Source organism: Peribacillus sp. NPDC058002 (assembly GCF_042886655.1).
Classification (GTDB): Bacteria; Bacillota; Bacilli; order Bacillales; family DSM-1321; genus Peribacillus; species Peribacillus aracenensis.
Genome location: NZ_JBHVQU010000020.1, coordinates 1 through 45,213 on the forward strand (window position 1 = coordinate 1; position 45,213 = coordinate 45,213).

The following is a 45,213-nucleotide window of genomic DNA, read 5'->3' on the forward strand; positions in this document are numbered from 1 at the left end:
CAGCCCTGAAAAAGGAATTTCAGGGCATCGTCGGCTTGGACAATGAGTTTCAAGGAGCCGGTGCCGCTGCCATCAAAAGCTTCTATGAAGCGCAAATCGAGGTGGCGGACGCCTGGATGGAACTATTCACGACCCAAATCAGTTTTTTGGAAGGCATTCCGGCCAGTATGGAAGAGGCGGACCTCTCCGGAAATACGGTGGTCGAGGTTCCCTTTTTAGATGGGGAAGTCTCGAACGGCATCAACCAAGCGAAGTCGCTTGTCGATGAACAAGCGAACGATCTTCAAAGAATCCTCGGCAGCATTGACGATATCCTGCCTCTTGATAGGTTCGACCAAAAGGACTTTAATGAAAAAATCACGCTGGCCGGACAAAGGCTGGATGATACCGTGACAAAGGTCGAGAATGTCGACCGGCAATTGGTCGAGGAATATGATGTGTCCGTCGGGCAGGAAAACGTCGCCGTTAGCCTCTTCCGCGCCTTGCTTGATGCCACCAGACAGGACGGCAACGTTTCGCCGCTGACGTTCAACCAATCGGCATTCAAGAATAGTGGCGTCTATCAAGTGAAGGATGAGGTCGCCGGTCAGATGAAAGACTATCAGACCTTCAAAAAGCAGCAAGCCGAAGCCCGAAAAATCGAACAAGAAATGGAAGAACTCGAAAACCGCCCATGGTACGAAAAAGCCTGGGATACGACAAAAACCTTTACAGGGGAATTCACGGGATATTATGATTCAATCAGGGCCTCAACCGGAGTCGATCCAGTAACCGGACGCAAGCTGTCCGATGCCGAACGAATCGCAGCCTGCGCCATGGCAGCAGCTGGATTCATCCCCGTCGTCGGCTGGGCCGGCCGGGCCATCAAAGGCGGCAGCGCCATCTACAAAACCGCCAAAGGACTCAACGCAGCAGACCACGCGCTCGATGCCTATAAAACGACAAAAGGCTTTAGCCTCCTACAGAAAACCGAATACGGGATATACGGACTCCTCGCCGCCAACGGCCTCTTTGAGGGAGTCACCGGCAAAGACATGTTCGGCAACCAGCTGACCGAGGAACAGCGCCAGAACGGCCTGTTGATGGCACTTGGAATTGGCGGTGTGGCTGGTGCGGCTAAGTATGTGGATAGTCGACAGCTTAAAAATGTTAGTGAACAAACAACTAATGGTAGAAAAGTTAAAACCCAATTTGACTCAAAAAAATTAAAGGACCTACAAGGCTTTAATAGTAAAATAGATGATGTACTCAAAAATGTGGGCATGTCCTCATCAGAGTTTAAAGAATTAAAATTAAAATCGCATGATGAGTTAACGGATTTGGAAGTAGAAAAATTAAAAACAATTAGAGAAGCTGTTCCACCTATTACAAGGACAACTATTTTACAGAAAACCATTCCTGGGCAGGATATAGAAAAATACTTAGATGGCACATATTCTGAAATTGGAGGCTACGTTGCAAAAGCCGAAGATGTACATGATATAAAACTTTATGACGATTTCGTTGAAAGTTTGAGGCTAGATTATACGGATTGGAATGGGAAAAGACCATTTCCAGATGGAGGAAGTACCTACGGTGTTATAAAATTTAAGACAGATGAAGTGGATTCAATTTTTGTTCCATATGGTGAGAAATTTGATGGAATAAACACAGATGGACCCCCTTGTACACTAAATGGCTTCACAGGATCTAGAAATGATAGAGTTGTACCGGAATTTAAGTTTGATGGTAGATACTTACCTGAAAATGGAGCAGAACTATATAAGGTTGAAAATGGGCAAGAAGTATTGGTTGGAAGATATCATGCGGATTATAAAAGATTTATAGATATAACAAAAATGTAGATTTAGATGGAGGAAACTATGATAAGAAAAGGTAAGTATGCAATGTATAATGGTGACGAGTATAGCTTTAGGCTACTGGAAGATAAATCAATAAGATTAATAAGTAATAAACAATCTGACCTATCTCATGGTTTTAAACATTTAGATGAGAATATTTATATAAAAAATGTTTCTGTAGAAGAAGTAGAAAATTTATTTAAGATAAATTCAAAGGCAAAATATAAAGGTGAGTTATTTTCTGTGTCTGAAGATGGAAAAACAGGTAAAGTGCTGTTGGATACAACCAACACTGAACTTGCAAAGAAAATGGAATTTGAAAGAACAGATAAATATATGTATTCCAAATATGTAGACTGGGATGAAGTTGAGATAATTGAGGAGAGGAAGCCCTATTCATTAGATTAACTTATTCGCTTCAACCGCCTATAATATTTATTGAGCTGTTCCCCTAATATGCACAATAGAAAAAGCCCCTTATAAGGGGCTTTTTTATATCTTATAACTTATATAATTTATTTTTTTATCCACTTTGCAACCAGCTAACCGAGGAACAGCGCCAGAACGGCCTGTTGATGGCACTCGGAATCGGCGGTGTGGCTGGTGCGGCTAAGGTCAGGAGGGGGAATTCAATATGAACTTCCTTTACCTGTAGAATGGCTTAAAGGATTAGGGATGTTAAAAGAAATTAAGTAATTACTTCAAAGATATATTTTTCTAATTATTTAAATTAAAGGAGAATAAACAAATGAAACAATTGGAAGCAAAAGAAATAATCGAGCAAGAGAAATTAAAACGTTACAATTGGTTTAATGAACATCCACAAAGAGAAAATGAGGTAGGAATTACAGTTGATGGTGATCAATGGGCAGTTTATGTAACTGATGAAAGGGCTAGTGTGGTTACAGGTTCTATTACAAAATTTAATAATGAAAGTGATGCTTTAGACAACTTTATAAAAAGATTAAGAACAGAAAAATTATTGTTTTAGTCTCCAAAAATAAGTAATGAAGCGTTTAAGATGAGGTTACCTAGTGCCGATTATAACCATCTCTCAAACCTAAAACACCAACCAAGCACATTTAAATTAATCAAGGAGTACTGAAGGTGACAAAATAGTACTTAAATAAAAAGTAGGTGGAATCAATGGCAGGCAGAAGAATGGTAGACAGATGGGAAGACGATAGTAAAAGTTTTTTGAGATTTAATCTAAAACAAAGAGTGTTACCAAGTCTGTATGGCGGTATTATCGGAGACATGCTTGGTGTCCCAGTTGAATTTTAAAAAAGAGGCATCTGAAGAAAGTGAAACTGGAAAAGTATTGTTGGATACAACAAACACTGAACTTGCTAAAAAGATGGGGGTTGAACGAACCGATAAATATATGTACTCCAAATCCGTGGAATGGGATGAAGTGGAGATAATCGAGGAGAGGAATCCCTATTCATTAGATTAATTTCCTCATTTAAAGCGCCTTTAAAGTCCATTAGTTCTTTACATAAAGTAAAAGTGATTATTCGTTCGAAAAGCGGGTATAAAGTATTGAGCGGTCTTACATTTAATATCTAGCACTAAGTTTTCTTTATGTTGAATAAGGAGAATTTGGTGGGAGGTGATTAAATGAGGAAAGCCTATGGTATAAAAAGTTTAATAATTTACCTTGAGTCGGTAAATTATCCAATTACCGAAGAGGAAATCAATGATCTAATATTAAATAAAAAGATACCCCATCTCAGACCCATCGATAATTTGCTGATTTTTAATTTAGATCATATTGATGGCTGGCTTAGTGATCAGCAATTCAAACCTTAGTTAATTGAAGCCCTGCTTTAAGTGGGGCTTTGATGAATATGTTGTACAAAATGAAAAGCTAGCCAAGGTGTTTCTTGAAAACCTTGGCTACTTTTTGGTTATCTCTTCATTTTCGAAAAAAGAGGTTCCTGCATATTGGTGGCAAACTAATTGTATAAGGAATTTAAAGGCAGCGAATCAGCCCCAATTGATTTAGTAATGACAGTATTCTTCCGTTACAATATCGGCGAAGGTACCTGAATTATAACAGCTTAAGCAGAGCCTGTGCACCTGTCAGGATAAGCCCTATTATAAAACCACAGACCGCTCCGTTCACACGAATCCATTGTAAGTCTTTTCCTACACCATTTTCCATCATATCAATCAGTGTTTCATTGTCTAGCTTATCTAAATTTTCCTGTACAAGCTTACCGATCTGCGTATGATTTTTTTCAATGAGAACAGTAATTTGTTTCTGTATCCATTGATCGATGTTCGTGCTATTCTCTTTTATGTTGTCCAGTACGTGCTGAATCATTGGAGTCAGGTAAGTATCCATGAAGTGTTCACCTTCTACGAAATCTAACGCATCTTGTTGAATTTGTTGTAGACTTCCCATTATTGTCGCTTCAGGTTCCCATTTTGTCAGAAGTTGTTTTTTCCATTTTTCAACTCCTTCTAACAGTTCCCGGTTATGGTTAATGCCTTGTATCTCATTTCGGATATATAAGATTAAAGCCTCTCTATTTGGTTCTTTCTCGTTTTGTAAATTATTTACGACACTTAACAAAAGGTTTTGTATGATATTCCCAAGTTTCTCTTCGTTAAGCAGACTTTGAATGGATTTGACCGCAAACTGAAGCATGCCATCCAGTTCAATCTTGCTTAGTACATCCATGGAAACAGTGCCAAGTCGACGGCTGGTTTGTTTTTTCCTTAACCAATCTTCCGCTTTTTTCAAAACATGATCCAGAGCCTTCTTATCGAATTGTTCATTAAGTAACTCTGAACTTACTAGATGAAGAATCTTGCCCATGTCTATGTTAGAAAGTGATGATTCAATTTTTTTTGCAACGAAAGGTGTAATCTTTTCTATATCTATATAACAAATCAATTGCTTGATAAGTTTAATCAGGACTTTTCTAAAAGTATCACTTTGTACCTCTTTTACTAAAATGGGAATCAATTTTTCTGTAAAAGGAACATGTTTTACTTTGTCTTGAATACTTTCCTTAGAAAGCCAGTCATTTTTTAGCATCGAAACAAGTGCATTTGTCATTCTTTTACGATTGTTGGGCAAAAGCGCTGTATGGGGGATCGGTAATCCAAGGGGGTGCCTGAATAATGCAGTGACTGCAAACCAATCTGCCAGACCACCAACTAATCCTGCCTCAAACCCTCCATGTAATAAATCCAGTGGCAACGTACCTTGAAATGGAGTGGTTGCAATATAACCCGCTCCCATGATCATTAATGAATATTTAGCAATTTTTCTTGAAGATTTTATTTTTGGTGACATTATATTCCTCATCCTTAAAATGATATCAATTACTATAACCCGAATCATTAGCAAATTCCATAACTTACTTTTATCTAGTAGTATAGCAGGTAGTTCAAAAAAATACTCCCAACAAGGGCAATCAGTTCATCTATCGGGAAATGGGAAATCGCCCTTTAAATATGAAAGATTAAAATATTCCGTAAGAATCGAACCCACAATCATTGATATTTTCCTTTGAATTTCAAAGGCGGGGATGGTTGATACACATAAAAAAAGCCGATTATTCAATCGGCTTTTTTTATTCATCCAACAATATTATGATACGTCTGTTTTTATCGAATTATTTGTCCCTGCATTTTTTTTATCTTTCATGCGACTGAAAATAAAGGCCAGAACGGAACCTGATATATTATGCCAAACACTGAAAATGGCACTAGGTACAGCGGCCAAAGGCGAGAAGTGGGCAGTTGCTATAGCTACACCTAAACCGGAATTCTGCATACCAACCTCCATGGCAACAGCTTTCTGTTTAGCTAAATCCATCCCGCATAATCGAGCAAAGAAAAAGCCGAGAAGAAAACCAAGAACATTATGAAGAACGACAACCGCAAAAATAAGCAAACCTGTTTTAGCCAGCTGAGCTTGGCTGCCAGCCACTACGGCAGATACGATCAGAACGATAGAAATGACAGATACTAGAGGAAGAGCCTTTGCCCCAGCTTCTGCCTGTTTACCGAAAAACTTTTTAACGATGAATCCAAGCAACAAAGGGATGATTACCACTTGAATGATGGAGATGAATAATGATCCAATACTGATATCGACCCATTTACTTGCCAAGAGCAAAATAAGCAGGGGGGTTACGATAGGCGCTAGAATAGTGGAAACAGAAGCAATGGCAACTGCAAGCGCAACATTTCCTCTCGCAAGAAACACCATGACATTGGATGCTGTTCCACTAGGGCAGCATCCAACCAAAATAACCCCAACGGCCACTTCTTTCGGTAAATCGAACCCTATTGCTAATGCAAATGCCAGTAATGGCATAATGATAAAATGTCCTGCTACCCCTAATGCCACTTCTTTTGGACGCCGGAAAACTTCTCTAAAATCCGATGCTGATAGTGTAAGTCCCATGCCAAACATGACAATTCCTAATAATGGAACAATATAGGCTCCAATCCATTTAAAATGATCAGGCAAGATATAAGCGATAATGGCAAATATAATGACCCAAATGGTAAACGTTTTACCAGCAAAAGTGCTGATTTTCTCTACTACTCCCATAGTGACCCTCCTAGATGTTTTAAAATAAAACAATTATAGTTTATATTCAGAATATTTTAAACCTTTTTTTTAAATCCCTTGTGGGTATTTTCATTATGGACAGTCATATTTAAAACGATGATTTTTGGAACTATAATTCTCTTCCGCTGAAATAGTATGAATATGACATTTACTATAGAAATAGGGACCTCTGTCCGATTTTTTACTTTATCCTTTAATAAAAAATAAGAGGGTGCTGTATATTAGTGGCAAACTAGTCAATAAGGAACTGGAGATTGAATTAGTATTTGTTGTTTTACAGGATCAATTATTGCTATTGTAAGTTTATAAAAGAAGTGGAGATGTGATTTCTTTGATACATATATTAATCGCGGATGATGATCGGCATATTCGGGAGTTGCTTAAATTTCACTTGGAAAAGGAAGGATACATGGTATCGGAAGCAAAGGACGGGAATGAGGCTTCCTTGATACTAGAGAAGGAACGGATCCATCTGGCGGTTGTCGATATTATGATGCCGTTTAAAAACGGACTGGATCTTTGTAAGGAAATCCGGGATCAATATGATCTGCCGGTCATTTTATTGACAGCTAAAGATCAACTTATCGATAAGGAAAAGGGGTATTTTGCGGGTACGGATGATTACCTCGTGAAGCCATTCGAGCCACGGGAACTTCTATTCCGGATAAAAGCGCTATTGCGAAGGTACCGTATGGTGAATTCTGAATCAATCTCATTGAATCAAACGGTCATTGACCGTAAAAGTTATGAAGTTCGAATAATGGGGAATACGCTGCTCCTGCCGCTTAAGGAATTCGAGCTGCTAGCTCAGCTGGGGAGCTTTCCTGATCAAGTCTTTACGCGTGAGCAGCTTATTGAATTGGTATGGGGTGCTGATTTTGAAGGGGATGATCGGACGGTCGATGTCCATATTAAACGGTTAAGAGAACGATTTGCGGGGCGGACCGATGATTTTGTTATAACGACTGTCCGTGGCTTAGGTTATAAACTGGAGGTCAACAAGAAGTGAAAACACTTTATTTCAGGATAGTTATTCAAACCATTTTAATCATGGTGCTTGCCAGTGTCATCGCTTTTTTAATTTCCAATGTTTATTATCATCAGGTTCAAAAACCCAACAATGGTGAGAAAATAAAGAAAGTCGCAAATGATATCGTCTCCTTATATGAGGAAAATCCTGATCAGGATATTGATGCGTATTTAAATCATATTGCAGGATTGCACTATCAAATGTATCTATTTAATGAGCAAGGTGAAGGAACTTTATACGGTGAGCCGTTTCGGGAAACGGCATTGGATCCAGACACGATTTCTGCAGTTTTGAACGGGAAGACCTATCAAGGGATCGCCCATTATAATAATGGTTTATTTATTACCGGATTTTTTGAAGATGTATTGATTAATAGCATTGGGGTCCCGATGGACGTCAATGGTGAAAAACACGCATTGTTTGTAAGGCCGAATATAGAGCTGCAGTTTGGTGAATTCCGCTTTTTCCTTGCAGTTTTGCTTGTACTCACGCTCCTTCTCAGCTTTTTATTTGTAATCATTAACACGCGTTTCATCGTTAAGCCGATTACGAAATTAACGGAAGCTACAAAAAGAATCGCAGATGGGGATTATAGTAGTGAATTGAATGTCAGCCGAAGCGATGAGATAGGGGTTTTGGCACAGCATTTCTCGAAAATGACTCATAGTATCCAACGGTTGGATGATATGAGGCAGGAGTTCGTATCGAATGTATCCCATGAAATTCAATCTCCGCTTGCATCCATCCAAGGTTTTTCCCAAACACTTCAATCGGAGGAATTAACAAAAGAACAAAGAAATCAGTACTTGTCCATTATTGAAAAAGAAAGCAGGCGCATGTCGTTGTTAAGCAAACAGCTGCTCATGCTTGCTTCGTTGGATAAAGTGGATGATCCGTTGCAACAGTCCCAATTCGATTTAGCGCAACAAATACGGCAAGTGTTGTTCATGCTGGAATGGAATTGGCGGGAAAAAGATATGGTGATCGAAATGGATTTGCCTTCAACCTCCATTTCTGCAGATGAGAAACTTTTAAATCAAGTATGGACGAATTTGATAACCAATAGCATTAAATACTCGGAAAGCGGCAGTTCGATCAATATTCTGATTAAAAAAATAGGCAGTGCTGTTGAAGTGATGATTGCGGATACGGGTATGGGAATTCCGGAAGAAGACCTCCCTTATATCTTTGATCGGTTTTATAAAGTCGACAAAGTGAGGAACAGGAGTGAAACAGGAAGCGGATTAGGTCTTTCGATTACAAAGAAGACGGTTGAACTTCATGGGGGAACGATTGAAGTTCAAAGCGAACTCGGTAAAGGGACCACTTTTTATATACGGTTGCCCCTTATGTAATCAGTTGTTCATCTTCCATTCATATTGATTGTTTACAATCAGGTCATACCGAATCAAGTAGGACTTGATCGGTAAACAGAAGGAATGGGAGATGAAATAATGTTTTTGGCAATACGTGAACTAAAGCATTCAAAGTTACGTTATCTGCTGATTGGACTGATCATGGTGTTGGTCGCTTTGCTTGTCTTTATCATTTCAGGATTAGCTAATGGACTCTCTTCGGATAATGCTTCATCCATACAAAACATGAAGGCCGACTATTTCGTAATGGAGCATGACTCCAAAAATAAATTGAATCGATCGATCATATCCATGGAGAAGCTGGATGAAATCCGGGCTTCGGCGGATGTTAAAGCAGCCGAAGGTCTGGGGCAAATGATGATCACATTGAATAAAATCGGCTCATCGGAGAAAACGGATGTCACCATTTTTGCGACCGATGCCAGTGGCATTTTAGCACCGAAGGTCATTGAAGGAACGAACTATGACATTGAGAAACAAGGTGAAGTAGTAGCAGATCGTTCTTTAAAAGAAGTGGGGTATAAATTGGGTGATTCACTTAAAGATGACTTATCAGGTAAGGTTTTCACCATTGTTGGATTTACTGAAAAGCAGTCTTACAGCCACTCACCGGTAGTTTACATGAATGTTAAGGGGTGGCAGGAGATTAATCCTGCATTAAAAAATCAAGAGAAAGATTCAATCAGCACAATAGCCGTGCAAATGGATTCGAAGGCAGAAGAAAATGTACGTGAATCATTGCCTGAAGGACTAACGCTCATTTCAAAAGAAGAATCACTTCAGAGTATACCAGGATACAAAGAGGAACAGGGTACGTTGACGATGATGATTGCCTTCTTGTTTGTCATCGCAGCTTTCGTTTTGGCGGTATTCTTTTATGTGATTACCTTGCAGAAGACGAATCAATTTGGAGTCCTTAAAGCACTTGGGGCCAATACGGGCTACCTGGCAAAAAGTATTGTTGGTCAAGTAATGCTGCTTGCCGTGACATGCATAGCCATCAGTGCTGCCCTGACATATGGAGTCACGTTAATCATGCCAGAAGGAATGCCATTTGAATTGAGTACCGATTTGGTCGTTAAATATTCCGTGTTACTTTTGGTTGTATCCGTATTAGGTTCACTGCTATCACTATACCGAGTAGCGAAGATAGATGCGATTGAAGCGATAGGGAGGGTATCATGATGGGGGATAAACTATTATTTGAAAACGTCAGTAAGATTTATGGGGAAGGCGATAATAAGGTGACAGCCCTTGATAATATTTCCCTGAATGTGAGGGCGGGGGAGTTCGTCGCCATCGTGGGTCCTTCAGGTTCAGGAAAAAGTACTTTTCTTTCGATAGCAGGTGCCTTACTATCTCCGAGCAAAGGCCGCTTACTGCTGAATGATGAGGATATTACAACTCTATCCCCAAAAGAATTGACTAGAGTGCGCCTTGAAAAGATCGGGTTTGTATTCCAATCATCGAATCTTGTGCCATATCTCACCGTACGGGATCAGCTTTTGCTACTTTCTGAACTGATTGGCAAGCGGGATAAAAAAACCATGAAAAAAGCGGAAGAATTGCTTGGCCACCTTGGACTTGGACATCGGGCAGATCACTTGCCGGAAGCACTGTCGGGCGGTGAGCGGCAGCGTGTAGCCATCGCCCGTTCGCTGATGAATGACCCAGAAATCATTTTAGCGGATGAACCAACTGCAAGTCTTGATTCCAAAAGAGGCAGGGATGTTGTTGAAATGCTTGCACATGAGGTGAAGTCAAGAAATAAAGCGGCCATCATGGTAACGCACGATGAAAGAATGTTGGATTTATGTGATCGAGTGGTCAATATTACGGATGGCAAGGTTTTTGGATGAAGCTATAAAACACACTCTCATGAGCTGATCATTAAATAGTCGCCGCCTTTCCAAATGAGAGGCGGCAGAAATCGCTTGGATTGGAACCTGGTCAATCGGGCCTGCAATCATGTATAATATTTTGCTTGTATCCAGAGTTATCTTCTGCTTGATCATATTTTTTTATCTTTAAGAACAAACAGTGATAGGTTGCTTTCACACCTAATTCATTTCGATATTCTTTGTCGTATATGTTGATTAACTCTCGAAAAAAGGAAGGGCGCTGGCAGTAGTTTTCTTTGTTGCTGTTAGCCGCACCAATCTTTTTAATTGAAGTGAAAAATTCACGTACTGTCTGAAAGTACTCCAGTTCAAACTCTTCCATTTTTGTTATCTCGATTGGAACTGCTGTTGAAAAAGAGATTGCTTCTTCACAAACTTTGGATAATTCTTCTAGAGAATAAAACACTTGACCTGGTGAACTATCAATGGCTAGCTGAAGCTTGTCCTTCGCCTGTTCATATGACATATGAAGCTCTTGAAAGGTATCTATTCCGAACGTTGAAAATATGAGGCTTCCTTCAGCCGTTAATCGTGTAAACAGTTTTTCAAGGGTTGCAGGAAGATCATTCAGCCATTGAAACGTTGCATTGGAAATAATCAAGTCGTAATGTTCATTAAGCGCCATTTCTTCGATATCCGTACATAAAAATGTAACACGTTCTTCATCTGTCATTCCTTTCGCCACTTCGACCATTCCTTGTGCCAAATCAACAGCCGTAATAGCAGCATTAGGGAATATTTTGACGAGTAACCTGGTTAAGTAACCAGTTCCGCAGCCAATTTCAAGAATATTGGTTACATGGTTGGTGTTTATTTCAGGAAGAAAATCCACTAATTGTTTTGCCATGTTTTTTTGAACATTGGCATACGCGTCATATGTTTTCGCATGTTCACTGAACCGCTTACTTAACAATCGCTTATCAATCATGAGTGTACTCCTTTTGAATAAATGTTTTTATCTGCTGCATACATTCCTGTGGTCTTGTGAAAAACGGAGTATGGCCAGCGCCTTCGATAATATGAAACTCGGCTTTCCCACCGAGGTTTTCTTTAATGAAAGATGAGGCTTCGAGTGGGCAAATGTTGTCTTCCCTCCCATGAAGCAGTAAAAAGGGGGCTTCAATCCTGTTGAGGCTTGCTCTAGCATCTTTCTGAAGTAAATAATTCAAGCCAATAAGAAGCGAAAACACATCATCTCCATAAAACTCGCTTTGAATGGTCTTGATGAATTGATGATATAAACCTTCTTCTTTTTCAGCTTTGGAAAACATCGCTTCATAGAAAGAAGCCAAAGTCTTCTCTTTATTGCGTTGTAGCTGTTTCTTCATGCGCTCGATCATTCGTGGATCCCAGCCAAATGAATAATTCTCTCCTGTTATAAACCGACTTGTTGCACCAAAAAGGATAAAACCTTTTATTTTTTCTCGATACGAACTTGCAAGTTCAAGTGATACTAGTGATCCTAATGACCAGCTCAGTATATAAACTGGACCATCGATGGAAGCGATTGTGTCTATGACTCTTTCTTCAAAGTCATTTAGTGCTTTCATATCTCTCCATTCTATAAATGAAAGGTGGAATACATCTGCCAGCGGTTTGATTAACGGTTCAAACGCGCCTTTTTCCATTCCCCACCCAGGAAGCATGACTAAATTCGGCTGTTTCATTCAATAACACCCATTTCCTTTCCAATGATTGAAATCTTTTCAACTGCCCAATCAAGCTCTTTTTTATCGTGGAGAGCTGTTACGGTAAACCGGATTCTCGCCTCATTTTCAGGAACGGTCGGCGGCCTGACAGCAATAGCTGCAATGGCTTCTTTCTGTAAACGTGCGGCAAATTCCATCGCTTTTTCGTTTTCCCCGATGACGATAGGAACAATTTGTGATCGGCTTCCGCAAATATTAAACCCGTTATATGTGAGTTCTTCTCTAAAATGTTCTGAATGTGTTTGGAGCAGTGAGCGGCGTTCTGGTTCTTGCTGTACAAGTTCAATCGCTGTTTTTATGGCACCGAGAATGGCCGGGGGAAGTGCAGTTGAATAAATGAATCCGCGCATGCGATTTTTTAAATAGTCGATTAGCCATTTCTTTCCGACGACATAGGCACCGAATGAACCGAGCGCTTTACTGAATGTTCCCATTTGGATATCTATTTTATTTTGAAGTTGGAGATGACCGGCATAACCTTCACCGTTTTTACCGTAGATGCCGCTTCCGTGCGCTTCATCTGTCATTAACATTGCGTTATAACGTTCCTTTAACCGAACGAGGTCTTCGAGATAAGCAAAGTCACCGTCCATGCTGAAGACAGTATCCGTCACGATTAATTTACGTGCTTCAATTGGTGCTTTTTTCAAAAATGCTTCTAAATGATCTAAATCATTATGACGATAGCGTATATGCTTTGCACGGCTTAAAAGAGCTCCATCGACAATGCTTGCATGATTCAATTTATCGCTATAAATAATATCGTTTCGGGACAGCAGGGTGGATATTATTCCAAGGTTCGCGTTATATCCACTGTTGATAATGAGTCCCGCCTCGGCTTTCTTCCAATCGGCAAGAGCTTGTTCGGCTTGCTCATAAAGGGGATGATTGCCAATAATTAAACGTGAAGCCGTTGCTCCTGCACCATATGTATGTACTGCATCCACCATCGCCTTTTTCAGCCGATCATCCCCTGCATATCCTAAATAGTTATTAGAAGCTAGATTCAGCATCCTGCACCCATTGATCATAAGCCATGTCTGCTCGGCGAATGCCGTCGATACGAGTTCACGCTTTTGCGATATCTCTTCTAAATAAGCCAGTTCCTTCTTTATTTTTTCTTCCCAACAAGGTAATTGTTTTTCACTGAGCATGCCCATTCTCCTTTTTATATGTTAACTAAAATAAAAACAGGTTAACATATAAAATATTCTAATCATGACCCAATGAAACTGTCAAGCCTTGAAAAAGGACTGATAATAAATTAAAAATCCAATCTGGGAGTAATCAAAGGTCAAAAAAAGACACAAATCAAAAGCGTGCGGTTGGTTATTTGAACCAAGTCGAGAAACATGAAACTAACATAAAAATAAATTTTGGGTGAAGGAGGCTAATGATATTTGAATGGGCAGCGGCTTTGTTAAGCTAATGTATAAAAGAGCTTAGTGAAAATTAGTCCCATTTGTATGTATTAAGCCCGTTCATTGAAGATAATCTAACTTCCAAGGTAGTCTTTTTGTTAAACCTTCAAATCTTTGAAGGATTAAATGGAATTCCATGTTACTATAGAGCAGTGAAATTACCGAATTCACATTAACCATTACATAAAGGAAGGGTAATAAATATGAAAAAGATTTCTTTAGATGTTTTCTTTATCTTAATAGGAGCTTTTATTTTCGCTTTGGCAATAAATCTTTTCGTCATTCCCAATGAACTTGGTGAGGGGGGAGTCACGGGGATAACCATCATTTTATTTTATCTTTTTGAATGGTCACCAGGGCTGTTAAGTTTGATCATTAACGCTTTCCTACTGATCGTCGGTTATAAATATTTGTCGAAAATGACAACGGTATATACAATCATAGCCGTTGCATTTAATTCACTTTTCCTTCATTTAACCGAAAGTTGGACGATTTCTTCAGATGAATTGGTTATCAATGCGATATTTGGCGGAGTTTTTGCCGGTGCAGGAATTGGCATGATCATTCGTGTCGGAGGCACTACTGCCGGTACGACGATTCTGGCCCGAATTACGAATAAGTATTTGGGATGGAGCTTAAGCTATGGACTTCTGTTTTTCGATTTGATCGTTGCGTTCTCCTCTTATTTCATCATTGGTGCAGAAGGCCTGATGCTCACTATCCTTATGCTTTATATTGGAACAAAAACGATGGAATTCATCATTGAGGGATTGAACCCGAAAAAAGCGATTACCATCATTTCAAATGAAGCGGACCAGATTGCAAAACAAGTAACCGAATTGATGGACCGGGGGGTCACTGTTTTTAGCGGTCATGGATACTATACAAAGGCATCCAAGGATATTTTATATATCGTTATAAGTAAGCAAGAGGTACTAAAGTTAAAGAGAATAGTGCAGTCGACGGATAGCAATGCTTTTATAGCGATACATGATGTTAGGGACGTATTTGGTGAAGGATTCCTGGATATCTCGAAGTCCTGATGCGATTTGTGAGGCGGATATGGTATATGCGAATGAAAAGGCCTAATAGGCTTTTTTATTTTGCAATGCGAAAAATCTGTAAATTCCTAATATTTTGTTATATTATGTAAGTAAGAAACCACACACCCTGAGGAGTGCAGCCATTAAATGTGGAGGTGTCCAAGATGATCCTTTTAAAAGTGGATGACAGAAAGTTCGGAAAAAGCAAGATCAAGTACAGTGTCGTTGATAAGGAAACGAATGAATTGATCATTAGCGGTGTGTTTAAAGAATTTGGACAAGCAAGCGATAAATATTATGAATTGAAGGATGAATACGGTTCATCCAATGTGAAGATGATATTGAAGTGAAAAGAGGGGGACCGACGGGTTTCCCTTTTTTCGTAGGCAATGCCATGAATGAAAATGCCCGTACAATAAATAATCGGATAAAGGAATAATCATAGGTTTCTGAATCATATAATTAGGTTAAGAGAGTTATTGATATCCTTTTTTTACAATATACTACAATTTTATTGTAAAGTATGGAATTTGGTGGTAATATAAAGCGCATAAATGTAAACGTTTGCAAAAATTTCTGTGAGGAGGTGATGTAAAAGAAGTACGATAGACCATGATCTTTATAGAATGAAAGGCTTTTATTTTACTATTTTATGCAAACGTTTTCTTAAAATTGCATGAATCTTATGAAAAAGGGAGAGTCGGTAGGCATGAAGCGTAAAAAATGGTACGGGGGAATTCTTACTGTTTTATTAGTTTTTAGTGTGATTTTGGCTGGATGCTCCTCTTCAACTGGTGGAAATAGCGACTCAAAGGATGTCGTGACGCTGGATATATTTCAATTCAAGGTAGAATTCAAGTCGCAATTCGAGTCATTGGCAAAACAATACGAAAAAGAGAATCCAGATGTAAAGATCAAGGTATCGACGGTTGGCGGCGGAAATGATTATAAATCAGCCATTACGGCAAAGTTCGCTTCAGGTGAGGAGCCGGCGGTCTTTAACATTGGCGGACCGGTGGATGTTGAACAATATAAAGATAGATTAACGGATTTAAAGGATACGAAGGCTGCTGCTGCAGCACTTGATGGCACTTTGGATGGCGTGGAAGAGGACGGGCAAGTCCTTGGACTTCCATTTAACCAGGAAGGATACGGCTTGATTTATAACAAGCGGATATTTAAAGAAGCCGGAATTAATCCTGATGAAATTACAAGTTATGAAGCCTTAGAGGCGGCAGTCAAGAAAATGGATTCGCAAAAAGACAAATTGAAAATCGATGCAGTTTTCGCTTATCCGGTTAAAGAGAAGTGGGTGACAGGAAACCATTTATCCAATGTTTTCTTAGCACCGGAGTTTGATGGGAATGTGTTAGAGGCAAGTAAGGCTCCAACGGTTAAATTCACGGATGGTGACAAGTTTAAACAAATGGTCGATATCCAAAATAAATATTCCGTCCAGCCGACAGCAAGTCTCGATTACTCCCAACAAGTGGAAGAGCTGTTCTCACTTGAAAAGGTTGCGATCATTCAGCAAGGCAACTGGGTGTATAACACAGTATATGATATGGACCCTGAGTTAGCTGAAAAGGGAATTGGCATCATCCCGATTCCAAATGGAGACTCTGCAGGCATGCCGGTCGGCGTACCGAACTATTGGGCAGTGAACAAGAAATCGGATGAAAAGGTACAAGAAGCAGCGAAGAAGTTCCTCGACTGGATGTATACATCCGAGGAAGGGAAAAAGGCCGTTTTGGAAGACTTTAAATTCATTCCTGCATATGAAGGATATGATGTCGAAAAAATTGCCGATCCAATTTCAAAAGAAATTTATAAATACTCCCAAGAAGGAAACACGATTGGCTGGGTGTTTAATGGATATCCGGTTGGTTGGAACGATGATCTTGGGGCAAGTGTCCAAAAATACGTAACCGGTAAATTGACTTGGGAGGAACTTGTCCAACAGAACATTGAAAATTGGGAGAAGATTCATAGCAAATAAGTATTGGGAAATGCAAGTGACCGATCGGCAAAGAAAACTGTGCCGATTGGTTGTTCCTTGTTATAGAAAAGTCACCTAGGGAAATTGCCTCGACAAGGGATTCATCAAATAACCCAGTCATGATCTAAAACCATTAACTATTAAATCATTTCAAGGAGGTCGGTTTCGTTGAGAAATCGGGATGCCGCATATTGGCTGTTTTTGACACCTGTTCTTGCTGCACTCATTTTGGTTGTGATCGTGCCACTCATCTACGGATTTTATTATTCCTTTACGAATTGGAACGGTTTAGGGACGCCGGATTTCATCGGTCTTAAGAATTATATGGACTTGTTTACGGATAAAGGGTTCCTTGATACATTTTGGTTCACCATTAAATTTTCCGTAGCGGCAATTGTGGTAATCAATATCATCGGATTAAGTTTGGCTCTCATCGTGACTTCGAAAATTAAATCAAGCAACATATTGCGGACGGTTTTCTTTATGCCCAATTTAATAGGCGGTTTGATTCTGGGCTTTATTTGGCAGTTCATTTTTATTAAGGTCTTCGGTGCGATTGGTGATTTGACTGGGATCGAAGCATTTAATGGATGGTTATCAACGACTGATACAGGTTTTTGGGGATTGATCATTTTAACATCATGGCAAATGGCCGGATATATCATGATCATTTATATTGCCTATTTGCAGGCTGTACCTGAAGACTTGATCGAAGCGGCAAAAATTGATGGAGCTAACAGCTTCCAGCGTTTTCGCCATATAATTTTTCCACTAGTGGCACCCGCTTTTACCGTCAGTTTGTTTTTGACGCTTTCCCACTCGTTCAAGATCTATGATCAAAATCTTTCTTTGACGAATGGAGCTCCCTATAATTCAACTGAAATGGTTGCGATGAACATTGTAAAATCGGCCTTCACCGAAAACGATATGGCATATGCACAGGCAAAAGCCGTTATCTTTTTCGTGATCGTGGCGGTTGTTTCGCTGACACAGGTCTATTTCAATAAAAAACGGGAGGTTGAGCTGTGATGAGGGGAAAATGGAAATTGTGGCTGATTGGATTCATCGGATTCATTTTGGCCGTATTATGGCTCACTCCGTTTTATTTAATGCTTGTAAATGCTTTCAAAATGAAACGGGATATATTTGCCGATACGCTGGGACTGCCTGAAACCTGGACATTCGAAAACTTCATTCAAGCTTTCGAGCAATTGGATTTCCTCCGGACTTTATTCAATTCCTTATTGATATCGGGCGTCAGTGTAGTCATCATCATCATTTTTTCTGCGATGGCAGCATACGCCCTTTCCCGAAACAAAAGTAAAATAAGTTCCCTGCTTTTCTTCGTGTTTGTAGCAGCCATGCTAATTCCGTTTCAGTCTGTGATGATACCGCTCGTTGCCCAATTCGGACAGCTAGGGATGTTGAACAAGGCCGGACTGATTTTCATGTATTTAGGTTTTGGCTGCAGTCTTTCCATATTCTTATATCATGGTACCTTAAAAGGGATTCCCATCTCACTTGATGAGGCAGCAAAGATTGATGGTGCTAACCGGTTTCAGGTATTTTGGTATATCATCTTTCCATTATTAAAACCGATGTCGATTACAGTTGGCATCTTAAATGTCATTTGGATATGGAATGACTATTTGCTGCCATCCCTTGTTATTGGCGGAGCGGGATCGGAGACCATTCCGCTTAAATTATTCTTCTTTTTCGGTCAATATACGAAGCAATGGCATCTTGCCTTGGCTGGACTTACTTTATCCATCATTCCAGTCATCATTGCGTACTTTTTTGCTCAGAGGCAAATTATCAAAGGAATTGCAGATGGAGCCGTTAAATAACTATTTAAATATAGGGAATATTAAACCATGTGCGGTGAACGGGGAGTGTTGATGAATTTGTCTGTTACTATTAAAGACGTTGCCAAAAAAGCGAATGTCGCACCATCAACGGTATCGCGTGTAATCCATAACAGCCCGACAATCAGTGAAAAGACAAAGCGTAAAGTACGCAAGGTATTAAAGGAAATGGGCTATCATATGAATGAAAATGCCCGGAACTTAGTCACGAAGTCAACTAAGGCTATTGGGATCGTCATGAAAAGTTCGGCAAGGGAATCACTTTATAATCCCTTTTTTCCAGAAGTGATCCGAGGCATCGGCGATTTCTGTAATAAAGAAGGGTACAGTCTTTCTCTGACAACCGGGGAGACGGAGGATGCCATCTTTGAGGATGTCGTGAAGATGGTTCAGGGCAGAAGAGTTGATGGGATGATTGTTTTGTATTCTAAAAAGGACGATAAAGTGGTGCCATACTTATTAAAGCAGGGCTTCCCGTTCGTTTTGATAGGGAAGCCAAGCACGAACATGAGCGGTATCACATTCATTGATAACGATAATGTTCAAGCGGCCAGGGAAGTATCGGAGTTTGTAATCAGTCTTGGACATGAGCGAATTGCCTTTTTAGGGGGCAGTCCCGAGTTTGAGGTGATCCAGGACCGCTTGACAGGCTTTCAACAAGCGATGGAACAGGCCGGGTTGGATGTACGGCAGGAATATATCAAATTGATTCCTTTAAATCGAACGGATGGAATAAAGGCGATTGACGAATTGCTGGAATTGAAAGAGGCACCAACCGCTTTTTTGGTTATGGATCTTTTATTGGGTGTTCTCTTGCTTGGAGTGTTGGCTGAAAAGAACTTGAAAGTGCCACAGCAAATAAGCGTCGTCTGTTTTAACCACTCGGAATTCATAGAATTTTTAAGTACGCCGCTGACAACGGTTGATATCCATACGTATCAGTTAGGGTATGAGGCGGCAAAATGCGTGTTCGATCTAATTGCAAATCCGGAAATGATGGAAAAGAGTATCAGCATTCCTACCAAAATCATAAAACGGGAGTCGCATTTTGGTGCCGAAAAGGAAATTAAAAGAAAAATGTAGAAATGTTTTACCAATTAAGGCTTGATTTTTGCTAACATAAATTTACAATATAGATTATCACTATTATTTTTGAAAATTCATACTTTAAAGGGATAAAGTGTGTTCTTATATTTTGATCTACTCTAACGCAAACGTTTGCGTTATGAATAAAGAGGTAATAGTTAAACATGCAAAGCAAGTTGCCGTGAAATGAATCTTGAATGGAGGAGGTTGTTCATGAGAGTCCTGGTATGGAATGAGTTTCGCCACGAGAAAACAAAGCCTGAAGTAGCAAAAGTATATCCGGATGGTATCCATGGTGCAATTGCCGGCTTTTTACAAAGCGGGCAGGTCGAGGTGAGAACCGCCACTCTCGATGAAGAAGAGCATGGATTAACCGAAGAAGCACTGAAACAAACCGATGTACTTCTTTGGTGGGGGCATGTTGCACATGATGAAGTTCAGGATGAAATCATTGCAAGGGTTCACAAGCGAGTACTCGAGGGAATGGGACTCATCGTCCTCCATTCCGGTCATTTTTCAAAGATCTTCAAACGATTAATGGGCACGACTTGCGATTTGAAATGGCGGGTGGCGGATGAAAGGGAACGGCTCTGGGTTGTCGAACCAAGTCATCCTATCGTTGATGGAATCGGAGAATATATAGAGCTAGAAAAGGAAGAGATGTACGGGGAACATTTTGATATTCCTGCTCCAGATCAATTGATATTCGTCAGTTGGTTTGAAGGCGGGGAGGTATTTAGAAGCGGTTGCACGTATCAGCGGGGAAAAGGGAGGATTTTCTATTTCCGTCCAGGTCATGAAACATATCCTACCTACCATAATCCCCAGATTCAACGAGTGATTAAGAATGCCGTTAATTGGGTCAAGCCGGAATTTGGAATCGTAACGAACTACGGGAAAGCCGAACCGTTGGAATCCATCTCAGGCAAAGAGCTGAAGTGAAGGAGAGAACAAAATGGGCAAAGTGAAGGTAGGAGTCATTGGATGCGGGAGTATTGCAAAAAACAGGCATTTTCCGGAGTATGCTGCACATCAGGAAACGGAGATCATTGCCGTTTGTGATATTGTACCGGACCGGGCGAATGCAGCGGCACAAAGGTATGGCGCGCAAGCATATACTGATTATATAGAACTTTTGAAGAATGAGGAGATTGAAGCGATCAGTGTATGTACCCCGAATTACCTGCATGCACGCATCACAATTGCGGCCTTGGAAGCTGGTAAGCATGTCCTTTGTGAGAAACCAATGGCTACTTCTTTAGTAGACGCTGAAAAAATGAATGCAGCAGCATCGAAAAGCGGCAAAATACTAATGATTGGTCATAATCAGCGTTTTGTTCCCTCTCATCAAAAAGCGAAGCAGCTTATTGATAGCGGGGAGGTAGGGAAGGTCTATAGCTTCCGTACGGCTTTTGGACATTCCGGGCCGGAAACCTGGAGCGTGGACGGACGGGAAAGCTGGTTTTTTAAAAAGGATCAGGCAGTCATTGGTGCAATGGGCGATTTAGGCGTTCATAAAGCTGATTTATTAAGGTATATCCTTGGAGAAGAATTTGTTGAAGTGGGAGCCTTTGTGGAAACGACTGCCAAGAAAAATACAGACGTTGATGACAGTGCGGCCTGTATCCTCCGGACGGAGAGCGGAATCATCGGAACGCTTACCGCCAGCTGGTCTTATGCAAAAGAAGACAATGCTACGGTCATTTATGCGGAAAAAGCGGTATTGCGCCTTGAAGACGATCCGAAATACTCACTGATCATCCATCATGATAATGGAAAGACAGAAACCATCCAATTAGGAAGCATCCAGACTAATGACTCAGAAGGACAGCATGATTCCGAAGTGATCAGCCACTTTGTAAAATGTGTGGTGGACAATGAGGAGCCACTTGTCTCAGGAGTTGAAGGATTAAAATCATTAAAAGTCATTCTTGGCGCGATGGAATCAAATGCATCCCGAAAAATCATCCGCTTATAAAGGGGTTAAAAGTCATCATGTACAAATTAAAAATGGGTATTATCGGTGCTGGCGGAATTGCCCAAAAAAGGCATATCCCAGCTTTTCAAAAATTTCAAGATAAAGTGGTTTTATACGCCATTCAGGATATAGATGAAATGAAGGCGCGAGAAGTGGCGCGTGAATTTCATATCGAGAAGGTTTTCACCAATTATGAAGAAATGTTTGCTGAAGTGGATGCTGTTACGATTGCAACGCCAAACAAGTTCCATGCGGAGATTTCCATTGCTGCTCTGCAAGCGGGTGTACATGTGTTATGCGAAAAGCCAATGGCCATTACAACTGAGGAATGTTTAGCAATAACCGAGGCTGCAAATATATCGGGTAAAGTTTTATCGACCGCTTATCATTACCGCTTCATGAAGGAAGCCCAGGCTGCAAAGAAAATGATTCAGGCGGGTGAAATCGGTGAACCATATGTAGCGCGTGTACAGGCAATCAGACGACGAAAAGTCCCTGGCTGGGGAGTGTTTACAAGCAAGGAATTGCAAGGCGGGGGAAGTGTGATCGATTACGGCTGCCATTTGCTTGATTTGGCTTTATGGCTGATGGATGACCCAGAACCGATTGAAATCGTAGGTTCGACATATAATTATGTCAGTAAGGGTGTCGATCAAGTCAATTTGTGGGGGAATTTCGATGCCTCTGTATTTGAAGTGGATGACCATGCCACGGCATATATCAAATTTGCCAACGGAGCATCTTTATTATTCGAAACATCTTGGGCCGCTAATATACGTGAAGAAGCAACTGTTTTAAGTTTATCCGGAACGCAGGGCGGACTTGATGTGTTCCCGCTGGTCTTGAACCAGGCTAAGCACGGCATGCTTTTAAATAGTGAGGCCGTATGGATGCCAGGTGAGGATACACCAGACCTTCAGCAGGCAGAGAACTTTATTAATAGCTGTCTGGGGCTGGCAGAACCATTGGTGAAACCATCGGAAGCCATGAAAGTTTCGAAAATAATCGAAGCCATTTATCAAAGCTCGGCAAGTGGGAAGGTCATGAGCATAAATTAATGAAAAGGTGAGGTGGGGCTTGTGAAATTAGGGATTTTTACAGTGCTATTTGCTCAAAAATTATTCGAAGATATGCTTGATTATGTCGCAGATTCCGGATTAAAAACAGTTGAAATCGGTACAGGCGGGTATCCAGGCAATATCCACTGTCCGCTCGATGAACTGCTGGAAAGTGAAGAAAAACGCCAAAAATACCTCGAAGACGTTCAAACAAGAGGATTAACGATCAGTGCATTCAGCTGCCACGGCAATCCAATCTCTCCAGATGAAGCATTCGCTAAAGAAAGTGATGAAACACTGATTAAAACAATCAAGCTTGCATCCTTACTGAACGTCCCGGTAGTCAATACCTTTTCTGGTACAGCCGGTGATCACGAAGGAGCCAAATATCCAAACTGGCCTGTCGCCCCATGGCCGAATGAATATACAGATGTGCTGAAATGGCAATGGGAAGAAAAATTGATCCCCTATTGGAAAAAAGCAGCTGCCATTGCCGATGAGCACAATATAAAAATCGGACTTGAACTGCATGGGGGCTTTCTCGTCCACACACCCTACACCTTGTTAAAACTACGGGAAGCTACATCTGATGCAATAGGCGCCAACCTTGACCCAAGCCATCTTTGGTGGCAGGGCATCGAACCAGTCGGGGCCATCAAAATCCTAGGGAAAGCGGGAGCAATCTACCACTTCCACGCAAAAGACACATACTTGGATCAGGATAACATCAATATGTATGGTTTAACCGACATGCAGCCATATGGAAATATTCAGAGCCGTGCCTGGAACTTTCGCTCTGTAGGTTGCGGCCACAGCCTGCAAGAATGGTCCGACATCATGAGCGCCCTTCGCACATACGGTTACGATTACGTCGTCAGCATCGAACATGAAGATCCGCTGATGTCAGTTGAAGAAGGATTCCAACGGGCTGTTACCAATCTGAAAACTGTACTCATCAACGAAAGCCCAACTGATTTATGGTGGGTATAATTTGTAGACCATAACGAGCAGCCTGTTGCAGGTTGCTTTTTATTTTGGCCCTTACTCTTGAAAAAGTGAATCTCACGAGTAAAAGCGTGGAACTCACCAGTAAAAGTACAACTCACGATGGCTGTATCCAATGGGGATAACTGGTTTTAAAAAATTATAAATCAAGTTGACAGTCACCATACTGCGTGTTACAGCATACCTTGTAGTAAGTAACACTTGATACCGACAGCACTGAATAGTGAAGTGGCAAAAATATTTTTAAGAAAAAGTTGACACCCCTGCTACTCGGTGTTACTGTTTAGGTGTAATAAGTAATACTAAATAGCGTGATTTCCCAAAAGCTATTCAGTAAAAATTCCCCTCAGAACTAAGTTTTACTTAATTTAAGTCACAAAATAGAGGAGGCGCTGAACATGGAAAATTTAACTGAAATGCTGAAGGGTTCGCTGGAAGGCTGCGTGCTGGAAATCATCAGCCGCCATGAAACCTATGGGTACGAGATTACCCGCCGCCTGAACGAGCTTGGGTTTACTGAAGTCGTGGAAGGGACGGTCTACACCATCCTCGTGCGATTAGAAAAGAAAAAACTGGTGAACATAGAGAAGAAACCGTCAGATATGGGGCCTCCCCGCAAGTTTTACTCACTTAATGAAGCTGGCCGCCAGGAACTTGAATTGTTTTGGGAAAAATGGGATTTTGTATCGTCGAAAATCAACGTCTTAAAGTCAATCTAGCTTCATAAGATATTCCGTACGATATTTTTGGAGTGTCTTGTTCAGCTGTAGAAAAGAGGAGGAAAAATAACATGATGGAATTGTTCAAAAAAATGATGGGTGATAAAAAAGAGTATAAAATGATGATGGCACGGGTTGAAGCCCTGCCAGAGGACTACCAGTTTGTATTTAAGAAAATTCAAAACTACATGTGGAATTTCTCGGCGGGCAACGGGATGGATATGCTGCACATGCAGTATGAATTAATCGATTTGTTCGAAGCCGGTGCGGCGGAAGGCAGACAAGTGCTGGAAATCACTGGGGACGACGTGGCGTCCTTTGCCGACGAACTAGTGGCAAATGCAAAAACCTATTTCGCCAAGTATCGTGAAGATTTGAATGAAAGTATCATGAAGCGATTGGGGAAAAATAAATTCAATAAATAATTCCGACTGAATAGCTGGTTACAAATGTGAAATGCCACCTACGCTATTCAGTTATATTTTAACCCGGTAATAAGTTATACTGATTATCAGTCTGACTAAATAGAGGAGTATAGGCAATATAGTTCCGCAGGGCGCTCGGAAGGATAATTAGGGTTCTTACAAGCGGCTTTGCTGCGCAATTAAAAGGAGGAAAAAAGTATGAGCAATGCAGCGATTTCTGTAAAAGGGTTAATAAAAAACTTTAAAGACAATGAAGTCTTAAAGGGGGTGGATTTTGAGGTACGGCGTGGCGAAATTTTCGCACTGCTGGGCTCAAATGGAGCGGGCAAGACGACGACGGTCAACATCCTCTCGACCCTGATGAAGGCCGATGGCGGCAAAGTCGGTATTTGCGGCTTTGACGTCCAGCGTCAACCGGATCATGTTCGCCAGAGCATCAGCCTGACAGGGCAGTTTGCAGCTTTAGACGGCATGCTTACCGGGCGGGAAAACCTGCTGATGATCGCCAAGTTGCGGGGAGTTTCCAATCCCGCTCAAGTCGCCGACAATCTGCTTGCGAGATTCAGCCTGACCGATGCGGCCAACCGTCGGGCGGATAAATATTCCGGCGGGATGAAGCGCCGGCTTGACATTGCCATGAGCCTGATTGGGACGCCAGCAATCATTTTTCTCGACGAACCGACGACAGGGCTTGACCCCGAAGCGCGGATTGAAGTCTGGGATACCGTCAAGGAGCTTGCCGGCGGCGGCACGACAATCTTGCTGACGACCCAGTACCTGGAGGAAGCCGAACAACTGGCGGATCGTATCGCCATCCTGCATGGCGGAAAAGTCATCTCGACCGGGACCCTTACCGAACTCAAGGAGATGTTCCCGCCAGCGAAAGTGGAGTACATCGAGAAGCAGCCGACATTGGAGGAAATTTTCCTCGCGATCATCGGCAAAAAGGAGGAGATGTAAATGAATAGCAAAACAGGGGTATTACTAGGGCGTTTAATGCGCAATATCATGCGCAGCCCGGATACAATTATCACGGTTGCGATAACGCCGAGTATGATGATGCTGCTGTTTGTCTACGTGTTTGGTGGCGCCATAGAGGCAGGCACGGACAACTACGTCAATTATTTATTGCCGGGAATATTGCTGATGGCTATCGCATCCGGCGTCGCTTACACCTCCGTGCGGCTGTTTACGGATGTAAAGAGCGGGCTGATGGCGCGTTTCATTACCATGCCCATCAAGCGCTCGTCGGTATCGTGGGCTCATGTGTTGACCTCGCTTGTATCCAATGCGCTTACTGTCGTCGTGGTGATCCTCGTCGCGTTCTTGATGGGCTTCCGTTCCAGCGCTGATATCATGGATTGGCTCGCAGTAGCTGGAATACTCGGGCTGTTTACGTTGGCGCTGACATGGCTGGCGGTCATTCCAGGATTGACAGCGGGTTCAATGGAAGGGGCGACAGCCTACTCGTACCCGCTGATTTTCCTCCCATTTATCAGTTCGGCCTTTGTCCCCACCGAAACCATGCCTAAAATTGTCCGTGCGTTCGCTGAGAACCAGCCAGTGACTTCAATCGTGAATGCGATTCGTGCCTTCTTGTATGAAGGGTCAGTTGGCAACGATATCTGGATCGCGCTTGCCTGGTGCGTCGGCATCATGGTCATCGCTTACTTCTTCGCCAGTAAAGTATTTAAACGCCAGTTAGGGTAGTAACAGATTAGCCATATCAATAGTCAGCCGTTGCGATGAATGCATTTGCTATCACATGGAAGGCTGCTTAAATGCCGGGGCAACCATCGATGAAATCATGGAAACCTTTAAAATTGGTGTGATTGGTGGCGGCCGCTTATCCCAACATGAGATTTGCCATTGGAAGAATTTACAGCGAACGAGTAGTGGTCTTTCGCAGAAGGAGGAATTAAAAGAATAAAGCCCATAGATGTAATTGACAGGAAAAGAGTAGATTCAGAAACAAAACAGCTTTGGTTATCAATGTCTTTAAGGAAAAATAGATTTCTTTCACTATCATTAAAAGCATGAAGCTCACGAGTATATCCGCAAAACTTAAAGCAAATGATTGCTGAAAATTCTTTTGAAATTAAAAAAGCGATGCCCCCGAGAATTTGGAGGCATCATCATTATTATCTTTGCCTTGGAGTATAGTCCAATTCCTTAAATAGTTCCGTCAATTCATCCTCTGTCAGGTCGCGCCATTGTCCAATCGCCAGTCCGTCCAGATGGATGTTCATGATCCGGATTCGATGTAAATCACGGACTTCATATCCTAATGCGGAGCACATTCGGCGGATTTGTCTGTTCAGTCCTTGCATCAAAGTGATGTTAAATGTATATTTGGTCAACTGTTCAACCTTACATGGAAGTGTTTTTGTATCCAAAATCTCCACTCCGGATGACATATCTTTAATGAAGGAAGAGGTAAGTGGTTTATCCACAGTTACGATGTATTCTTTTTCATGTTTGTTTTCTGCACGAAGGATTTCATTTACGATGTCTCCATCATTTGTAAGAAGGATCAGACCGCTTGAGTCTTTGTCCAGCCGTCCGATATGAAAAATGCGAAGCGGATGATTTACAAAATCAACGATATTCCCTTTTATGTGTTTTTCCGTCGTACTTGTAATCCCTATCGGTTTATTCAGTGCAATATAGACATTTTGCTGTTCCACTTTTATCGGCTTGCCATCGACACGAACATCATCACCGGGTTCAGCTTGACTGCCGAGCTCAGCTACAGTGCCATTTATCGTCACACGGCCCTCGGCTATCCATTTGTCTGCGCCTCGTCTCGAGGTAATTCCGGATTCACTGATAAATTTATTGATCCTCAACTAAAGCACACCTTTACATTCAGATTTTCTTCTTTAAAGGATAACGTAAATCATGGTGCATAGACAAGGGGAAAAGACAAGAAAGCATAGTTGGTGTGAATTACTGGATGTTCTTTACATGTTCTTCGTGACAGCTGCCGGATATTCCTTTTTCTTTTTGCTTGTCAGGTAGACGCCAATGAAGACAAAAAGACCTCCCAGGATTTGGACGATGGTAATGGTATGACCCAAAATCAGGCTAAGAATGGCGGTAAATACAGCAATCAGATTTAGATAAATTCCAGCCTGGCTAGCGTTGATATGTCGAAGGGAAATATTCCAGAAAATAAAGGAACCGACAGACGGGAAGATTCCAATATATAAGAGACCCGTGATGGCTTCATCGCTTAAATCAAGGTTCATTCCCGAGCCAATGGCGAATGGAGCGACGAGAATCAATCCGAGAAATACGGAAACGGCAGTGGCTGAGATGATCGGAATGTTTTTCAGTTTTTTAGCGATTATTGAATAGAAGGTCCAAACGAGAATCGCCAGGATCATCAATAAGTCGCCTTTATTGTAAGTGAGCTGGAAAATATCCAGAAGGTGCCCTTTTGTCAAGACCAATAAAACGCCGAATAAAGATATGATAAGTCCGAGCGCATGGAGGGCTGAAATTTTCTCCTTTAACAGCAAAGCGGAAAAAAGCACAATTAAGGCAGGGTTCATGGAATTGACAAGAGCGGCATTCATGGAAGTTGTATAGGTCAGAGCCCAATAAAGGAAAAAATTATAACTGACGATTCCGAGCACCCCCATGACTAACAGCAATCTCCATTCTTTCCATACACTCTTCCAATTTGGCTTTTCGATCCATTTGGCTAGAGGAAACAATAAGAAAACGGCTATTAGCCATCGCGTAAATGTTAGTTGAATCGGGGAAAGTTCGGTCACAACGTATTTTCCGAAAATGTAATTACCGGCCCAAAACAAATTTGCCAAGATAAGAAATATAAGAACAATGGATTTTTTCATCAGACAGCCTCTTCCTCAATTGGTGGAATATTCACTAAATATATCAAAACAGGAGTACCTAAGCAATATAGCGAGCCTAGTAGTCAATTTTTTTTACAAGGATGAACCAAAGAGCAGGATAAATAGAAAAGGCTGTTCAACATGAGCTGAACAGCCTTTTTTCACATATATGTTAAGCGAAAATGGCACTGATTTCGGCGATTTCATCCATGGTTAAATCGACATCCAATGCTTGTAAGTTGCGTGTGACCTGATCTGGCTTTTTCGCCCCGGGAATCAGTACATCTATCGAGTGCCGAGTTAAATACCAAGCTAGTACGACATCGGCGACATCTGTATGCTTCCTGCTGGCAATCGTCCGGATTTCTTCCACTTTTTGCAGGTTGCTTACAAAGGCTTGTCCTTGGAAAAGCGGACTTTTTGCCCGGCCGTCCTCGAATGTTGATTCCTGATTATATTTGCCGCCGAGCAGACCGGAAGCAAGGGGGAAATAAGGAATGAAGGAAATATTATTTTCGGCTGTATATGGCAGCAGGTCTTGTTCTGCCTCCCGTTTGAATAGATTGTACTCGGATTGCAACACATCGACATAGCCGTCTTTATTCGCTTCCTTCAATTGTTCGAACGAAAAGTTCGAGACGCCGATCGACTTGATCTTGCCTGCATCCTTCAATTCCTTTAAGGCACCTACCGCTTCATCTTTAGGGGTATCCTCATCAGGGAAATGGATATAGAATAAGTCGATGTAGTCCGTTTGGAGCCTTTTTAGACTCGATTCCACAGCATTTTTCAGAAAAGCCGGAGAGTTATCAAAGACGATGTTGCCATTGGAAAATTTATGTGCGCCTTTAGTGGCAAGGACTATCTCCTCGCGTTTGCGACTCTCTTTAAGGATTTCACCGATAAGTTCTTCTGAACGCTCAGGGCCGTAAATGTAAGCTGTATCCCAAAAGTTGATCCCCTCTTCCAATGCCGTTCTCAAAACATCCCTTCCTGTATCCTCACTTAGATTAGGGAAAAGGTTATGTCCGCCAATTGCATTCGTGCCAAGGCCAATCGGATTTACATACAGATCTGTTTTACCAATACGGGTTTGCTTAGACATATTACTTATCATCTCCTTTGACCCCATCATAACAAAAAATGTGTGTTGATTTCCAAAATAAAGCAGTGCATACGTGTACAAATAAGCAGATGACCCGTAAAATCACCTGCTTACTTCATTATTATAGTGTTTCGATTTCCAACTCTTCAGCTCGATCCGTTTGTCCAAATTGACTGAGAAGCAGGCCGAAGGCTGTACCGACGAGAGCAGGGATGATCCACTCCATGCCGTAGGCGGAAAGGGGAAGGACATCACTCAATGTTTGCACGGGTCCTAATTGTAAGCCGAAGGCATTCAGTCCGTCCATCAAGGCGAAAACTCCTGTGAAAATCATTGCACTGCGATAAACCTTCTTCGGGTTTTTGAAATGACGGCTGAAGAATGTCAGGACAATCAGGACGATCGTTAACGGATAAGCCATCACAAGGAATGGTACAGATACTTTCAAAATTTGATTCAGACCCATATTTGAAAGAATGAAACCGATGATTGTTACAATCAGAATGACGGTTTTATAGTTCAGCTTGGGGAAAAGTTTCGAGAAATACTGTCCGCAAGCAGTCGTCAACCCGACGACGGTGGTGAAGCATGCCAAAGTGAAAATGATTCCTAGAAGGACCTTCCCGCCAGTTCCAAGTAAAAGGGTGGATGCGACAGTGAGGATATCCGTTCCGTTTTCGAATGAACCATCGGCTGCCATGCGTGCTCCCATTACACCTAAGGAGATATAAACTAAAGAAAGCAAAACACCAGCGATGAGACCCGCTTTTACTGTATATCTCGTCAATTGTTTTCGTTCGGAAATCCCCCTTTGCTGGATTGAGGTCAGGATGACGATCCCAAAAGCCAAGGCAGCTAGTGCATCCATCGTGTTGTAACCTTCAATGAATCCTTTCGAAAATGCTCCTGCAGCATATGCTTCGGTTGGAGCTTGGAATGGAGCATCAAGCTTTACGAACCCAACGACACAGAGAATGACCATGGACAGAAGTAGAACGGGTGTAATCCAGCGTCCCATGAAGGTTTCCATTTTTTCTGGATTCAATGAAATGGCATAAACGATGATGAAAAATATGGTTGTGAAAATGAATAGGAATAGTGATTGGTTCATTGAGTCGCCGAAATACGGCTTGAAGCCCATTTCATAGGCAACATTCGCATTTCTTGGAATGGCCAGAAATGGCCCGATGCTTAAATAGATGACCACCATGAACAACGTACTGAATAGTGGATGTACACGGGCCCCGATGGTTTGTGCCCCGCCTTTAACAAGTGAGACTGCAAGAAGCACCAAAATTGGCAGGCCGACTCCGGTTACAACAAAACCGGCAATGGCTGGCCAGAAGGTGGTTCCGGAAGATGCACCCAAAAATGGAGGGAATATGAGATTCCCCGCCCCGAAGAACATTGAGAAAAGCATAAGGCCGATAAATAATGTGTCTGTTTTTTTCATGGTGAATTCTCCTTTTTAAATAAATTGATAACTCTCGTCGACTGGCCTGAAAAAGGCTGATTGAAGTGTTTTGTGCAAATAAAAAACTCGCCCCTGAAAATCAGGGACGAGTTTGTGCTCGCGTTACCACCCATATTCCGCGCTTCAAAAGAGCTGCGGCACTCAGTCAACGTACGTATTCATACGTGATCCATTGTAACGGCGGAAACCCGTCAAAGCCTACTGGATTTTCGGCTTTGCATCTCAGAGATGATTTTCGGATAGGCCTTGGACATCGACTTCCACCACATGTCGACTCTCTGTGGAACAGGGTTCTCATCTTACTCTTTCTCTTCATAGATTTTTAATATATAGATAATTTAGCAAATTCTGATTATGAAGTCAATATAATTTCTCATTAATCCTTTTAAAGGAGCAGGAAATTAGTCCCCCGTTGGCGAAACTTCCTATATCCAGAGGATATTTTCAAGAAGAATAGGATATTACTCCCTATTATCTTTCTAATCGCAACTATATTATAATAGAAGGCAGAACACTAAAGGAGACAACAGTATGTCTGAAAATAAAAAATTAAGCCTGGCGGATGCAGTCAAACAAAAACTGGCTCAAAAGCAAGCAGGATCAAGTAAAGATAAACTGGAAACAGGCGTTGTGAAGAAAACGAAACAGCTTAAAAGCCAGTTGACCAAAAAGCCGAATAACCAGCGTAAGCGTACAGGGGTATAATCCTAATTTGTCAAAGGACAACGACTGTTCAGAGCTTATCAGAGAGCAGTTACCTTTTATGAATGAGGGTACTGCTTTTTTATATGAATGGAAAAATGGGGATTTAGTAATGGACGGGGCAGGGGGGTTTTGCTTTTAGGGCCGGGCCTCTGGTAATTTGGAGGTATAAAGAATGATTCGTCCACCTCTAGCTGGTATGTGGTAAAACGGGAAAAAACATTTTTTCTCGAATATGGAAATGACATTTCTATATCGTTTTATTAAAAACATTACAGTTCCATTTGTTTCTGTTTTAAAATTGTAAGAGTGGTGACATGTTGTTACCATATTGTTTTGCTAAAATAATATTTTAAGGTTTTGTAAATGATTTTTTAACTAAAGGAATCTATAGATTGAAGTTAGGTCCACTAGAAGGCTTATGGAATCAGTGATTTTCCTTTAATTGAAAATATGAAATATATCGGGGGAATAAAGATGGACGAACGGCTGATCGGAAAAAAATACTATGAAACGATGGTTGAGGATACAAGGAAGCACCCGATTCAAGCTTTGGGTGAAATGTTTCTCGTGGAACAAAAAAAGGAAAGAGCGGATTTAACCGCCATTCGATTTGCTCAAGGAGAAGTATATTTTCAGCATCATGACTATGAAGCAGCCATTTTTAAATGGGAGAACATAGAAGGGGAACTTGGTCCATGGGCGAAGAAAAACATCGCAGATGCTTATTTTGAACTGGAAATGTACTCAACCGCAGAGGATATCTATAAATCCGTCGATACGGAAGAAGCGGTCTTGAAAACAGAGGTTCTTTTGCAACTTTTTTCCCTGTACATAGTGGAATCGAGAAATGACCTAGCTTCCAAAGTCGTGAAAGAAGCAGTCGAGTTTCAACCGGATTACCCGAATGTCACGGAAATCGCACGCGCCTTTTTTGAAGAACAAAAGGATTGGAACAGTGCGGTGGTATTAGCGGCTAATGAAAGTATCCGTACAGAATCAATGGGCTGGTTCGATGTGCTGAAGACGTATATCCAGCAGGGGGTTGCCCAATCGATGGATCCGGATTATTTTTCAACTGTCCTTGGTTCGCTATACACACTTGACCAGGAACGTTTCGAAAAGGTGACGGTTGCCCTTTGGAAAAATTATAAATATACGGATTCTTATTTCGAATGGCTAAGAGTGATTAATAATTTGATAGATACCATTGAATTGAACCATGCTGATGTATGGGATGAGCTTTCCGTCTATTACAGGGATGCATATGCAGGTCTTTTAGAAGGAACGCACCTAATCAAAGATTTAAGTCCTGTCGTGCCAAGGTTACTGGAAAACTGGCTCAAAATCGCAGATGGGGAGCTCTCGTTGTTTGCGGCGGCATCCGCGTTGTCCTGGAATGAAATCTTCCCGGATACGATCAATGCGCTGGTCATTCAGGATGCAGAAAGCCTGTTGGTGAAATCGCCTAAATTAGGAGGCGGACTGGAAGCGGGAGAGAAACTGTTCAATTCCATTATCCAGTGGGCTGAAGATAATGACCTAAAGGTTGGCAATAAGCTTAAATGGATGGTTGAGGGGCTTAAGGATACCGGAAATTTCAATCTTCTTCTTGTAGGAAGTACAGGAAATGGCAAGACATCCTTCATTCAGTCAATTGTTGGCGAGAGCATTGCCGCTGAAGATCATTCATCCTTAGTCAGTGTCAAAGACGGGGATGATTTGGAAATTCTTGAAATTACCGATACAGATAGAAAGGTTGTCATGGAGCTAGCTGAATTGGATGAAACACGCCGCCAGCGCGGGACTATTGTTGATGTGACAATCATAAGTGACTACCTAAGAAATAATGGTCTGCGATTATTGGATACACCGGGGTTCAATGGGGAAAAAAGCGTGGAATCCGATTTCCAAGGCTATTTACATGGCAGTGATGGACTGATGTTCGTCCTGGACGCCCGGGCGCCTTTCACCGGCAGCGAACGGGATCTGTTATTGGAAATTCAAATGATGGCTCCGAAACTGCCGATTCATTTCTTATTAAATAAAATGGATACGATATACAGTGATCAGGTCGCAGTCCGGATGGAAGACGAAACATGGGATAAAGTGAATGCATATTTCCCGAATGCGAAAGTATTCGCTTTCTCCAAACTTTATGATAGCAAGCAGCAATTGAAGGACCTTTCAGCCTTCCTTCAATCGAATTACCAAGATGAGAATTGGAAGGAAAGAAGATCAGAGAAAATCCTTGCATTCATTCGTAAAACTTTATCTTATCTGTTAGAAAAACGGGCAGCCAATGAGCGGAAATGCGAGCATTCCATCTCTTGGAATGAACAGATGGAAGTCAAACTGAATGGGGCGGTCAATCAACTGGCTGATTTGGAAAAAGAAAAAAGTGAAAATATCATAAGGTCTTATCGTCTGCTTAAGGATGAAGTGAAAAATCAGCTTTCTACTAAAATTCCTGAATTACTGAAGGATTGCTCTAAATCATTAACGGAAAGCAGTGATTTCAGTCAGGTCCATGTACAGTTAAACCAAGAAATGAATGAGCGGATTCAAAACTTCATTTCTGATAAGATCATGCCTCAATATTATCGTTCTCTACAAGACTGGATTGCCAGTTCCCAAATGGAGTTTTCACAAAGCCAGCAGTTTATGGATGAGATGAGTGCCGGATTCAATGAATTATACAAAGAAGAACGGATTACGCTTGCAGGAGACTTCAGGGTATTGGATGACTGGCGCCGTGATGCCGATCGGATGACAAGCAGTATCCGCATCGAAAACGTTAATATCCTTTTGCGCAGGACTCCATCACAATTGCTGCTTAAAGGAGCAGGGAAGCTGTTTGGGGCGATACCGCAAAATAAAGCCAATATGTACAATCGTTATAAGAAATATCTGGAAAGTGAAGATTACCTGGATGTTGCGGAAATGATCACGGAACGTTTCCTTACCCAATTTGGATTGTTTGAAAAATCTTTGGATCGGGACATCTCACTTTTCTATCGCAGTTCATTTGCTTTACTTCAAAAAACGATTGAACAAACGCAGACCGAGATTAAAGACTACCAGGCTGCATTGGAGCATATGAAAGAAAATCCGGAAGTTTACCGTGACCCGATCACTTTGTTCGAAGTGAAATTAAGGCAGTTGGAGAGGCTTGAAAAAATCGAGAAAAAGCGTCTAGCCCAGCTTCAAAGAAAATAAAAAATAACAAGGAACATTTCAAATATTCAAAAATCTATTGACTTTACGACTATATCCCTATAAAGTGATAATTACGAAAACGTAACACAATATATCTCTTATCAAGAGTGGCGGAGGGACTGGCCCTAAGATGCCCAGCAACCGTTCCATTAGGAATTGGTGCTAAATCCTGCAAAACAGAAATGTTTTGACAGATAAGAGAGGGACAAGTCTGCAAAACAGCTGATTAAACCTCTCTATATTAGAGAGGTTTTTATTTTGGGATTTACACCAACTAAACTGATAAGACTAAATTGAAAATATGGAGGGAAAACAAGATGAGAAGGTCTATTAAAGGAATATTCATTTCAGCCATCGCTTCGGCTTTGCTTTTAACAGGGTGCTCCACTGGGCAGAGTTCCACAGAATCGAAGAAAGAAGAAAAAGTATCATTTGAAAATGTACCGGAAAGATTTGCAGATGGGGATGGAGCCAAGATCAAAGTGATCCGAAAAATTGGCGGTGATGATCATACGGCCCAATACCTGGCGGGGGCGAAGGAAGAAGGGGAAGCACTGGGATTTCAAGTGGATACATATACAGCCAATGGTGATACGGCTAAATTTCATGATGCGATAGCGCAGGCTTTGGAGGAAGATTACGACGGGTATATCATTTCCCATGGTGATGATGCAGCAACTGTGAATGACGTTCAGAAGTTGGTTGATGCAGGTAAAAGCGTTGTCACGTTCGATTCAATAAGCGAACTATCTAAAATTGATGGCGTGACATTAACCTCACAGGATGATGAAGCGTTGGCCACACTGGCTTTTGATAAACTGTTAAAAGAGCAGAAAGGTGAAGCGGCAATTGCCTATCTTTGGGTGGATGGTTTCCCGCCAATGGTAAGAAGAAATGCAGTCTATCAGGAAAAACTAAAAGAAAATCCTGGGATTAAAGAAGTCGAAAGATTCGGGGTGGCATCTGCTGATACTTCGGTTCAGACACAAAATGCTGTAGCCGCAATGTTGAATAAATACCCTAAAGGTAAATTGGATGCCATTTTCGCAACTTGGGATGCCTTTGCCATCGGTGCAGCCCGGGCGATTAAAGAAGCGGGCCGCGATGAAGTGAAGATATATGGTGTTGATGTATCTAATGCAGATCTCCAGGAAATCCAATCGGCTGATAGCTCATGGTCCTACACGGCAGCGGTCGATCCCAAGCTGATCGGTGCAGTGAATATGAGGATATTGGCTAAAAAATTAGCGGGCGAAGATACTCCGCAAACCTATGACTTAGAGGCTTCACTTATTTCACAAAAGCAAGTCCGGGCTTCAAAGGAAGCGGTAAACATGGCAAATCTGTCTGGTATTGTCGATGGTTGGGGTGAATCTACGGAATTTGAAGAAGATTGGATGAAAGTTTTGAAAGACCATTATAAAAAGTAAAAAGAGACACTCTCTTTCCAGTGAAGGGAGTGTCTGTTCAATAAGGGGGAATGGACATGGGCACGCAACTAGAAATGAAGAAGATTTCGATTGAATTTCCAGGGGTGAAGGCGCTGAGTGAAGTTGACTTTTCCGTTCAATCAGGGACAGCCCACGCATTGGTCGGTGCAAACGGAGCAGGAAAATCGACGTTAATGAAAGTTTTATCGGGAGCCCATGTTCATTATTCAGGTGACATTTTCATTGATGGGATGAGGCGGGATATCCGCTCGCCAAAAGCGGCTCAGGAACAAGGCATTCAAATTGTTTATCAGGAAGTGGATACAGCCCTCATCCCTTACTTAACGGTTGGGGAAAATGTAATGTTGAATGATATGGTCCAAAACATGGGAAAAAAACAGAGGGTCCAATGGAAAGAGCTGCACAAACAAGCCTCTTATATTCTTGAAGATATGAAAATTCGTGTCCCTTCGAAAAAGCTGGTAAGAGATCTTACCTTGGCTGAAAAACAAATGGTCCTGATAGCAAGGGCCGTTTCGACAGAATGCAAATTCCTGATTCTCGATGAGCCAACTGCTCCGTTAAGTCATACGGAGACGACAGAACTTTTTCGAATTGTAAATGAATTAAAGCAAAAAGGCGTGGGAATCATTTTCATTTCACATCGTCTGCCTGAGATTTTTGAAATCTGTGAGGAAATTACGATCATGAGGAATGGGGAGCGTGTCACTTGTCGAAAGAAGGAGGACATGACCCGTAACGAAGTGGTAGAGAATATGCTCGGTAAAACCATGGATGACCAATTTCCAGAAGTGAATGCTTCGATCGGAGACGTCATTCTGGAAGTGAGCGGATTGTCAGATGCCGAGAAAGTCAAGAATGTTAATCTGAATGTTAAAGCAGGCGAGATAATCGGCTTGGCAGGGTTAGTCGGAGCGGGAAAAACGGAGCTCTGTAAAACCCTTTTCGGTCATACTTCGATCACAGCGGGAGAAGTAGTCCTGAATGGTCGTAAGCTTTCTTTGAAATCACCGCACGAAGCAGTAAAAAGCGGTCTGGCACTTGTACCTGAGGAACGCAGGAAAGAAGGGGTCCTCGTTCAGGAATCAGTCTCGGCGAATTTGACTGCAGCCAGCCTCGGCAAATTCTGCAAGACGTTCAGTTTCGTGAATCGTAAGGCGGAAAAGGAAAAGGCGAAGGAAATAATCGCAAGTCTCGGCATTAAAACTCCTTCAGGGGAAGCGATTGTCGAAAACCTTTCAGGTGGTAACCAGCAAAAAGTTGCCATCGGAAAATGGCTTATGGCCGATGCGGAAGTATACATATTCGATGAACCAACGAAAGGGGTCGATGTTGGAGCCAAGAAGGATATATTCGAATTGATTGCAAAGCTTGCAAGGAATGGGAAAGCGGTCATTTATGCATCATCCGAGCTTTCCGAAATCATCGGCATTACCAACCGGACATATGTGTTATATGACGGGAGCACTGTCATCGAATTAGAAACGAGCAAAACGAATGAAGAAGAACTACTATTCTATTCAACAGGAGGAAAATAGGATGAGCATACCCATTCCTGTTACGCAGACAGCGAAAGCGAAGAAAAGGCCGGAACTATTCGACTTTTTATATAAATACGGCACAATATTGACGATTATCATTCTGATTGGAATTTTTGCCGTGTCCAATCCAGCTTTCATTCAAACGAATAATCTGATCAACATCCTGCGTTCCATTTCAATCGTGACCATCATTGCGATCGGCATTACGATATCCCTGACCGTGGATGGCTTCGACCTTTCCGTAGGATCCGTCGCATCATTGGCAAATGCCATCGTCATATCAATGTTCGTCTGGTTTTCGCAGGATACATTAATCGCCATCTTAGCTGCGATCGGCGCCTCACTTGTCGTAGGGGCTTTGAATTCATTCATGATCGTTAAATTGAGAATTCCCGACATGCTGATGACATTGGCTACCATGTTCATTATCCAGGGAATTGCCCTTACTTATACAAAAGGGGCAACGGTTTCGCAAAATATGGTCATGCCCGACGGAACATTCGCAACAGGTCTGATCAGTCCATTTTTCGCCAAAATTGGCCAGGTACCATGGATAATCCTGATCATGGCAGTCATTGTGATTGCGACCCATATCTTTTTGACTTATACGAAGCATGGTCGTTATATGTACATTATTGGGGGAAATAAGGAAGCGGCGAGACTTTCCGGGATATCGGTCAAAAAATATAAAATCCTTGCCTATCTGCTTTCAGCTCTATTAGCTGCAGTCGGGGGGATTGTCCTAGCTTCAAGGGTCATGACATCGGAAATCAATTCAGGGTCCCCCTATTTAATGGATGCCGTTGCGGCTGCCTTCATTGGTTCCTCCGTTTTAGGAGCGGGAAAACCGAATGCATTTGGAACCTTTGTCGGTGCAGTCTTGATTGGAATCCTTCAAAACGGTTTGATCATGATGTCCGTTCCGTATTATGCGATGGATATCGTCAAAGGAACAGTGCTGGCCCTTGCGCTCGCGGTAACCTATTACAAACAAAAACACTAAAATGGTTTCGTCCCGTTAATCTACAGAAATCCTATAATTGTGAATTTTTGAAGATTGATTAAAATCCTGTTGGAATTCAACAGGATTTTTTCCTTATTAAAAAGGGACGGTTCATGGAATTTTCGCATCTTCATCATTTTACTTAATAATAATGATCTTTTTTATTACGCTAAAATGGGGACAGGAGGACTTTTTGATCCCTCATTGTTGGAGTATAAACATTGACCGCAGTTGTGAATTTTTACAGGGCCCTTATTTTCCTTTTAATAACATTATAAACGATTACATATTGGGTGGATTCTGGCATTTACTTTATTTAATCTATTGGGATATTTGGTATATTATTTATTCGGAAAAAGATACGAATATTAAAAACTTCTATTGTTACCGTTACGGTTAGGAAATTAAAAGTGGTAATACCGGATTTCTCTTTAGATAACTGAGTTTGTAGACAAAAGGGGTCCATCTAAAAAAAAAGCAAAGTTGATTGGAGCGGAAGGCGCGAGACTCCTGCTTAGAAAAGCGAGTGCTTGAAGAGGAAATCAACGTTCCCATTATACAACCCCACAAAAAAACTGTTGGCAAACTATGATTATCTAGTTTGTCTGCCCTTGTGGTTCACCCGTCACTTCCGCGTAACAGGATGTTCTGGCTACGATATACGTTCCTATTTTGGAGCAGAATCTTCTTAATTATCAGTAGCGATCGTTCTTTGTCGTTCAGCTCTTTTTTTCTTATGGGTTTAAAGTGACCGGTAGTTGCATAAGATTTTTTTTACTTTATAATTAGTACCAGGTATTAATATCAGTTATAAAATTGATGCAATTCATAACACGAGGTGGTTATTTTATGTTCAAATCCAAAGCACGTATTACAGCGATAGGTTCTTATGTTCCAGATAAAAGGCTAACAAATAAGGACTTAGAAAGAATGGTTGAAACCAATGATGAATGGATTGTTAAACGGACTGGTATTAAAGAGCGAAGAATTGCACATGAAGAAGAGTTTACTAGTGAAATAAGTTATAAAGCTGTAAAGGATTTAATGAAACGGTATGATAAATCTGTCGAAGATGTTGATATGATTATTGTCTGTACATTCACACCTGATTTCAACACTCCTAGCGTAGCTTCTTTAGTCCAAGCAAAGCTAGGTATTAAGAATACTGGAGCTATTGATTTAAACGCTGCTTGTGCAGGCTTTACTTATGGGCTGCATGTAGCTAATGGATTAGTAACATCTGGTTTAAACAAGAAAGTTCTTGTTATTGCAGCCGATACTTTATCCAAAATTATGGACTATGAAGATCGAGCCACTTGTATTTTATTTGGAGATGGTGGAGGAGCGGTTCTTGTAGAATATGATGAAAAACAGCCAAGTTTTATTTCGTCACATTTATATTCGGAAGGAGAAGGCGGAAAATATTTATATAGTACAAACCTATCGACACGTATAAATGGTGAAGACTTGAATAATAGTGGTAACCTTGTTCAAAATGGACGTGAGGTTTATAAATGGGCTGTTACTACTGTTCCAAAAGGAATGCAAACTGTGATGAAAAATACGGATTTTCATTTGAATGATGTGGATTGGTTTGTTCCGCATAGTGCAAATTTAAGAATGATTGAGTCAATATGCGATAGAAGCGGTTTTCCAATTGAGCGTACATTATATAGCTTAGTGGAGTATGGAAATACTTCCTCAGCAACAATACCATTAGCTTTAGATCAAGGAGTAAGCGAAGGAAAGCTCAATCATGGTGAGAAGATTTTATTATATGGTTTCGGTGGTGGGTTAGCACAAGCAGGATTGCTTATCAATTGGACCCTATAACACTTTTTTCTGCTACTGGTCAGCAGCTTTGTTCTTATTGATATAAAGGGTCAGTTTAAGTTAACAAGGATACTAAAATAACAAAAGACACCGTACTTATAGGTATGGTGTCTTTGAATTATCTTAAGGGATTTCAAAACCTCCAAATGGGCGGAAGTTACCTTTAGTAAGAAGTTTGGGTTGGTTAATGATAAGTGAACAGTGCCAAAATATCATGTTTACTCCAATATTTATCGGGAATGCTATTTAATGTAAATATTCCTGGAATTTGAGGAGGAAATTTCAACATGCTTGATGCTAAGACCATAGAAATCGTTCAGTCAACAGCACCAGTTCTCAAGGAACATAGTAAACCAATTGGAAAGAGATTTTATGAATTACTATTTTCAAAAGCTCCTGATTTGTATAATCTTTTTAACCAAACGAACCAAAAAAGAGGAATTCAACAAGAGGCCTTGGGATATGCTGTCTATGCTGCAGGAGAACATATTACGAACCTTGAAGCGATAAAACCGGTAATTAAAAGAGTTACTGAGAAACATCGTGCCATAGGAGTCAAGCCTGAACAGTATCCGGTTGTAGGTGAAACGTTGCTTCAAGCAGTTAAAGATGTATTGGGTGACGCAGCTACAGCTGAAATCATAGAGGCATGGGGAAAGGCCTATGGCTATATTGCAGATGCCTTTATTGATATTGAAAAAAACCTATATGAGGAAACAGAACAACAGCCTGGTGGATGGGAAGGATATCGAAGCTTCAATATCGAAAAAAAGATAAAAGAAAGTGATATGGTAACCTCCTTTTATCTAAAGCCTAGAGATGGAAAACCCATTGCCTCCTATCATGCTGGGCAATACTTGACACTTAAGGCTGAAATTCCTGGCGAGAAATATACGCACATACGCCATTACAGTCTTTCGGATTCACCTGGTAAGGATTACTACCGAATTAGTGTTAAACGTGAAGATGCACATGGAGATGCTCCATCTGGAATTGTATCTAACTATTTACATAAACAGCTGGAAGTTGGAGACGTGCTGCAATTTTCTGCTCCTGCAGGTGACTTCGAACTGGATAACACCGATTTACCCGTTGTTCTGATTAGTGGGGGTATTGGAATTACACCTTTACTTAGCATGTTAAACACCATTATAGAAAAGCAACCACAACGTCAGGTTACGTTTATCCATGCAACAAGCAATAGTCAAACACATGCTTTTAAAGATCATCTGCAACAAATAGTGAATGAACACCAACATATAAAATCATATGTAGTCTATGGTACACCAACAGAAGCTGACCGAACCTCTGGACATTTTGATAAAGAAGGATACGTGGGTTTAGACTTCCTGCAATCTATCGTTCCATCAAAAGAAGCGGATTTTTATTTCTGCGGACCTATTCCTTTTATGGAAGCAATCAATGAGGCCCTGAATAAATGGAGTGTATCGAAAGACCATATTCATTATGAAGTATTTAGTCCACTCGCTATTTTAGGAGAAAAATAAGTAAAAAGTGAACCCAAAAAGTTAGGCACTTTATTTAATTATGCTGCCTTGAGGGCATGAACCCGGTAATCTACCGGGCTCATGCCCTTTAATTTTATCTTGATTCGTAGAAAATTGCAGTGATGTTTGAAATGCTCCATGCTTTCAAATTCAGAGGGGAGTACTCTAATGCAGCATGTAATTTTTCATTAGTATAAAGTCAAAAAACTGCACCTCAAATTGTTAATGGGGCTCCTCCAACAAAACGCGGAAAACATACGCTAAGAGAATTTTGGCAGGAAAAAAGCCGATTTTCCCTACGCTAAGGAATCATCGGCCTTTAAGTATTATTGAATAAGAGGGCGTAGTGAATGTAAACTTGCTACTTTATTTGCATCAAAGTTGTATTCACCGAACTTATCTTTTTGAATACTGTTATCAGCATAAGACTCCGCCGCAAAGTGAACAATTGGTTCTTGAGCAACCACAGCTCCAATGATTTTCTCATATACAATGCTTCCCCTATTAAAGCTTAATCTAGGATCAGACGTTAAGGTACGTATCTCTTTAGGAAGACTAGCATAGGTAAGGGAATCTAAATATTCATTTTTCTCTAATAGTTTAGCCAAGGTAATAAGTTTTTGGGGAGTAATAAATCCTTTGCGAAATGCTATTTCTTCTACCTAAGTTATTCGAATATTTTGCTGATTTTGAATGGTGTGGATAGAGAAAGAAGCACCCAGTAGTGATTCATGAGTGCCGGTATCTATCCAACTAAATCCTCTTCCCAATAACTCGACATTCAGTTGATTATTCTTGAGATGACACTAATTGACCGAAGTGATTTCATATTCTCCACGATTGGATTTCTTAATATTCTTTGCAATTTTCATTACATTATTATCATAAAAGTAAAGTCCTGTAATGGCATAGTTAAGTTTGGATTGATTTTTATTCGTAGAAGAATTGTCCCCATATCATTCATTACTTGCCTATTTTTTCAGTACTTCATTAAGTTGAGGATGTATCGACAGGGTTCTGGCGATTGTTACCAAGTGGATGACGGACGATTGCGGTTTGCTGTACAAGCTGTTCATAATACATGTTAATCATAAATCCTTGCTTAGTGCATAGATTCATTACTAATGATAGTTCTAAGAAAGGTGATAGCCTATGATCAACATAAAGTTCAATCAGCTGCTGGACTTTGCAATACTGCCTGCTAAAGAAAAAATAGTAGATCCAAGGTGGCCTGATGACAGCTCTAGATGGATCAAAACGAAGCGCGTCAAAGGTGTTTGTTGGCCATACCGGATGGCGAAGGAATTGGGCTGGACCATTCACTGCCCTGTCGACATTGATATTCAGCCCGTAAAGGAAATTCAAACTTCCACTGAGAATCTAACAGAGTTTGCCCGTCTCAAGCATATGGTTCCAATGGAAGATTGGGTACAAAAACAAGAAGTCATGATCGGCCTTTCCCCCGCTGGTTGGTATAAAATCCACGAGTACGAGTACGACGGATTATATTATCCGATGCTGCTTCCGAATGGAGAAGGAACATTTGAATGGAGGCAAGGCTGGAGCATAGAGATTCCCAAAAATCATTTCATCCTAATACAACCAATCGAAATGCAAGACGGGCGATTTATCGTATACCCCGGCATGCTGCACGGGCCTACGTTAGCAAGAGTTCAGGAGAGATTAGGATTGCCGCTTGCTTTTGAACCCTTGAAGGAATGTCGAATCCGAAGAGGGGAGCCGCTAGCCAAGCTTTTAGTGCTCCCCATGTCGGTTCTTTCTATCAAGAGTGGAATATCTATACCAAGTGCAGATGAAAATCCAGATTAAGTGATCGCTACGATTGTGAACGTTACTCCTAGGTTATTTATTGGGAAAGTAGAAGTATTAACCAGATTCAGCACGCTATCCGGTCCTGGCGGGGTGGTAACAATCATCGTCCCTGACGTATGGATACCAACCGGCGAATTCGGAGCGGCTGAAACAAAGCTGAATTGGATTTCGGTGCCGTTCAATGTCAATATGAATTGTATTGATGCAGATTGTGGTAATGTTATTGTTATTTCCGATGCTTCCCAATTGACTAGATAGCTATGTCCACCTGCAAGAAAGATGTCTGTCGAAGGCGGCGTTTGATGGATCAATGTCCCGCTAATAACTGGCCCCATGTTAAATGGCACACTTCCTCCTGGAGGAATTGGAGCCGGTTCAAATCCCCCGTCGATTATGGCAAAATTTGAAGTGATCAGCTCTTCAGGTCCTCGAGGTCCTTGGAATCCTTGAGGTCCTTGAGGTCCTTGAGGTCCTTGAGGTCCTTGGAATCCTCGCGGTCCTTGGAATCCTTGAGGTCCTTGGAATCCTTGAGGTCCTTGGAATCCTTGAGGTCCCTGGAATCCTTGCGGCCCTTGGAATCCTTGAGGTCCTTGGAATCCTTGAGGCCCTTGGAATCCTTGAGGTC

45 protein-coding genes, 1 riboswitch and 1 other annotated feature are annotated in these 45,213 nt (G+C 41.3%); of the genes, 32 read left to right on the forward strand and 13 right to left on the reverse strand.

The genetic code is table 11. From position 1 onward, the window contains the following. The 5 genes from ACFVSH_RS06355 to ACFVSH_RS06375 form a co-directional block, all read left to right on the forward strand. Positions 1-1,844, forward strand: a 1,844-nt coding sequence (locus ACFVSH_RS06355) for a ribonuclease YeeF family protein (RefSeq protein ID WP_387705276.1), incomplete at its 5' end; no start/stop codon positions are given. 18 nt (positions 1,845-1,862) lie between these two features. Next, positions 1,863-2,249, forward strand: a complete 387-nt coding sequence (locus tag ACFVSH_RS06360; protein ID WP_387601717.1) for a hypothetical protein — start codon at positions 1,863-1,865, stop codon at positions 2,247-2,249. Between the two features lie 340 nt (positions 2,250-2,589). Then, positions 2,590-2,832 (forward strand): Imm59 family immunity protein, encoded by a 243-nt coding sequence (locus ACFVSH_RS06365; protein WP_387601720.1) that lies wholly within the window; start codon positions 2,590-2,592, stop codon positions 2,830-2,832. Between the two features lie 273 nt (positions 2,833-3,105). Further along, the gene (locus ACFVSH_RS06370; protein WP_387705278.1) at positions 3,106-3,297 is read left to right on the forward strand and encodes a hypothetical protein; all 192 of its coding nucleotides are present in this window, start codon (positions 3,106-3,108) and stop codon (positions 3,295-3,297) included. 164 nt (positions 3,298-3,461) lie between these two features. Continuing rightward, the gene (locus tag ACFVSH_RS06375; RefSeq protein WP_260286492.1) at positions 3,462-3,653 is read left to right on the forward strand and encodes a hypothetical protein; all 192 of its coding nucleotides are present in this window, start codon (positions 3,462-3,464) and stop codon (positions 3,651-3,653) included. Between the two features lie 241 nt (positions 3,654-3,894). Here the strand turns inward: ACFVSH_RS06375 and ACFVSH_RS06380 are convergent, their stop codons facing one another. Then, complete coding sequence (locus ACFVSH_RS06380; protein WP_387601726.1) at positions 3,895-5,151, reverse strand: DUF445 domain-containing protein; 1,257 nt, start codon at positions 5,149-5,151, stop codon at positions 3,895-3,897. 297 nt (positions 5,152-5,448) lie between these two features. Then, positions 5,449-6,420, reverse strand: coding sequence for a bile acid:sodium symporter family protein (locus ACFVSH_RS06385; RefSeq protein ID WP_387705280.1), 972 nt, complete (start codon positions 6,418-6,420; stop codon positions 5,449-5,451). A 352-nt stretch (positions 6,421-6,772) separates the two neighbouring features. Between ACFVSH_RS06385 and ACFVSH_RS06390 the strand changes: the two genes are divergently transcribed. The 4 genes from ACFVSH_RS06390 (at position 6,773) to ACFVSH_RS06405 (ending at position 10,706) form a co-directional block, all read left to right on the forward strand. Further along, complete coding sequence (locus ACFVSH_RS06390) at positions 6,773-7,450, forward strand: response regulator transcription factor (protein ID WP_076370693.1); 678 nt, start codon at positions 6,773-6,775, stop codon at positions 7,448-7,450. Continuing rightward, complete coding sequence (locus ACFVSH_RS06395) at positions 7,447-8,826, forward strand: sensor histidine kinase (protein WP_387705282.1); 1,380 nt, start codon at positions 7,447-7,449, stop codon at positions 8,824-8,826. The genes ACFVSH_RS06390 and ACFVSH_RS06395 overlap by 4 nt, the downstream gene beginning before the upstream one ends. A gap of 99 nt (positions 8,827-8,925) precedes the next feature. Further along, a complete protein-coding gene (locus tag ACFVSH_RS06400) occupies positions 8,926-10,032 on the forward strand; it encodes an ABC transporter permease (RefSeq protein ID WP_387601735.1) in 1,107 nt (368 codons plus the stop codon). Continuing rightward, positions 10,029-10,706 carry an ABC transporter ATP-binding protein gene (locus ACFVSH_RS06405; RefSeq protein WP_387601737.1) on the forward strand — a complete coding sequence of 226 codons (678 nt, stop codon included), beginning with the start codon at positions 10,029-10,031 and terminating at the stop codon, positions 10,704-10,706. The genes ACFVSH_RS06400 and ACFVSH_RS06405 overlap by 4 nt, the downstream gene beginning before the upstream one ends. 91 nt (positions 10,707-10,797) lie before the next feature. Here ACFVSH_RS06405 and bioC read toward each other — a convergent pair whose 3' ends face one another. From bioC to bioF, 3 genes are read right to left on the reverse strand one after another with little or no spacing between them, the layout of a single operon-like run. After that, entirely contained in the window at positions 10,798-11,676 is an 879-nt protein-coding gene (gene bioC, locus ACFVSH_RS06410; protein ID WP_387601739.1) for a malonyl-ACP O-methyltransferase BioC, read from the reverse strand. Then, positions 11,669-12,415, reverse strand: a complete 747-nt coding sequence (locus ACFVSH_RS06415; RefSeq protein ID WP_387601742.1) for an alpha/beta fold hydrolase — start codon at positions 12,413-12,415, stop codon at positions 11,669-11,671. Before ACFVSH_RS06415 ends, bioC begins: the two co-directional genes overlap by 8 nt. Next, complete coding sequence (gene bioF / locus ACFVSH_RS06420; RefSeq protein WP_387601745.1) at positions 12,412-13,611, reverse strand: 8-amino-7-oxononanoate synthase; 1,200 nt, start codon at positions 13,609-13,611, stop codon at positions 12,412-12,414. Before bioF ends, ACFVSH_RS06415 begins: the two co-directional genes overlap by 4 nt. 470 nt (positions 13,612-14,081) lie before the next feature. Between bioF and ACFVSH_RS06425 the strand changes: the two genes are divergently transcribed. The 15 genes from ACFVSH_RS06425 to ACFVSH_RS06495 all read left to right on the forward strand — a co-directional run bounded on the left by ACFVSH_RS06425 (position 14,082) and on the right by ACFVSH_RS06495 (position 26,986). Then, a complete protein-coding gene (locus ACFVSH_RS06425; RefSeq protein ID WP_192207686.1) occupies positions 14,082-14,921 on the forward strand; it encodes a YitT family protein in 840 nt (279 codons plus the stop codon). A 164-nt stretch (positions 14,922-15,085) separates the two neighbouring features. Beyond that, positions 15,086-15,271, forward strand: a complete 186-nt coding sequence (locus ACFVSH_RS06430) for a hypothetical protein (protein ID WP_192207687.1) — start codon at positions 15,086-15,088, stop codon at positions 15,269-15,271. A 359-nt stretch (positions 15,272-15,630) separates the two neighbouring features. Then, positions 15,631-16,920 (forward strand): ABC transporter substrate-binding protein, encoded by a 1,290-nt coding sequence (locus tag ACFVSH_RS06435; RefSeq protein ID WP_387705284.1) that lies wholly within the window; start codon positions 15,631-15,633, stop codon positions 16,918-16,920. 168 nt (positions 16,921-17,088) lie between these two features. Beyond that, entirely contained in the window at positions 17,089-17,949 is an 861-nt protein-coding gene (locus ACFVSH_RS06440; RefSeq protein WP_387705286.1) for a carbohydrate ABC transporter permease, read from the forward strand. Beyond that, positions 17,949-18,767: a carbohydrate ABC transporter permease gene (locus tag ACFVSH_RS06445; RefSeq protein WP_192207690.1), complete on the forward strand. Its 819-nt coding sequence runs from the start codon at positions 17,949-17,951 to the stop codon at positions 18,765-18,767. The genes ACFVSH_RS06440 and ACFVSH_RS06445 overlap by 1 nt, the downstream gene beginning before the upstream one ends. Before the next feature lie 57 nt (positions 18,768-18,824). Beyond that, positions 18,825-19,868: a LacI family DNA-binding transcriptional regulator gene (locus tag ACFVSH_RS06450; protein ID WP_387705300.1), complete on the forward strand. Its 1,044-nt coding sequence runs from the start codon at positions 18,825-18,827 to the stop codon at positions 19,866-19,868. 216 nt (positions 19,869-20,084) lie between these two features. Next, the gene (locus ACFVSH_RS06455; RefSeq protein WP_387705288.1) at positions 20,085-20,813 is read left to right on the forward strand and encodes a ThuA domain-containing protein; all 729 of its coding nucleotides are present in this window, start codon (positions 20,085-20,087) and stop codon (positions 20,811-20,813) included. Between the two features lie 13 nt (positions 20,814-20,826). Then, on the forward strand, positions 20,827-21,849 hold the full coding sequence (locus ACFVSH_RS06460) for a Gfo/Idh/MocA family protein (RefSeq protein ID WP_387601755.1): 1,023 nt from the start codon (positions 20,827-20,829) through the stop codon (positions 21,847-21,849). Between the two features lie 17 nt (positions 21,850-21,866). Beyond that, positions 21,867-22,907, forward strand: coding sequence for a Gfo/Idh/MocA family protein (locus tag ACFVSH_RS06465; RefSeq protein ID WP_034305944.1), 1,041 nt, complete (start codon positions 21,867-21,869; stop codon positions 22,905-22,907). Positions 22,908-22,928: 21 nt separating this feature from the next. Further along, complete coding sequence (locus tag ACFVSH_RS06470) at positions 22,929-23,897, forward strand: sugar phosphate isomerase/epimerase family protein (RefSeq protein ID WP_387705290.1); 969 nt, start codon at positions 22,929-22,931, stop codon at positions 23,895-23,897. A 413-nt stretch (positions 23,898-24,310) separates the two neighbouring features. Next, positions 24,311-24,631: a PadR family transcriptional regulator gene (locus ACFVSH_RS06475; protein ID WP_033796096.1), complete on the forward strand. Its 321-nt coding sequence runs from the start codon at positions 24,311-24,313 to the stop codon at positions 24,629-24,631. A 71-nt stretch (positions 24,632-24,702) separates the two neighbouring features. Then, positions 24,703-25,056 carry a DUF1048 domain-containing protein gene (locus ACFVSH_RS06480; RefSeq protein WP_260286508.1) on the forward strand — a complete coding sequence of 118 codons (354 nt, stop codon included), beginning with the start codon at positions 24,703-24,705 and terminating at the stop codon, positions 25,054-25,056. Positions 25,057-25,254: 198 nt separating this feature from the next. Beyond that, positions 25,255-26,016 carry an ABC transporter ATP-binding protein gene (locus ACFVSH_RS06485; RefSeq protein ID WP_387601763.1) on the forward strand — a complete coding sequence of 254 codons (762 nt, stop codon included), beginning with the start codon at positions 25,255-25,257 and terminating at the stop codon, positions 26,014-26,016. After that, complete coding sequence (locus ACFVSH_RS06490; RefSeq protein ID WP_387705292.1) at positions 26,017-26,766, forward strand: ABC transporter permease; 750 nt, start codon at positions 26,017-26,019, stop codon at positions 26,764-26,766. Positions 26,767-26,785: 19 nt separating this feature from the next. Then, positions 26,786-26,986 carry a carboxymuconolactone decarboxylase family protein gene (locus ACFVSH_RS06495; protein WP_387602110.1) on the forward strand — a complete coding sequence of 67 codons (201 nt, stop codon included), beginning with the start codon at positions 26,786-26,788 and terminating at the stop codon, positions 26,984-26,986. 211 nt (positions 26,987-27,197) lie between these two features. On the opposite strand, the gene rluF is transcribed toward ACFVSH_RS06495, so the two are convergent. The 4 genes from rluF to brnQ form a co-directional block, all read right to left on the reverse strand. After that, positions 27,198-27,905 (reverse strand): 23S rRNA pseudouridine(2604) synthase RluF, encoded by a 708-nt coding sequence (rluF, locus tag ACFVSH_RS06500; RefSeq protein WP_192207699.1) that lies wholly within the window; start codon positions 27,903-27,905, stop codon positions 27,198-27,200. Positions 27,906-28,019: 114 nt separating this feature from the next. After that, on the reverse strand, positions 28,020-28,919 hold the full coding sequence (locus ACFVSH_RS06505) for a DMT family transporter (protein ID WP_387601772.1): 900 nt from the start codon (positions 28,917-28,919) through the stop codon (positions 28,020-28,022). A gap of 172 nt (positions 28,920-29,091) precedes the next feature. Next, the gene (locus ACFVSH_RS06510; protein WP_387601775.1) at positions 29,092-30,024 is read right to left on the reverse strand and encodes an aldo/keto reductase; all 933 of its coding nucleotides are present in this window, start codon (positions 30,022-30,024) and stop codon (positions 29,092-29,094) included. Between the two features lie 121 nt (positions 30,025-30,145). Continuing rightward, positions 30,146-31,477 carry a branched-chain amino acid transport system II carrier protein gene (brnQ, locus tag ACFVSH_RS06515; protein ID WP_387601778.1) on the reverse strand — a complete coding sequence of 444 codons (1,332 nt, stop codon included), beginning with the start codon at positions 31,475-31,477 and terminating at the stop codon, positions 30,146-30,148. 99 nt (positions 31,478-31,576) lie between these two features. Then, positions 31,577-31,823 (reverse strand) — a binding site (T-box leader). A 206-nt stretch (positions 31,824-32,029) separates the two neighbouring features. Between brnQ and ACFVSH_RS06520 the strand changes: the two genes are divergently transcribed. The 7 genes from ACFVSH_RS06520 to hmpA all read left to right on the forward strand — a co-directional run bounded on the left by ACFVSH_RS06520 (position 32,030) and on the right by hmpA (position 42,755). Further along, entirely contained in the window at positions 32,030-32,203 is a 174-nt protein-coding gene (locus ACFVSH_RS06520) for a hypothetical protein (RefSeq protein WP_164468807.1), read from the forward strand. 474 nt (positions 32,204-32,677) lie between these two features. After that, positions 32,678-35,419: a GTPase domain-containing protein gene (locus ACFVSH_RS06525; RefSeq protein ID WP_387601781.1), complete on the forward strand. Its 2,742-nt coding sequence runs from the start codon at positions 32,678-32,680 to the stop codon at positions 35,417-35,419. 95 nt (positions 35,420-35,514) lie between these two features. Then, positions 35,515-35,620, forward strand: a riboswitch (SAM riboswitch). A 116-nt stretch (positions 35,621-35,736) separates the two neighbouring features. After that, complete coding sequence (locus ACFVSH_RS06530; protein WP_387601784.1) at positions 35,737-36,849, forward strand: sugar ABC transporter substrate-binding protein; 1,113 nt, start codon at positions 35,737-35,739, stop codon at positions 36,847-36,849. A 56-nt stretch (positions 36,850-36,905) separates the two neighbouring features. Further along, on the forward strand, positions 36,906-38,408 hold the full coding sequence (locus tag ACFVSH_RS06535) for a sugar ABC transporter ATP-binding protein (RefSeq protein WP_387601787.1): 1,503 nt from the start codon (positions 36,906-36,908) through the stop codon (positions 38,406-38,408). A 1-nt stretch (position 38,409) separates the two neighbouring features. After that, on the forward strand, positions 38,410-39,414 hold the full coding sequence (locus tag ACFVSH_RS06540) for an ABC transporter permease (protein ID WP_387601790.1): 1,005 nt from the start codon (positions 38,410-38,412) through the stop codon (positions 39,412-39,414). Positions 39,415-40,263: 849 nt separating this feature from the next. Further along, positions 40,264-41,247: a ketoacyl-ACP synthase III gene (locus ACFVSH_RS06545; protein ID WP_387601793.1), complete on the forward strand. Its 984-nt coding sequence runs from the start codon at positions 40,264-40,266 to the stop codon at positions 41,245-41,247. Positions 41,248-41,534: 287 nt separating this feature from the next. Continuing rightward, complete coding sequence (gene hmpA / locus ACFVSH_RS06550; RefSeq protein ID WP_387705294.1) at positions 41,535-42,755, forward strand: NO-inducible flavohemoprotein; 1,221 nt, start codon at positions 41,535-41,537, stop codon at positions 42,753-42,755. A 326-nt stretch (positions 42,756-43,081) separates the two neighbouring features. Here hmpA and ACFVSH_RS06560 read toward each other — a convergent pair whose 3' ends face one another. Continuing rightward, the gene (locus tag ACFVSH_RS06560) at positions 43,082-43,363 is read right to left on the reverse strand and encodes a hypothetical protein (RefSeq protein WP_387705296.1); all 282 of its coding nucleotides are present in this window, start codon (positions 43,361-43,363) and stop codon (positions 43,082-43,084) included. A gap of 198 nt (positions 43,364-43,561) precedes the next feature. Beyond that, positions 43,562-43,660 (reverse strand): hypothetical protein, encoded by a 99-nt coding sequence (locus ACFVSH_RS06565; protein ID WP_387602112.1) that lies wholly within the window; start codon positions 43,658-43,660, stop codon positions 43,562-43,564. Between the two features lie 247 nt (positions 43,661-43,907). Here ACFVSH_RS06565 and ACFVSH_RS06570 point away from each other — a divergent pair, with 247 nt between their 5' ends. Next, positions 43,908-44,585, forward strand: coding sequence for a hypothetical protein (locus tag ACFVSH_RS06570; RefSeq protein ID WP_387601805.1), 678 nt, complete (start codon positions 43,908-43,910; stop codon positions 44,583-44,585). Here ACFVSH_RS06570 and ACFVSH_RS06575 read toward each other — a convergent pair. Further along, the gene (locus tag ACFVSH_RS06575; RefSeq protein ID WP_387601808.1) at positions 44,582-44,935 is read right to left on the reverse strand and encodes a hypothetical protein; all 354 of its coding nucleotides are present in this window, start codon (positions 44,933-44,935) and stop codon (positions 44,582-44,584) included. The two genes, ACFVSH_RS06570 and ACFVSH_RS06575, sit on opposite strands and share 4 nt — an antisense overlap. 65 nt (positions 44,936-45,000) lie before the next feature. Further along, positions 45,001-45,213 (reverse strand): hypothetical protein (locus ACFVSH_RS06580; protein WP_387705298.1); only part of this gene is annotated, 213 nt, incomplete at its 5' end.

Excerpts from the sequence above, each read along its gene's own strand:
- ACFVSH_RS06360 (WP_387601717.1), top strand. The coding sequence starts at position 1,863 with ATGATAAGAAAAGGTAAGTATGCAATGTATAATGGTGACGAGTATAGC.
- ACFVSH_RS06365 (WP_387601720.1), top strand. The coding sequence starts at position 2,590 with ATGAAACAATTGGAAGCAAAAGAAATAATCGAGCAAGAGAAATTAAAA.
- ACFVSH_RS06375 (WP_260286492.1), top strand. The coding sequence starts at position 3,462 with ATGAGGAAAGCCTATGGTATAAAAAGTTTAATAATTTACCTTGAGTCG.
- ACFVSH_RS06380 (WP_387601726.1), bottom strand. The coding sequence starts at position 5,151 with ATGTCACCAAAAATAAAATCTTCAAGAAAAATTGCTAAATATTCATTA.
- ACFVSH_RS06385 (WP_387705280.1), bottom strand. The coding sequence starts at position 6,420 with ATGGGAGTAGTAGAGAAAATCAGCACTTTTGCTGGTAAAACGTTTACC.
- ACFVSH_RS06400 (WP_387601735.1), top strand. The coding sequence starts at position 8,926 with ATGTTTTTGGCAATACGTGAACTAAAGCATTCAAAGTTACGTTATCTG.
- ACFVSH_RS06405 (WP_387601737.1), top strand. The coding sequence starts at position 10,029 with ATGATGGGGGATAAACTATTATTTGAAAACGTCAGTAAGATTTATGGG.
- bioC (WP_387601739.1), bottom strand. The coding sequence starts at position 11,676 with ATGATTGATAAGCGATTGTTAAGTAAGCGGTTCAGTGAACATGCGAAA.
- ACFVSH_RS06415 (WP_387601742.1), bottom strand. The coding sequence starts at position 12,415 with ATGAAACAGCCGAATTTAGTCATGCTTCCTGGGTGGGGAATGGAAAAA.
- bioF (WP_387601745.1), bottom strand. The coding sequence starts at position 13,611 with ATGCTCAGTGAAAAACAATTACCTTGTTGGGAAGAAAAAATAAAGAAG.
- ACFVSH_RS06425 (WP_192207686.1), top strand. The coding sequence starts at position 14,082 with ATGAAAAAGATTTCTTTAGATGTTTTCTTTATCTTAATAGGAGCTTTT.
- ACFVSH_RS06430 (WP_192207687.1), top strand. The coding sequence starts at position 15,086 with ATGATCCTTTTAAAAGTGGATGACAGAAAGTTCGGAAAAAGCAAGATC.
- ACFVSH_RS06435 (WP_387705284.1), top strand. The coding sequence starts at position 15,631 with ATGAAGCGTAAAAAATGGTACGGGGGAATTCTTACTGTTTTATTAGTT.
- ACFVSH_RS06445 (WP_192207690.1), top strand. The coding sequence starts at position 17,949 with ATGAGGGGAAAATGGAAATTGTGGCTGATTGGATTCATCGGATTCATT.
- ACFVSH_RS06455 (WP_387705288.1), top strand. The coding sequence starts at position 20,085 with ATGAGAGTCCTGGTATGGAATGAGTTTCGCCACGAGAAAACAAAGCCT.
- ACFVSH_RS06460 (WP_387601755.1), top strand. The coding sequence starts at position 20,827 with ATGGGCAAAGTGAAGGTAGGAGTCATTGGATGCGGGAGTATTGCAAAA.
- ACFVSH_RS06465 (WP_034305944.1), top strand. The coding sequence starts at position 21,867 with ATGTACAAATTAAAAATGGGTATTATCGGTGCTGGCGGAATTGCCCAA.
- ACFVSH_RS06475 (WP_033796096.1), top strand. The coding sequence starts at position 24,311 with ATGGAAAATTTAACTGAAATGCTGAAGGGTTCGCTGGAAGGCTGCGTG.
- ACFVSH_RS06480 (WP_260286508.1), top strand. The coding sequence starts at position 24,703 with ATGATGGAATTGTTCAAAAAAATGATGGGTGATAAAAAAGAGTATAAA.
- ACFVSH_RS06485 (WP_387601763.1), top strand. The coding sequence starts at position 25,255 with ATGAGCAATGCAGCGATTTCTGTAAAAGGGTTAATAAAAAACTTTAAA.
- ACFVSH_RS06490 (WP_387705292.1), top strand. The coding sequence starts at position 26,017 with ATGAATAGCAAAACAGGGGTATTACTAGGGCGTTTAATGCGCAATATC.
- ACFVSH_RS06505 (WP_387601772.1), bottom strand. The coding sequence starts at position 28,919 with ATGAAAAAATCCATTGTTCTTATATTTCTTATCTTGGCAAATTTGTTT.
- ACFVSH_RS06510 (WP_387601775.1), bottom strand. The coding sequence starts at position 30,024 with ATGTCTAAGCAAACCCGTATTGGTAAAACAGATCTGTATGTAAATCCG.
- brnQ (WP_387601778.1), bottom strand. The coding sequence starts at position 31,477 with ATGAAAAAAACAGACACATTATTTATCGGCCTTATGCTTTTCTCAATG.
- ACFVSH_RS06520 (WP_164468807.1), top strand. The coding sequence starts at position 32,030 with ATGTCTGAAAATAAAAAATTAAGCCTGGCGGATGCAGTCAAACAAAAA.
- ACFVSH_RS06525 (WP_387601781.1), top strand. The coding sequence starts at position 32,678 with ATGGACGAACGGCTGATCGGAAAAAAATACTATGAAACGATGGTTGAG.
- ACFVSH_RS06530 (WP_387601784.1), top strand. The coding sequence starts at position 35,737 with ATGAGAAGGTCTATTAAAGGAATATTCATTTCAGCCATCGCTTCGGCT.
- ACFVSH_RS06535 (WP_387601787.1), top strand. The coding sequence starts at position 36,906 with ATGGGCACGCAACTAGAAATGAAGAAGATTTCGATTGAATTTCCAGGG.
- ACFVSH_RS06540 (WP_387601790.1), top strand. The coding sequence starts at position 38,410 with ATGAGCATACCCATTCCTGTTACGCAGACAGCGAAAGCGAAGAAAAGG.
- ACFVSH_RS06545 (WP_387601793.1), top strand. The coding sequence starts at position 40,264 with ATGTTCAAATCCAAAGCACGTATTACAGCGATAGGTTCTTATGTTCCA.
- hmpA (WP_387705294.1), top strand. The coding sequence starts at position 41,535 with ATGCTTGATGCTAAGACCATAGAAATCGTTCAGTCAACAGCACCAGTT.
- ACFVSH_RS06570 (WP_387601805.1), top strand. The coding sequence starts at position 43,908 with ATGATCAACATAAAGTTCAATCAGCTGCTGGACTTTGCAATACTGCCT.